Genomic DNA, 57,671 nt, shown 5'->3' with positions numbered 1-57,671 from the left:
GCGACTTCTATCAAAGATATTGTTTCAATTATTGAAAAATTTCCTATTCAATTAGTTGTTTTAAAGCCGTATAGATTAGGTGGTATTGATAAAGTTTTAGAGGCAATAGATATTTTAAAAGAAAAAAATATTAAATTTGTAGTCGGTGGCATGTATGAATTTGGATTAAGTAGATATTTTACAGCAATGTTAGCTAAAGAGGGAGATTATCCAGGTGATGTTACACCTTCCGGATATTACTTTGAAGAAGATTTAGTGAGAGATTCAGGCATTTTAAAAGAGGGAATGATTCATTTTATTCCCCCTAAAGTACAAAAAACTAAACTAACAAAACTTTAATGTTTATGTTCTGATGTCGATTGTTTATCTTTTTTTAATGGTACTGGATCGAAACCGCCTTTATGAAATGGATGACATTTCAAAATGCGGCGTATACCTAAATAAAGCCCTTTAAATGCACCATGATATTGGATTGCTTCTCTCGTATATTCCGAACATGTTGGATAAAATCGACAAGTAGGTGGTGTCAACGGTGATATAAAACGTTGATAAAATACAACTAGCGCTAGAAAAATCTTTTTTATCATGGTATTGCGCCTCCAACAAATTATTTAATAGATTTATTTTAACATAGTAAGAGGGGATGTGTGGATTGTGGAGTTTCGTGATAAAGACAATCGAACGGTCACTTTAAATTTTAAAACGAATAAGGATACGCCTAATGGTAATCACGTACTCACGATTCCAATATATAATCATCAACTCTTATTTACTCGACACAAAGTCCGTGGAATTGAATTCCCTGGGGGTAAAGTTGAGTGCGGTGAAACACCATTAGATGCGGTTTTAAGGGAATTATATGAAGAGACAGGCGCAATTGCCGAGAAATGTATTTATTTTGCGCAATATAAAGTTAACACAAATGATCATAGTACATTTCTTAAAGATGTATTTTTCATTGAAGTAAGTCATTTCATTGAAACTTCAACTTATTATGAGACAAATGGTCCATGTCTATTTGAAAATGTTTCCAACATACCTAAGGATAAGCAAAGTTTTTTAATACAAGATGCGACGATATTGAAATGTTTAGAAAGGGTGAGAGCGCTTGGATTTTACAAAAATTAAGAAAATGCCAATAGACGCTCATACGCATCATTTTGATGAAGTAACCTATAAAGTAGATGGATTAAATGTCAAAGCTTTAATGATGACACCAGTAGAACAAAATGTAATTCAACGTATAGTTATATATCTTCGCGGTGGAAAAGGACAAGTAGGTCGTGTAAGAGCTGCAAGATTAATGCAGTTTGCAAATGAACATACGCTAGTTATAGGGCCATATTATAGAGGTAATAATGGTAGTGAAGGTAAAGATGAATTTTATCGAGGAGATTTGAATGATGTAATACAATTAATTCGACTTTTACATGATAAGTATCCCTCAGCATATATTCATATGATAGGATTCTCACGTGGTGGACTACAAGGTTTATTAACCTTTCAAGACTTACCTGTAAATAGCTTCATCATATGGGGAGGCGTCTCAGATATTCATTTAATGTATGAGGAACGTGTTGATTTAAGAGGGATGTTAAGACGAATGGTGGGCCATCCTAAAAAAGATAAAGACGCTTATGAACAAAGAAACGCGATGAAAACCATTGATTCTACCAGCCCTCCTATATTAATTGTTCATGGAGGTAAAGATAAGCAAGTTGGCATTCACCAAGCTTATGATTTAGAAGAAAAGTTGACAGCTAAGAGGGTGTACTACGAAACGTTTTATCAACTAGATGAAGGTCATGTGCCACGACCTCCAGCAATGAAAGAAACATTATCTAAAATTCAACAATGGATGACCAATATTGAAGAAACTAAAAATAATTTGTGATATCAAATTTTAAATCAAGATAGAGATATATTAAAAAGGGTGAGACAAACGTCTCACCCTTTAATAATTGGAAATATTTATTTATTGAATGCACCTTTTTCAGCAATATGTTCTACTTCTGAACCAAACTTTTTAAAGTTTTCCTCAAATTGATTAATTAAGTCTTGAGCTTGTTCATGATATTTATTTGCATCACTCCAAGCGTTCACTGGGTCTAAAATAGTTTTTGGCACATCTTTAATTTCAACTGGGATATTTAAACCAAATGTTTCATCTTTTTTATATTCAGCATCTTTTAACTTTCCTGAAATAGCTTGGTTTACCATCTGACGCGTATAGTGTAAGCTGATTCGGCGTCCTACACCATATTTTCCACCAGTCCATCCTGTATTAACTAAATAAACGTCAACATCATGTTTATCGATTAATTCACCTAATAAATCAGCGTAAACAGTTGGATTTAATGGTAAGAATGGTGCTCCAAAACATGTTGAGAACGATGGTTCAGGCTCAGTTACTCCACGTTCTGTACCGGCTAACTTAGAAGTGAATCCACTTAAGAAATGATACATTGCTTGATCTTTGGTTAGTTTGGAAATAGGAGGGATCACACCAAAGGCATCAGCAGTTAAGAAAATGATTGTATTAGGATGAGCTGCTTTTGAGGGTAACACGATATTATCAATATGTTCGATAGGGTAAGCAGCACGAGTATTTTCAGTGAACTTATTGTCATCGAAGTCTACTGTACCATCCTCTTTTACGACTGTGTTCTCTAATATAGTGCCGTATTTAATTGCATCATAAATTTGAGGTTCTTTTTCTTTAGAAAGGTTGATTGCTTTGGCATAGCATCCACCTTCAATGTTAAATACACCATTTTTGTTCCAGCCATGTTCATCATCCCCAATAAGTTTTCGTTCTGGATCAGCTGAAAGGGTTGTTTTACCAGTGCCTGATAGTCCAAAGAATAAAGCGACATCACCTTTTTCACCTACATTAGCTGAACAATGCATGCTCATGATATCTTGCATTGGTAAAAGGTAATTCATTACTGAGAAAATACCTTTTTTCATTTCTCCGGCATATTCAGTGCCACCAATTAAAATGACTTTGTGCTTGAAAGAAATGATGACAAATGTTTCTGATTTAGTGCCATCTACTTCTGGATCAGCTTTAAAGTGAGGTGCTGATACAATTGTGAAATTAGGTTTGATATTTTTAGCTTCATCTTTAGATTCTGGACGAATAAACATATTATGCGCGAATAAATTATGCCAAGCCAATTCATTAATCACAGTTAATTTTAAACGTGAATCTTTGTCGCTTCCTGCATAACCATTAAATACGTATAATTCATCTTTTTTACCTAAATAATCTAGAACTTTATTATAAAGTTTTAAAAAAGTTTCCTCATCAATAGGTTGGTTAATGTCTCCCCAATCGACATTATCTCTGTAAGAAGGTTCAGTTACGATAAATTTATCTTTAGGTGAGCGCCCCGTATATTTCCCAGTACTTGCATTCACTGCACCTAATTCAGTTAATTTCCCTTCGTTATTATCTAAAATTTTATTGTATAGCTGAGTTGTTGAGAGTTGAAACTGTGTTGATGGTTTCTCTAGTAAATTTTTTATTTTTATTGTTTCTGTGTATGTGTCTACTGACATACTCAATCCCTCCAAAGCAATAGTAGTTATGTAAGCCTTTACATTTAAATAGTATAACACATTAATTTTATTAATCCACAGTTAACATAAGCATTTAATGAAAATCATAAATTGACATTGAACCTTGAATTCGGTACTATTATTCTTAACGGATTCTCTTATCCTGAGTGGTGGAGGGACATGGACCCAATGAAACCCAGCAACCTCTTTTATGATAAAGAAAGGTGCCAAACCGTTTGCAGACATATATCGTCTGAACGATAAGAGCGAATGGACGTTTAAGGGCCTTCTCTCTATCTTGATAGTGATGAAGGCTCTTTTATTTAGCTCTCAAATAAAAGAGAATTTTCGTAATTTATATTAAAGGAGCAAAACATGACTTATAATAAACGATTATTTACTTCAGAATCAGTAACTGAAGGTCATCCCGATAAAATTGCAGATCAGGTATCAGATGCAATTCTAGACGAAATTTTAAAAGACGACCCAAATGCGCGTGTCGCTTGTGAGACAACAGTAACGACTGGTATGGCGCTTATTTCTGGTGAAATTTCAACATCAACATATGTTGATATACCTAAAGTAGTGCGTGAAACAATTAAAAATATTGGTTATACAAGAGCTAAATATGGTTATGATTTCCAAACTATGGCAGTTTTAACCGCTATTGATGAACAATCTCCAGACATCGCACAAGGTGTTGATAAAGCGCTAGAATACCGTAATGAAATTTCAGAAGAAGAAATAGAAGCGACTGGTGCAGGAGATCAAGGGTTAATGTTTGGGTATGCCACTAATGAAACAGATACGTATATGCCATTACCAATTTTCTTATCACATCAACTTGCTAAACGTTTATCTGATGTGCGTAAAGATGAAATTTTAGATTACTTACGTCCTGATGGAAAAGTACAAGTAACAGTTGAATATGATGAGAACGATCAACCTAAACGTATAGATACAATTGTTGTATCTACTCAACATGCTGAAGATGTTGAATTGGAACAAATTGAAGCAGATATTAAAAAACATGTCATTTACCCTACAGTATCTGATGATTTATTAGATGCTGATACTAAATTCTTTATTAACCCTACAGGTCGTTTTGTTATCGGAGGACCACAAGGGGATGCAGGATTAACTGGGCGTAAAATCATTGTTGATACTTACGGCGGTTATGCACGTCATGGTGGCGGTTGCTTCAGTGGTAAAGACCCAACTAAAGTTGACCGCTCAGCTGCTTATGCTGCACGTTATGTTGCTAAAAATATAGTAGCTGCGGAGTTAGCTGATCAATGTGAAGTGCAATTAGCCTATGCCATTGGTGTGGCTGAGCCAGTATCTATTTCAATCGATACATTTGGTACTGGTAAAGTTTCAGAAGCTAAACTAGTTGAAGCGGTTAGAAATAATTTTGACTTAAGACCAGCTGGAATCATCAAAATGTTAGATTTAAAACATCCTATTTACAAACAAACTGCTGCATACGGTCATTTTGGCCGTACTGATGTTTTACTTCCTTGGGAAAAATTAGACAAAGTTAATTTACTTAAAGATGCGGTCGAATGATAACCATAGCTTTCAAAATTAAGAGAAATAAATATTAATTAAATGTCGAAAAATTGATTTTTTTCTATTATAATGAGAGTTATTGAAATGGTTAAAGGAGCGTTGTTGTGATGAGTTTATCTTCACCGATAGTTATAGGCTTAATCGTTGCAATTATTGTGGCAATTCTTTTCTTTATTCTCTTTTTAGTAGCGAATCACAGTAAAAAGAAAATTAAAAACCAAACAGAAGCCCAATATAAAGAAAAAGAGCAACATATGAAAGAATCTCATGAAGAAGCCTTAGAAAAAGAAAGAGTTGAAAATAAAAAGGCTGTCACAAAACAAAAAGAAGATTTTGATGCGACAGTAAGCAGTAAAGATAGAGAAATTGATGCATTAAAACTATTTTCTAAAAATCATAGTGAATATGTAACAGATATGAGATTGATTGGTATTCGTGAACGTCTTGTTAATGAGAAGAGAATTCGTCCTGAAGATATGCACATTATGGCAAATATCTTCCTACCAAGTAATGAATTTAATAATATCGAACGCATCAGTCATCTTGTTTTAACTAGAACTGGTTTATATATCATTGATTCTCAACTTTTAAAAGGTCATGTGTATAATGGTATTAGTGGTGCTCAGTTCAAAGAGTTACCAACAATGTCTCAAGTATTCCAAACACTTGATTTAGATGAATCTACACCTCAAACATTAGTATTAGATCAAAATGAAGATCAACAATCTTTATCATTTGTTAATTATTCTGAGAAGATTAAACATATTCAAAATCTTGCAGGTGATTTACAAAGTGAATTAAACACTAAATATACACCAACTTCAATTTTGTATTTTAATCCTAAAAATGATGGAGATGTTACAATTTCTAATTATAATCAGGCTTCTAATGTTAAGGTTCTAGTTGGGCCTGAACAACTCGATGAATTCTTTAATAAATTTGTATTCCATGGACGTATTCAATATAACGTGGACGAGTTACAAACTATTATGGATAAAATAGAGTCTTTTAATTAATTAATACAAACGTAAGAAATTGATTTTCTTACGTTTGTATTTTTTTATTTGAACAGGGTATAGAAATCTGAAGAGAGAAAATCATATTAATATTTTTACAGTTAAAATGAATCGTAATATGATAGACACTAAAGCATAGATGAGGAGTGAATATGATGGAAACAGTTCAATTTTATAATGGTAGAGAGATGCCTAAAGTAGGTTTGGGGACTTATAGAGTTGAGAATGGTGATCAATGTAAAGATGCTGTGAAACATGCTATTGAAAATGGTTATAGAAGTATTGATACAGCCAAAATATATGGTAATGAAGAAATGGTTGGTCAAGGGATAAAAGAAGGGCTAGCTTCTACAGGTTTAAAACGTGACGATTTATTTATAACTTCTAAATTATGGTTAGAAGATTATGGTCGTAATAATGTTGCACAAGCTTATGAAACAACCATTCATAAATTAGGTTTAGATTACTTGGATTTATATTTAATGCATTGGCCTGGAACAAATGAAGCAGTCATGATTGATACATGGCAGGGAATGGAAGATTTATACAAAGATAATAAAGTTAAAAACATCGGTGTAAGTAATTTTACTCCTGAAAATTTTGAAGCTTTACTCGCTCAGGTATCTATAAAACCTGTTATCAATCAAGTTGAATTTCATCCATATTTAATTCAAAAAGACTTACGTAAATATTTAGAAGCACAAAGCATCGTTATGGAATCTTGGTCTCCGTTAATGAATGCTAAAATTTTAGAAGATGAAACTATCAACGAAGTCGCAAATGAGATAGGTAAATCACCTGCACAAGTGATTATAAGATGGAATGTTCAACATGGGGTAGTTGTTATTCCTAAGTCAGTGACGCCGCATCGTATAGAAGAAAATTTAAATGTATTTGATTTTGAACTTTCTGATGCTCAGATGGAGAAAATTGATAGTTTAAATAAAGATGAAAGAATGGGACCGCATCCTGCCGAGTATAACGGGCATAAATAATAATGATTATAAAAAAGCACTCTGATACATGTATCAGAGTGCTTTTACTATGGTCTTTTTTTAAATAGTCAACAGTATTAAAGATGAAATCCTATATAACAAGCTATAAATCCAATTAAAAATTGCAGTAGTGAATATCCTATAAAATGACCTAGTTTAAAATTGGGTGTCATGAAATGAACTAATTCATTTGTAAGTGTAGAGAAAGTAGTTAATCCGCCTAGAACTCCTGTTATAAAAAATGGTGATATCCAGTCATTTGAAATTGAAGAACCCAATGTTATCCCGCCTAGAAAACTACCTAAAATATTAACTATTGAAGTTGCTATAGGAATAGCAGAATTGAATTTTTCATTACATATATTTGTTATAAACGCTCTAATTACAGCGCCTAAACCTCCACCTAACATAACAAGAAGGATAGCTAACTTCATAATTGACCTCCTATTTTAACTCCTAAGTAACAGAAAATGATACCTAGGATGTAACTTGTCAGTCCATATATGATAAGCATCATAAAATTGTGATGATCAAATAATTGGACGAGTTCGAATTGAAAAGTGGAGAAAGTCGTCAAGGCGCCTATAAACCCTGTTGTTATTGCTTTTTTAACTAGAGGATACTTTTTAAATAGGGTAATTGTCAAAGTGCCAATTAGTCCCATTAAAAAAGCACCTAAAAGATTGACTATAAAGGTGCCTAAGGGGAATCCCGAACTATCATTAAGCGTTGAAAAAGCGTAACGTAGTAATGCACCCAAAGCGCCACCAATAAATATATATATGTACTGCATGGGATTAACACCTCATTAACGTTTTAACATTTTAATTTTATTTTGTTACGTTTGATTAATTAAATATAAAACCAAATGTGTGTAGTGATGAAAGAATGTGTATCACAATAACTATAAATATAATTAAAGGTAGAAGTTTACTTGCTACTTTTATCCAATCTTTACTTTCTCTTGAATATTTAATTGATTTATCCGCAAAAATAATAGATAAAATTAAGATAATAATATTTACTATTGATGTAGCAACCATTAATTTCATAAATGAGCCTAAAATATGACTCAATAAAGAATTGTTAGTATTAAAGAAAAAACTAACAATAATCATAAGTATACTTAAGTAAAAGTATTTCTTAGAACGTGCCATACGTTGCCTCCTTGATTTACATCATTACAATATACTATCACATTTTATGAATATGAGAATAGTAAAAATAATTTGATCATTATTATAAAGATTAATGTCTCTTTTTAAACAGCGATTTTAAGGCATATCATTCGCTTGTGTGAACGGTGCATGTTATAAATATCTTATAAAGTTTTAATAATAACACGTGAAAGCTATAATTCTATTATAATTATAAATATACATACATATCTTGTTTTAAAATACTTATGAATTATCGTATTGAACGTATTGAGTTAAGGAGGAACAACAAATGACGAAGTTAAATGTAGAAGTATTTGCAGATGGCGCTGATATAGAGGAAATGAAAGCTGCTTATAATAATAAGTATGTTGATGGTTTTACTACTAATCCTAGTTTAATGGCTAAAGCAGGGGTGACTGATTATAAAGCATTTGCTGAAGAAGTAGTTAAAGCAATTCCAGATGCATCTATTTCTTTTGAAGTTTTTGCGGATGATTTAGAAACTATGGAAAAGGAAGCTGAAATCCTTAAACAATATGGTGATAATGTTTTTGTAAAAATACCTATTGTAACAACAACAGGGGAATCAACGCTTCCCTTAATTAAAAAATTATCAGCTGATAATGTGAGATTAAATGTCACAGCAGTTTATACCATTGAACAAGTTAGAGATATTACAAATGCTGTTACTGAAGGCGTACCTACATATGTTTCAGTGTTTGCTGGTCGAATAGCTGACACTGGTGTAGATCCACTACCTTTAATGAAGGAATCTGTTGAAGTTACTCATAGTAAAAAAGGTGTTAAGTTACTTTGGGCAAGTTGTCGCGAAGTGATTAATGTTATTCAAGCTGATGAAATAGGTGCAGATATCATCACATGTCCAGCTGATGTGGTCAAAAAAGTTAATTCAAATTTGGGTCGTAATATTGAAGAACTCTCAATTGACACAGTTAAAGGTTTCGCTAAAGATATTCAAAGCTCAGGTCTTTCTATCTTGTAAAGCTTAATTGTAGTTAATTTATAAAAGCAATCGATGAAGAAATAACACTTCATCGATTGCTTTTTCATTGAAGATTTTTAAGAGTGATTGCAACAGTATGATAAATAATTTATGATTTATAGTAATTATTAGATTTGAGGAGCGTACTCCAATTTATGGGCAAAAAGACGTTTAAAGAAAAGGTTCAAAAACAATTATGGTTTTTAAATAAAAAAGAAAAAGAACAATTGAATAAAAAGCTAAGTCAGTTAGATAGTGAAGATAATGTAGATTTTAATAAACCCATTCAGTTTTCTAATCGTTATCTCAAAAATCATATATACGAGCATAAAAGTACTACTTCAGGTAAAACCTTTATATTACTATTTAGTATTGTTGTAACATATGCTTTATTACTTGGATTATTTTTAACAGGTTTGATAACAAGTTTAACTTCAGTTCATTACTTTATTAATCCTAAAGTTGAATTATCTAGTTTATTAGTAATTATCATTTTAATAGCAGCAATCTGTATAATGATATTGAGCCTTTATTTAATTAAAATAATTACAGCATTATTTACAAAAAAATTACTAGAATTAAAATTTAATAAGCGCTAGTCTTTTCAATGATTTGAGCAAGAGTTAAACTTTCTTGCCATTTTTTGGATACCAGTGTATAGGGGATTTAAGTACGAAGTAGAGTCGTATTGTCGAAAATGATAATAGTAGAATCTACAGAAGAGTGAATTCCAATAATTTTACGTGCGTTAATAAAATATTTTATTGATGCACGTTTTTGTGTTAGTGGGAATAAAATTGTATCTCGATTGATATAGATAGGTATTAGTTTATTTATATTTAGTAATCTTTTAGCTTTTGACGATTGCACTTGTAATGAAGTGTGATTCAACTCAAGTAGATAGTGAATCATTTTCTGTGGTGTAAAGGGGACAGTGATATGATAGTCAGAGTATTGTATACGTGTTTCTGTCTCATTAGATATAGCAGTTTTTAAATAAAGTAAATGTCTCGTTGAATAAGTAGTCATGTTGTTCATTCCTTCATGGTTATTTAAGATTATTTAAACATTTTTGTTTAGTGGAGTTTTTAATTTTCTTTATAGAAGTTAGAGATAAATTCATGTGCTGGGCTATCTCATATTGTTTAAAGCCTTGAATATGAAGACGCAGCCATTGCGCTTCTTGTGGTTTGAGTTGATCAGAGAAGTCTTCTAACACTAAGTTAAAATCATTGAGGAGAATTGTAGAATCATAAGAATTGTGAAGATGGGCATCAAGAGTGATTTGATTGGATCTATTATTTTCTTTCCTAAAATGGTCTATTAAATGATATTTCAATCTCGTGAAGAGGTATGTACTTATCGAGGTTGATTTTTGTTCATCGTAATTTAGAGTGAGTTGCCACATTTTAATAAGTAAGAGTTGATAAAATTCATCATAATTATAAGTGATGTGATAGTGATTTAACAAATAATGAATAATTTTATTATAGTTTTTATAAACTTCTTCAAATTCCAAAATATGCACTCCTATTTATGTACATAAATATTATTTCCGGATAAAAAGAAGATAACTTACTTTATAAAAATTATCATTTGCGTAATTTTCCAATAAGGTGTTAAATAGTAAGCATAGACTTATTAAAACTCAAATAAAAAAGCATAAAATTGACATTAAAATGATAATTCAACATAAATAAATTTGGTATGCACTAAGGGAGGTTAATATGGATTACGCACACTTAAATTTAGAGCACTTTTTCGCACGTAACGATGATTTAGACGTAATTAGAGATCGTTCTGATTTCGTCATGATAAATAATTTTACTAATGAAATGAAGTATCGTGATGGTGAAATTGAAGGGACAATTGATTTAAATCAGTATTATTATAAAAATCGTTCACAAGCGGCTAGTTTTGTTATGATGGAATATAAAAAGTCTTAATTCATATAATATAAAAATCGAGGTTGCTTATCATCATTTAACGTTTTTTCTCATGATTAATACCCTTAATAATAGAGATTTATTGCTAGTTTTACGTTCTATTATTAGATGTAGACACTCATTTATTATCGAGTAATAAAAAATGATGAAGAAGTGAAACCTCTATTTTTATTTTTTAGTTTCATTTTTATTACTATTTATTTATGAATTTGTAACATTACCAATATAAAATTGTGAATCTGAATTAATAATGTTAAACTTTATTATCGTAATGAAACTGAATAGTTTAACAACAATGACCTAAGAGGTGTGACTATGATTAAGCACAAAAAGGGCTCTATCTTAGCTATTATAGGATTGCTAATAGTATTTGTTGTTGCTGCTGTTATTTTCTTTTCAATGATCTCTGATCAAATATTCTTTAAACATGTAAAGTCAGAAAAGAAAGTAATTAAAATCGATAAAACTCTAGATAAAGCAGCAAAGAAACAAATACATAACTATACGAGTCAACAGGTATCTAATAAAAATAATGATTCATGGCGTGATGCATCAGATGCTGAAATTAAAACAGCTATGGATAGTAGTGAATTCATTGATAATGATAAACAAAAATATCAATTTTTAGATTTATCAAAATATCAAGGTATAGATAAAAACAGAATTAAACGTATTTTATTTGATAGACCAGTATTATTAGAACATACTGATGACTTTTTAAATGCAGCTAAAGCTAAACATGTTAATGAAGTTTATCTCATCTCTCATGCGCTTTTAGAGACAGGTTCAGCTAAAAGTGAATTGTCTAAAGGTGTAGAAATCGACGGCAAAAAATATTATAACTTTTATGGTGTAGGTGCATTAGACAGTGATCCTGTTAAAACAGGTGCAGAATACGCTAAGAAACATGGTTGGGATACTCCACAGAAAGCTATATATGGTGGTGCTGATTTCATTCACAAACATTTCTTATCTCATGAAGATCAAGACACGCTGTATAGTATGAGATGGAACCCTAAGAATCCTGGTGAACATCAATATGCAACAGATATTAAATGGGCTGAAAGTAATGCAAGCATTATTGCAGATTTCTACAAGAACATGAAGACTGAAGGTAAATACTTTAAATTATATGTATACAAAGATGATAAAGAACATCAAAAATAGAATTTAAAAAAAGCATCGCTATTTTGAGAATTTTCTCGATAGCGATGCTTTTTTTGTGAGTAGTGCAAAAGTTTATAGAGGGTTTAATTTAAGTTATTTTGCTTTATTTTTACTGGATAACCATGTGAACAGAATGATAAATACAATTAATATTTTTGTTAGTAGTTTCATTATTTCACCTCGACAAAATGATTTTAGCATATCTATATAAGATTAAAAGTAATTAGTAAAGGATATGTTTATAAGGTATATATTTTTTAAGCTTTCACATTAATTGGTATAATAACTGAATACATAAATAGAAGGATGATGAATATGCGTGTGGCAATAATCGGTATGGGAACAGCTGGTGTCAGTGTTTTACGACAACTTGTTAAACATGAAGATTTTTCCAAACTTAAAGTGGATGTGTACGACGATGCAAAAAATATGGGGCAAGGTGTACCATTTCAAAATGACAGTAGTGAATTATTAATAAATATGCCCTCAAAAAAAATGAGTTTAAATCTAGATGATGATGAAGAATTTTGGAAATGGTATCAACAACAAACCGAATTTGATTTTCCGAATCCACAGTACTTACCAAGGTTTGTTTTTGGTCATTATATGAAGTCACATCTTTCTCGATACGACCAACAATACGAGAATCTAACAATTATTAATGAAAAAGTTCAGGAAATCTTTACTAACTCAAATGTAGATGATACGAAGTTAAAGTATTATGTATGTACATGTGAAGATGATAAAGAATGGCGAGAATATGATTATTTATTTTTAACGTTTGGTACGTTTAGTTATCACGATCCTTATCATTTGAAAGGTAAAAAAGGATACATCCAAACACCATATCCAACATATAATACATTAGATCATGTAGATGAATCAGATAGGATTGCAATTATAGGTACTGGGTTAGCGAGTTTAGATGCAGTGAGATATGTTGCTGCACATCATCCTAATTTGCCGATAACAATGACAAGTCGTTCAGCCTCTTTACCTAGTGTAAGAGGTAAGATGATAGATATCCAATTCACTCATTTAACTAAAGATCATTTTAATGGTATTAAGGAAAATAATTACGGTAATGTACCTCTAGATAAGGCAGTTGCTTTGTTTTTAAAAGAGTGTGAGGATTATGAAATTGATTTTCAAAAATTAGTGAATAGAAGAACTGGTCACCATATTAAAGATTTACAATTTGATTTAAATAATGAAACAGAAATGGGAGTATTTCAAAGTATCATTGAGCATTTGAAAGAGAATTTAGATTGGATTTGGAATAGTTTAAGTTTAAGAGATCAAGAATTATTTAATGAAAAATACTCAAAAATGATTCAATTAAATTCAAACCCTATGCCTCCTAGAACGGCAAAGTTACTTATACAGTTAATTGAAGAAGGATATCTTGAAATAAAGAAAGATTTAGAAGATATTCAACATGACAATAATCAATTTTATTTAAAATTTAATAATGAAGATCAAGAAACTGAATTATTTGATGTAGTGATTAATGCAACAGGATCTAAAACACACCTCGGACAATTAGATGAAGATGATCAATTGATGCTAAATCTTGAAAATCGTCAAATTGTACAAAGACATCCTATGGGTGGCATTCAAATTATTCCTGAAACCAATCAAGTCATTAGTCCAAGATATGGTACGTTGACGAACGTCATTGCCATTGGTCAAATGACAAATGGTGTTAACAAATTACGTAATGGTGTGAAGATGATTGTTGATCAAGTAGTGAATACAGTATCTCACTTATATTTGACGCAAAAAGAAATGGAAAAAAATAGGTAAATTATCGACTAACGGATAAAATTCCACTAATAAATAAAATTTGATTGATGCTATTAAATTGAGTTTTGAAATCAATTATAGTAAGATTTTATTTGTAGTTATTAACTACATCACTCAATTAACCAATAACAATTTCATATAATTCTTTCGGGGCAGGGTGTAATTCCCAACCGGCAGTAAATTAAGCCTGCGACCTGCTAATATTTAATAATATTGGTGGCTGATCTAGTGAGAATCTAGAGCCGACAGTGAAAGTCTGGATGGGAGAAAGAATATAATTACTCGACAAGCAAATTTGTAGGACTATGTCTTATAGTAAACAAATATGCTTATTTAAAGATATATTATCAATCTCCTTATGCCTAATTAAATTGGTGTAAGGTTTTTTTATTTTGTTGAGGTGATAAATTGAGTCGATTTATGAATTATGCCATTCAACTTGCTCAAATGGTTGATGGTCAAACTGGTATAAATCCGCCGGTTGGTTCTGTAGTGGTTAAAGATGGTAGAATTGTCGGTCTAGGCGCCCATTTGAAAAAGGGTGATAAACACGCAGAAGTACAAGCATTAGATATGGCGGGAGAAAATGCTAAAGATGCAACTATATACGTTTCTTTAGAACCTTGTACTCATCATGGTTCTACACCACCTTGCGTAAATAAAATTATTGAATTTGGTATTCGTAAGGTTATCTATGCGGTAAAAGATACTACCTTAGCTTCTAAGGGTGATGAAATACTTAAAGAAGCTGGTATTGAAGTTGAATTTCAATTTAATGAGAATGCCGCTGAACTTTATAAAGACTTCTTTACTGCTAAAAGAAATAGCATTCCAGAGTTAACTGTTAAAGTTTCATCAAGTTTAGATGGCAAACAAGCCACTGATTCTGATGAGAGTAAATGGATAACTAATAAAGAAGTTAAAGAAGATGTTTATAAGTTGCGTCACGAGCATGATGCTGTATTAACAGGTAGAAAAACGATAGACGCTGATGATCCATTGTATACGACTAGAGTTCAGGATGGTAAGCATCCAATTAGAGTTATTCTATCAAAGTCAGGACAAATTGATTTTGAGCAACAGCTATTTGCAGATACTGCTTCACCTATTTGGATTTATACTGAAAATGAAAATTTAAAAAATCAAAGTAATGATAAACATATAGAAATTATTTGTTTAGAAAAATGCGATAGTACAGCTATATTAAAAGATTTATATCAAAGAGGTATTGGAAAACTGCTAGTCGAGGCAGGTCCAAATGTTACTTCACAATTTCTCCAATCTCATCATTTAGATGAACTCATTCTTTATTTAGCCCCGAAATTAATAGGTGGTTCAGGTAAACATCAATTTTACAAAACTGATCAAGTCATTGATTTACCTGAAGCAACTCAATTTGAAATTGTTTATTCCAAGTTAATTAATCAAAATTTAAAATTGAAACTACGAAAGAAGTGAATGCCTATGTTTACAGGTATCGTTGAAGAAATTGGTATCGTTCAACAAGTGCGTTCTGAGAAATCAGTGAGAACTTTAGAAATTAAAGCGAATCGCATTCTTGAAGATATGCATATCGGTGATTCTATAAGTGTAAACGGCGCATGTTTAACGGTGATTGATTTTAATGATACAGCTTTCTCAGTCCAAGTGATTAAAGGTACTGAAAATAAGACCTACCTAGCCGATTTACAACGTCAGGCTGAAGTAAATCTTGAGAGAGCGATGAGTGGTAATGGCAGATTCGGTGGACATTTTGTTCTTGGACATGTTGATGAACTTGGAACGATTTCTAAAGTTAATGAATCAGCTAACTCAAAAATAATTTCAATCAAAACTTCAAAAAATGTTTTAAATCAAATGGTACAACAAGGTTCTATCACTGTTGATGGCGTAAGTTTAACAGTCTTTGATCTTCATGAAACCACATTTGATATTCATCTTATTCCAGAGACGCGTAAGTCTACAATTTTATCAGATAAAAAAGTGGGCGATGCAGTTCACTTAGAAACAGATGTACTTTTTAAATATGTGGAAAATATCATGAATCATCAAAAATCTGAACTAACAGAAGATAAATTGCGTGCATTTGGTTTTTAGGAGGAATTTATATGCAATTTGATACAGTTGAGTTAGCTATAGAAGCTTTGCGAAAAGGTGAAAGTATCATTGTAGTAGACGATGAAGACAGAGAAAATGAAGGTGACCTTATCGCAGTTACTGAATGGATGGCTGACGATACGATTAATTTTATGGCAAAAGAAGGACGTGGTCTCATATGTGCACCTTTAGATACTTCAATTGCTAAAAGGTTAGAGCTAAATGCTATGGAACCGCATAATACTGATGCTTATGGTACACATTTCACCGTGAGTGTAGATCATAAAAATACGACTACAGGTATTAGTGCCTATGAGAGAACAATGACAGCAAGAGCACTTATAGATCATCATGCTAATGCCGAAGACTTCAATCGCCCTGGTCATTTATTCCCATTAATTGCTAAAGATAATGGTGTACTAGAACGTAATGGTCACACAGAAGCGGCTGTAGACTTAGCAAAATTAACTGGAGCTAAACCAGCAGGTGTGATATGTGAAATTATGAATGATGATGGAACAATGGCTAGAGGTGAAGACTTACAAAGTTTCAAGGAACGCCATAACTTAAAAATGATTACGATTGAAAGTTTAATTGAATATCGTAAGCAATCTGAGTCACATGTGAAGTTAAATGCTAAAGTTAATATGCCGACAGATTATGGAAAATTTGATATGTACGGTTTTACAACTGACTTAAGTGATGAAGAAATTGTAGTGATTGCTAAAGGATCAATTCGTTCAAATGAAAATGTTCGTATACACTCTTCATGTCTAACTGGTGATATATTCCACAGTCAAAGATGTGATTGTGGTGCTCAACTTGAAGCATCAATGAAATACATCGATGAACACGGCGGTATGATTATATATCTACCACAAGAAGGACGAGGTATAGGATTGATGAATAAATTACGAGCTTATGAATTGATTGAAAAAGGTTATGATACCGTAACTGCAAACCTCGCTTTAGGATTTGATGAAGATTTAAGAGACTATAATATAGCTGCTCAAATTTTAAAATATTTTAACGTTGAAAAAGTTAACTTATTAAGTAATAATCCTAAAAAATTTGAAGGATTAAAAGAATATGGTATTAACATTGAAGATAGAATTGAATTAATTGTTCCTGAGACTGCATATAATCATAAATATATGGAGACGAAAAAGTCGAAAATGGGTCACTTAATTTAATTGTAAATTGAGTATGTAAACACATTAAGGAGGAAATAAAATATGAATTTTGAAGGTAAATTAGTAGGTAAAAATTTAAAAGTTGCAATTGTAGTAAGCAGATTTAATGATTTTATTACAGGTCGTTTATTAGAAGGTGCGAAAGATACATTAATTCGTCATGAGGTCGAAGAAGAACAAATTGATGTTGCATATGTACCGGGTGCTTTTGAAATTCCATTAGTTGCTAAGAAATTAGCTCGAAAAGGTGACTATGACGCAGTAATTACACTTGGATGTGTTATTAGAGGGGCTACTTCTCATTATGATTACGTTTGTAATGAAGTTGCAAAAGGTGTTTCTAAGGCAAATGAAGTATCAGAGGTACCAGTTATTTTTGGTATTTTAACAACTGAAAGTATTGAACAAGCTGTTGAGAGAGCGGGTACAAAAGCAGGGAACAAAGGTTCTGAAGCAGCAGTAAGCGCAATTGAAATGGCTAACCTAATCAAACAAATATAGACAAAGCAAAGCGACACGGAGAAGTGATAATGGTGCGTAGTTTACTTCTCCGTGTCGTTTGGTTTGTTACCTCTTGAGTAGTTTGGTTGCTATGGCTAGGGTTGAGGCTAAGCCTGTGGCCACGCTGCCGTAGAGGGCTATCCTTTTTAAAACTTTAGGGTTTGAAAATTCTTTAAATGCAAGTGACAGGTTCTGAGGTCTTTCAGCTAATCTTCTCATGAAGTAAGCGAACCAATCATCTCCAAAAGGAACATAAACTGTAAAATGATAGCCTTCATTGGCAATGGATTGAGCAAGATCAGAACGAAAGCCGTATAACATTTGAAATTCCATTTGATCTTTTTCAATGTGATTTTTCTTCATAAATTGTTTAACATGACTAATGATTTGATCATCATGTGTCGCAATTGATGTATAATTACGTGCGTTTAAAAGTCTTTTCTCTATAATTTTAATATAATTGGAATCAATGTCTTCTTTGGTTTGATAGGCGATAGTTTCATCTTCTTTATAAGCACCTTTAACTAATCGCAATCGTAAGTCTGGGTATTTATCAATTAAATCTTCAGCTTCATATAAGTACGCTTGAACTACCGTACCGACATTTTTAAATTCTCCTTTGAGTTTATCAAGTACATGTTGTATCTGTTGTAAACTATGATATTTCTCAGTATCAATGTTAATGTGCATTTTGCCACACTCATCTGCTTTAAGAAGTATTTCACGCATATTCTCATAAGCAAGATCTAAATCAAATTCACTGCCTAATTGACTGATTTTAACTGACATGTGTGCCTCAACATTAAAATATTGAATTGCTTCAATAATTTCTAAAATTTGTTGTTTTGCATGTAAACTTTCTTCTTTAGTTTCAACAAATTCGCCTAAACAGTCAACAGTGACCGCAATTCTATATTCATTAAGATATTGAATTGTTTCAATTAGTTGAGGAATAGTATTTCCAGCTACTACTTTATTAGCACCCATTCTAGGGCCAACCTTTTTAGCAGTTTCATTTAAATAAGTATTATTAGATAATGCGATAAAAAAATCTCGGAAAAGTGACATATGTAATACCTCCAATACATTGATACATTAATGTTTAAAAATAGTGTATCACGAAACTAATGTTTGAGAAAGCGTTTACATAACGCATTAAACCACTAATAGAGTAGTTTTATACTTTATGTTTAAGGTGGTAATATCTACAATTACATTAATTTTAAGTGAAAGTTATGCTAAAAATGGTAATAAATATGTTTGTTTTGATATAATTGTACTATTAAAGAATAAATAAAAAGGGGCAGTCTTAGAATGTGGAAGTGGGAAACAGAAAATGACGCAAAAGGCGTCGTAGTCATTGCTCATAATATTTTAGAACATACTGGACGATATGCATACGTTATTACCATGTTACGAAGAAATGGTTATCATGTTATTATGGGAGACTTGCCTGGACAGGGACAAACCTCACGAGCAAATAAAGGTCAAATCGATGACTTTAATACATATCATGAAAATTTATTAGAATGGATCAAAATAGCCAATGAATATAAAATTCCTACCTTTGTTTTAGGTGTTGGTTTAGGTGGTTTAATTGTCGTAAATCTCTTAGAAAAGGCTGAATTACCTATTGAAGGTGTAATGCTATTGTCTCCTATGCTAGAACTTAGAAGAACTGGTAAAGGTCGAAAGAATAAAATTATCTCTAATTTAGGTAAGATGTCCAAGGATACTAGGTTCAAAGTGGGCATCTCTTCACAAGATTTAACTCGAAATGATGAAATTATTGACGAAACAGATAATGATGGTCTCATGTTGAAGAAAGTAACGTATCGTTGGTATAACTTAATCGTTGAAAAAATGAAAGAGACAATGGATCATATTAAAGATATTAAACCATTACCAGCGCTTATCATGTATGGAACTGAAGATAAAATTTTAGAAACTGATGCTATCATAGAACTTAAAGATAAATTAGCTAGTAATGAATTGTACTTTAAGGCTTGGAATGGTTTATATCATGAAATTCATAATGAACCCGAGAGAGATCAAGTTATGAGATATGTTCTTACTTTTTTAAATAATAGTGTTAACACTATGGGGTTTGTGGTTAAAGAGGAAGAAATAGAAGATATTTAGGTTAAGAAAGAGCTTGCGTAATGTAAGCTCTTTTTTTTAGAATGTTTAATTCAAAATATCATTTTATTGTAACTAAAAACAATTTACAATTTTAATAGAGATATTTAACAAAAACATTGCATTTTAATTAGGAACTTGATATATTTTGTTTGTATAAATAATATAATTTTAATATGTATTGAGACTAGAAGTTGAACTAAAATTATATTATTATTTGGGATGTTTTATTATATGTACTAATGCTTCTAGTCTAGTTCTAATCAAAGGCACTAAATTTGATTTTAAATTAACACATTCAATTAAATAATAGGGAAAATTAGATATTTTTTTAATTTAACCGGTTTTAATTATTAAGGGAGAACCGGTTAACTTAGAAAAATATTAACAGTTATTTTATTTGGGAGATGTTAATTTTGACTAAAAGTGAAAAAGAGAGAGTACATGGAATTTTGCAATTAGAGGCATTACTTTCTGACATTAACTCGATTTTTGATACAATCAAAAAAGAGTATAAAATGTCTAAAGAAGAAGTTTTAATTTTACTTACACTTTGGGAAGAAGGTTCAATGACTCTTAAACAAATGGATAAATTCGTTCACATTAAGCCATATAAACGTACAAGAACGTACAACAATTTGGTTAATCTTGAATGGATTTATAAAGAAAGACCTCAAGATGATGAACGAACTGTAATTATTCATTATAATGAAAAACTCAATTCCCAAAAAGAAGATTTACTTAACTTTATTGGACAATCAATTAGAAGTAAATCAGAGCCAATGCAAAATAGTTTAAAATCAATTTTAGCTGTTTAACTAGTCTTATATTTTATTATTAAAAGAGATCTTATTCTACGCTTAAATCAAAGGTGAGAATAAGATCTTTTATATATTTATATTCTTTTTTCAATTGCACATATGAAAGGTGCATTATTTTTTTGATTAATAAATTGATACTGTAAAACATGCGCTTTCTGTTGATCAAGTTCTTTAAGATATTTTAAAAGTGCGTCTCGCTCCAATTTACCCTCATCATGTCCATGATAAATAACTAGAATAATAATACCTTCGACACGCATCATATCAAATATTTCCTCAATAGCTTTAATAGTTGAATCCGGTTTAGTAACTATTGATTTATCTCCTTTGGGTAAATAACCTAAATTGAATATAGCGCAATCAATGAGATTTAGATGTCTTTCTAAGACGTGTTGTTTTACATTTTCATGACTGTCCTGAATTAAAGAAACATTGTTAAAATCACTTACTTTGAGTTGAGTATTATCTATCGCTTCTTTCTGAATATCAAATCCATAAACAAACCCATTAGTGACTTTTTCAGCAAGATATAGCGTATCATTACCTTTTCCACAAGTAGCATCAATGACGATACTACTCTCACAAACATGACTATCAATCAATGACTTTGAGAAGGGGAGAATACGCTCGATTTTCATGATTTAACCTTCTGCTCAAATTTTTTCCCTTGATAAGAGCCTCTACGTTCTAATTCATTATCAATTTCATTTAGGACTTCCCATTTATTTACACTCCACATTGGTCCAACCATTAAATCGATAGGGCCATCACCTGTAATACGATGAACAATCATTTCAGGAGGAATGACCTCAAGTTGATCACATACTAAATTTGTATAGTCTTCTTGACTCATGAATTCTAACATGCCTTTTTCATATTGTTTTACCATTGGTGTTCCTTTTAATAAATGAAGTAAGTGAATTTTAATGCCTTGAACATCCATTTGCGCAACTTCTTTAGCAGTCTCCATCATCATATCGTAATCTTCGCCTGGTAAACCATTGATGATGTGAGTACATACATTAATGTTATGTTTACGTAATTTCGCTACGCCTTCATAATACGTTTGCATGTCATGTGCACGGTTAATTAAATCAGAAGTAGTTTGATGAACAGTTTGTAAGCCCAACTCAACCCAAAGATAAGTTCGTTCATTGAGTTCAGCTAAGTATTCTACTACGTCATCAGGTAAACAGTCAGGACGTGTGGCTATGGATAAACCGACAACACCTTCTTCTTTAAGTACTGGTTCATATTTTTCTTTCAGCACTTCTACAGGCGCATGTGTGTTAGTGAAGGCTTGGAAGTAAGCAATGTATTGTCCTTCGCTCCATTTTTCATGCATTCTTTCTTTAATCTGTTGGAATTGTACTTCAATGGGATCAGTTCTGTTACCAGCAAAGTCACCACTTCCTGCAGCTGAGCAAAAAGTACAACCTCCATGTGCGACAGTACCATCTCTATTAGGGCAGTCAAATCCACCGTCTAAAGCAACTTTAAATATTTTTCGTCCAAATTTATTTTTTAAATGATAATTCCATGTGTGATATCGTTTATTTTCAAAAGCATACGGGAAAAAATTACCCATAATACATTTTCCTTTCTATTTTAGTTCTAAGTACAGATTTTAACATATTTTAGTGTTATAGTGTCTATTGTAGATTGAGAAAAACATAAAGAGAGGGACTCAAGATATGAATATACCTAAATCAGTTTGGTGGCTAGTTATTGGCATGGCCTTAAATATCACTGGCGCCAGTTTTTTGTGGCCTTTAAACACTATTTATATGAAGGAAGAACTTCATAAAAGTCTTACAATTGCTGGTATTGTCTTAATGATTAATTCATTTGGCATGGTTGTTGGTAACTTACTAGGGGGCACCTTATTTGATAAACTTGGTGGTTATAAAACCATACTTATAGGTACTATTACATGTTTGTGCAGTACTACGCTGTTAAATCTATTTCATGGTTGGCCATGGTATGCAATTTGGCTCGTGTTATTAGGTTTTGGTGGCGGTATGATTGTCCCAGCAATTTATGCTATGGCCGGAGCAGTATGGCCAAATGGGGGACGACAAACATTTAATGCCATTTATTTAGCGCAAAATATAGGTGTTGCATTGGGCGCAGCACTTGGAGGATTTGTTGCTGAATTTAGCTTTAATTTTATTTTTCTAGCTAATTTAGTTATGTATGTTTTATTTGCTCTTGTTGCAATTACACAATTTAATTTGGAAATTCATGCTAAAGTTAAGCATCAAGATGCAGTTGATTTAAAAAGTAAAGAAAATAGAAAACGTTTTACAGCAATGATGTTGGTATGTGCGATGTTTGCTATTTGTTGGATTGCCTATATTCAGTGGGAAACAACAATTGCATCCTTTACTCAATCAATCAATATCTCTATGTCTCAATATAGTGTTCTTTGGACAATAAACGGTATTATGATTTTAGTAGCACAACCACTTATTCGACCAATTATTGTAATTTTAAGAGGGAACTTAAAACATCAAATGTTCGTTGGTATTTTAATCTTTATGTGTTCTTTCCTTGTTACAAGTTTTGCGCATCACTTTGCTATTTTCGTTGTAGGTATGGTTATTCTTACATTTGGTGAAATGTTTGTATGGCCTGCAGTTCCTACTATTGCCAATAAACTTGCACCTGAAGGTAAACAGGGTCAATACCAAGGCTTTGTAAACTCTGCTTCTACAGTTGGTAAAGCCTTTGGACCGTTTATTGGTGGTGTACTCGTAGATGCAATGAATATGAGTATGATGTTTGTAGGAATGATAGTATTACTTTGCTTCGGACTCATTTTCCTAAGCATCTTTGATAGAGGTTTGCCTAAAGATAAAAATGAAACCCCTATACCTAGAAGACGTAAGAGAAGAAAATCAAAAGCTTCTAAATAAATATAATATGGAAGAAATAGCTTTAACTACTTGCAATAATACGTTTGATAACATAAGATTAAAAATGAATAGAAAGAAGCATTTAGAGGCTTTTCTACAGAGAACTAGTAGTGGTGAGAACTAGTGTTAAGGACTAAATCGTTTCCAATAATTAAATGAATTTAATGAGACATCTCTAACTATTTTAATGAAGTGCGCTTGATAAGCGAATAAGGGTGGTAACGCGGCAACACTGTCGTCCCTTTATACACACAATAGTAGAGGTGTCTTTTTTATGAAATAGGAGGAAATGTGTTGAATTACAATCACAAGGAAATTGAAAAAAAATGGCAAGATTATTGGGCAGAAAATAAAACATTTAAAACAAGTGACAATTTAGGTCAAAAGAAATTTTATGCGTTAGACATGTTTCCTTATCCATCTGGTGCAGGATTACACGTAGGACATCCTGAGGGATACACAGCTACTGATATTGTTTCAAGATATAAGCGTATGCAAGGATATAATGTGCTACATCCTATGGGATGGGATGCCTTTGGTTTACCTGCTGAACAATATGCGTTAGATACTGGAAACGACCCTCGTGAATTTACTAAGAAAAACGTACAAACATTTAAACGTCAAATTCAAGAATTAGGTTTTAGTTATGATTGGGATCGAGAAGTAAATACCACTGATCCAGAATATTACAAATGGACACAATGGATTTTCATTCAACTTTATAATAAAGGTTTAGCATATGTTGATGAGGTTGCGGTGAATTGGTGCCCAGCTTTAGGCACAGTTTTATCAAACGAAGAAGTCGTTGATGGCGTTTCAGAGCGTGGTGGACACCCAGTTTATCGTAAACCAATGAAACAATGGGTACTAAAAATTACTGAATATGCAGATCGTTTATTAGAAGATTTAGATGACTTAGATTGGCCTGAATCAATTAAAGATATGCAACGTAATTGGATAGGTCGTTCTGAAGGTGCGAAAGTATCCTTTAATGTTGAGGACACTGATAATAAAATTGATGTCTTCACAACACGTCCTGATACAATTTTTGGTACGTCATTCTTAGTATTAAGTCCTGAACATTCACTTGTTAATAGCATTACTTCTGAAGACAAACAAGAAGAAGTCAAAGCTTACCAAGAAGAAGCTTCTAAGAAATCAGATTTAGAACGTACTGATTTAGCTAAAGGAAAAACAGGCGTTTTCACAGGTGCATATGCAATTAATCCTCTTTCTGGTGAGAAATTACCAATTTGGATTGCTGATTATGTACTATCAACATATGGAACTGGTGCAGTTATGGCGGTTCCTGGACATGATGAACGTGATCATGAATTTGCAAAGAAATTTGATTTACCAATCATTGAAGTCATCAAAGGCGGAGATGTTCAACTAGAAGCATACACTGGTGAAGGTGAGCACGTTAATTCAGGTGAACTCAATGGTCTTGAAAATGAAGCTGCCATTAGTAAAGCAATTGAGTTATTAGAAGATAAAGGCGCTGGTGAGAAAAAAGTTAACTACAAACTGCGCGATTGGTTATTTAGCAGACAGCGTTACTGGGGTGAACCAATTCCAATTATTCATTGGGAAGACGGTTCAATGACAACTGTGCCTGAAGAAGAATTACCTTTATTACTACCAGAAACTAGTGAAATTAAACCTTCTGGCACTGGAGAATCTCCTTTAGCTAATATTGATGAATTTGTAAATGTGATTGATGAAAAGACAGGCATGAAAGGACGTCGTGAAACGAATACAATGCCTCAGTGGGCAGGTAGTTGTTGGTATTACTTACGTTATATTGATCCAGATAATGAAAATATGATTGCTGACCCTAAAAAATTAAAGCACTGGTTACCAGTTGATTTATATATTGGTGGGGTAGAACACGCAGTACTTCATCTATTATATGCAAGATTCTGGCATAAAGTTCTTTATGATTTAGGTGTAGTTCCTACAAAAGAACCATTCCAAAAATTATATAACCAAGGAATGATTCTAGGTGAAGGCAATGAAAAAATGAGTAAATCTAAAGGAAACGTTATTAACCCTGACGATATCGTATCTTCACATGGCGCGGATACACTACGTCTATATGAAATGTTTATGGGACCACTTGATGCAGCAATTGCTTGGAGTGAAAACGGCTTAGATGGTTCAAGAAGATTCCTTGATCGTGTATGGAGACTTATCGTTACTGAAGATGGCTCATTAAATAACAAGATTGTAGAGTCTAACGATAAATCATTAGACAAAGTTTACAATCAAACAGTTAAAAAAGTAACTGAAGATTTCGATGCGCTTAGCTTTAATACTGCAATCAGTCAATTAATGGTATTTATTAACGATTGTTATAAAGCTAATGAAATTTATAAACCTTATATTGAAGGTTTTGTAAAAATGTTAGCGCCAATTGCTCCTCATATTGGTGAAGAGTTATGGAGTAAACTAGGTCATAATGAAACTATAACTTATCAACCATGGCCTACATTTGATGAAAGTCTACTTGTTGACGATGAAGTTGAAATTGTAGTTCAGGTTAATGGCAAAGTCCGTGCTAAATTAAATATTCCAAAAGATTTATTAAAAGAGGAAATGCAAGATTTAGCTTTGGCTAATGATAATGTTAAAATGAGTATCGAAGGTAAAGAGATTAAAAAAATTATCGCAGTACCTCAAAAATTAGTTAACATTGTTGCTAAATAAATATTAAGGAGAGATTATTAATGGAATCAATTACAGTAGATGAACTAAAGAAAAAAGTGTTGGATTCTAATCCAGTTAATATCGTAGATGTTAGAAATGATGAAGAAACAGCTATGGGTGTTATTCCTGGAGCTAAAACGATTCCAATGGATCAAATTCCTGATAACTTAAATGAGTTTAATAAAGACGAAACATATTATATTATCTGTGCTGCTGGAGCTAGAAGTGCTAAAGTCGTTGAATATCTTGAAGATAAAGGTATTCATGCTGTTAATGTTGAAGGTGGCATGAATGAATGGGGAGATGAAGGTACTGTTATCGACAGTATTTAAACTCATCTTAAGTAAATGTTTTTATCACACTAGTCCGACAAGGGCTAGTGTTTTTTTGTACAAAAAAAGATTTTTGCAATATGTTATGTGTTAGGAAACAAAATATTATTAATAAATTTCAATTGAGTTAAAATAATTTTATACAATAGTAGATTTTAAATATTATAGATGATAAAATTAAACAGACTAAAAAGATTGTGTTCAATAAACCAGCAGTCAGATTTTTAAAAAGTTCTAAACATCATGAAAATAATTATTCACATTAAACTAACATCAAAGAATCAACATCTAGGAGGAACAACTTAATGAATCTATTTAGAAAACAGAAATTTAGTATTAGAAAATTTAACATTGGAATTTTTTCGGCACTCATTGCGACTGTTACATTTTTAGCGCATCCATCACAAGCCTCTGCATCAGAACTAGACTCAACTCAACCCGAAAGTTCTGAAGGAACAGTGCAAAATGGCTCTGGACAAAATGTGTCAACTGAAGAATCAAGCGCACAATTAAACAACGATGTTATTCAAGGTGATAATAAACCAAGTACAACTCATTTAGAACAATCTGATAATTTGAATAACTCACAAATTACAGGCAATACACTAGATCAAACACAATCTCTAACTAATAATGAATCAAATGAATTAGAAAATGAAACTAATACTTTAGCAACTAATACGAATTCTACTATCGATGAGAACGCTATACATGTTGATAACACAACTCAACACTATTTAGAAGCTAAGGCTAATGATAAGTCATCTAAAGATGCTAAAAATACGTCAAATCCAATCACACACGATACTAAGATAGTAAGAGAAGAAAGTAATTTACCTAAAAAAAGAAGCCGAAGAGATTTACCAGCTGGAGATAGCAACAACGCAAACACAGCTACGACAGCTAATGATCCTAATTTGAGTAATACGGGATCAAACAGTATAAAAACAACGTTAACATTTGATGATTTAGGTATTACTACTAGTAATAACAGACATAAACCTGAAGTAAAAGTCCTAAATGAATTAAAAGGATTCAAAATGATTAATGGTGGTAGTGTAGGGTTAGTTAATAGTGAACTTGAGCGTACCAATGTATTTCATAGTGGCGATCCTAGAAACTATCAAGCAAGTGGTAATGTATTGGTTCTAGGTAGATCAAGAGGGACAGATGTTAATGATCATGGAGGTTTCAATGGAGTTGAAAAAGATTTCACTGTTAATCCAAATTCAGAATTAATATTTGGATTTAATACAATGCCTGCCAATAATGGTAAAGGTGGAACATATTTAATAGTTAAAAATGCAGATAATGATAAGCAAATTGTGAAACAAGATGTTCAAGATGGTGGGATTTGGAGATTAGTTAAAATTCCAGATAATGTTAATAGAGTTAAAGTTCAATTTTTACCAAATAATGATATTATGACTGACACTCGCCGAGTGGCTCTATTAAAGGATGGATATAAATATTACTCACTTATAGATTCCATTGATATCGCTTCAGGATCTCATTTGAAGGTGCTCCCTAAGGAAAATAATGATGCTGTGAAGAATAATAAACAATTTGAAGTGAGTACTAGAATAGAGAATGATGGTAATTTCGCTGCTGCGTTAGATACTAATAAATTAATTTATACGGTTAAATTACCAGAAAACTTTGAGTATATTGATGATTCTACTGTAGCTACGTTCGTTAATGGAAATATGCCAAATACTACAATTAAACCTTTAAGTGTAAATTACAATCGACAAACTAATACACTGACTTTCACAAGTAATGGTGTGAATAAGTCTAGTAGTAATCAAGAAGATGCTAAATTTTTACCTAATAAAATTTTAAATATTAAATATAAATTAAGACCTGTTAATATTCCAACGCCTAGACAAGTTACAGTTAATCAATCAATAACATATAAAACTTATGCTCAATATTACTTAAATACTAATGATAATACTGTAACTGCGCAACAAACACCATTTACAATTGATGTAAAAATGAATAAAGACGATTTAGAAGAACAAGTGAATAAAGAAGTTATACCTTCAAATTATACTTTAGCCTCTTTTAACGCTTATAAAAAATTAAAAGCACAAGCACAAACGATACTTGAAGAAGAAGCTAATAATAAACCAATTAATGAGAGAGTTTCCCAAGCTGAAATCGATAGTTTGTTACATCAATTACAGAATACATTAATTAATAGGGTGGACGCAGCTCAAGAAATTAATAATAAAGCACAAGATATGAGTGATGAAGCGGAAGCTAACAATGAATTAACTACTGAAGAAAAAGAAGCTCTAACGGAGAGAATAGATAATGATAAGAATGAAATCCTCAGTAAAATTGATGATCAAACAACTGATGAAGGTGTCGAGCAAGTTAAAAATACTGGACTAACTACCTTGGCTGCAGACACTCCTCAACCAGTAATAAAACCTAAAGCACGTGAAGCCATTAATAATAAAGTTACTGATCAAAAAGCGTTAATTAACCAAAATAATGAGGCAACGCATGAAGAGAAAAATGTCGCAATTCAAAAAGTTGATAATCATTCTTCGGAATCACTACAAAAAATTGGTGAGGCTGAAACAGAGAGTACTGTTAATGCAGCGAGAGATGAGGGTATTAATAACATTTCTTCGGACATTCCAAACCCTCAACAAAAAGCCGAAGCTAGAAGAATAATCAATCAAAAAGCTCAAGATAAAATCACTGAAATTAATCAAAACACTCGAGCCACTCAAGACGAGAGAAATATTGCTTTAAACAATGTAAACCAAGCAAAAACACAAGCTTTGCAAAATATTCAAAATGCTAATACAAATAATGATGTTACTAACGCTAAAGATGCTGCAATAAATACAATTAATCAATTAAGTGTTAACCCTGTTAAAAGAAAGCAAGCTATTAATGAATTAAACACGGTAGCGCAGCAACAAAAACAGAACATTCAAAGAGATAATGAAGCTACGACCGAAGAAAAAACGGAAGCTGAAAGTAAAGTGGAGAGAGAATTAGCTCAAGCTACTCAAAACATTAATTCTGCATCTACTAACAATGAGGTTGACCAAGTAAAAACAAGTGGTCAGAATGCTATTAATTCAGCCAATCCTAACACTACAGTTAAGCGAATGGCACGAGAAGCAATTGAAAATAAAGTAACTTCTCAAATTCAACAAATCAATGCTAATAACAAAGCAACTAATGAAGAAAAAGAGACAGCAATTAATAATGTATATGCACATAAGCAAGAAGCTTTGAACAATGTTACTAATGCTCATTCAAATTCAGATGTTAAAAATGTACAACAAGATGGTGTAAACACTATCAATCTAGATCAACCTAATGCGATTAAAAAAGATCAAGCAATTTTGGAATTAAGTCAAAAGGCACAAGAAAGAAAAGCTACACTTAACCAAACACCAGATGCAACTGATGAATAGAAAAACGCTGCTAATACCAAGGTTGATCAGGCACTTAATGATGGTATACAACAAATTAATCGTTCAACATCAAATAATGACGTTGATAATGCTAAGACAAATGCTACACAAACAATCGATAACATCAATGTAGATGTTCTAAAGAAACCACAAGCTAAAGAAGAAATCGCCTCTAAAGTGAATGACAAACAAAGAGAAATAACTAATGATAATGAAGGTACTACTGAAGAAAAACAAAGTGCTATAGAAAGTGTAAATCAAGCTAAAGTTGAGGCTGACAGTGGTATTTCACAAGCTCAAACTAATACAGAGGTTGAAAAAGCTAAAAATGCTGGATTGAGTAATATTGGAAATATTCATCCTGTCTTTAATAAAAAACAACAAGCACGTACAAAAATAAATGAGAAATTTAAAACAAAACAAGATCAAATCAATCAAACCCCTAATGCTACTCAAGAAGAGAAAAATGAAGCATTAACAAGATTAACGCAAGCTAAAGATGCTGTATTACAAACAATAAGTAATTCACAATCAAATGATAATGTTGACCAAGCACAAACTAATGGAATTCAAACTTTAGATGGTATTAACACTACAGTTAATAAAAAACCTCAAGCAAAAGAAAATATTAATCATGTCGCTCAAAATCATAATAATGAAATTGACTTAAATAATAACGCTACTACTGAAGAAAAAGATGATGCAAAGAATTTAGTAAATGCAGCAATTACTAACATCAATAATAATATTGACAACGCAGATACAGACGCTCAAGTAGATAGCGCAGTGACTAATGGAACTCAAACGATAAATTCAATTACTCCTGCTACGACTGTAAAAACTAATGCTAAAAATGAAATTGCTAAAAAAGCAGATTCTATCATAGCTAAAAACCAAACTTCACCTGATGCTACTGACGAAGAAAAAGCTGAAGCTAATTCAAAAGTAGAAGAAGCAAAAGCTGAAGCTAATAGTAACATTCAAATAGCAAAGTCAAAAGAACAAGTTAAAGAAGCAAAAGATAACGGTCTTAATAAAATTAATGAAATTAGCCCAACTACTACAATTAAGTCAGAAGCTAGAAAGGCTGTTCAAAATAAAGTAAACGAGCAAATTGGTTTAATCAAAGCGACACCAGATGCAACTGATGAAGAAAAAGCAACTGCTATTGCAAAAGTTAATAGTGAACTAGCCAAAGTTCAACAACAAATTAATACAGAACATACATCTCAAGGAGTTAATAGTGTTAAGGCAAATGCAATGACTGCAATAGAGCAAATCACAGCTCAAGCAATAGAGAAAGAAACCGCTAGAGATGCAGTTAAACAAAAAGCTAATGAACAAACTGATGTTATCAATAATAACAATAACTCAACAGAGGAAGAGAAAGTAGAAGCGATAGGCAGAATAAATAATGCTAAACAAGAAGCACTAAACAATATTAATAGTGCAACAATGAATCAAGCCGTAACTAGTGCTAAAAATGAGGGTATTAATAATATTAATTTAATTCAATCGTCAACATCTACTAAGACAAATGCTAAGAGTGATATTGATCGTAAATTAAGTGAACAAATAGAAAATATTAACCAGCATCAAACTGCTACAACAGAAGAAAAAGATACAGCTGTTCAATTAGCAAACCAAAAAGCTAATGAAGCAAAAAATAATATTCAAACTGCAACGGATAACGAAGGCGTTGCTCAGGCTAAGACAAATGGCATAAGTGCAATAAATAATATTGAACCTAATGCACAACAAAAACCTACCGCTAAACAAGATATAGAAACCAAAGTAACTGAACAAAATAGAGTAATTGATAATACGGCTAATGCAACTGATGAAGAAAAGCAAGAAGCTAAAAATAGAGTAAAAACAGAAGAAAATACAGGTAATCAAAATATTGATCAAGCTCAAACAAATCAACAAGTAATTGATGCAAAAACTACTACTATTGATACAATAAACACTATTATCCCTAATGTAACAAAGAAACCAACCGCAAATAGGGAAATTGATGCTAAGTTTGAGCAACTTAAACAAGCTATCAATTCTACACCTGATGCAACAACAGATGAGAAAAATGAAGCTATACAACGTTTAATTGAAAAAAAAGATGAAAGTAAAAATCTAATTAGTCAAGCAACTAAGGATGCACAAGTAGATCAAAATAAAGAAAATGGAATACATGAATTAGAAACTATTCATGCTCATCCAACTAAAAAAGCAGAGGCTATTCATGCTGTTCAAGAGAAAGTTAAATCACAAAATGACTTAATTACGAATAACAACGATGCAACAGATGAAGAAAAAGAGGTCGCAAAAAATCTTCTAGAAGCAAGCAAAATAAAAACAATTAGTAGTATTAATCAAGCACAAACAAATGCTCAAGTAGATAATGCTAAAAACACAGGTATGGATGAGATGAGTTTAATTCACCCAGCTACAACTGTTAAGTCTAACGCTAAACAAGAATTACAAAATAAAGCTGATGATCAGATCGCTCAAATTACTAACACGCCTAATGCAACTCAAGAAGAGAAACAAGATGCTATCACAGAAGTTAATACTTCATTGGCTCAGGCTAATCAAAACATCAATCAAGCGCATTCTACTGAGGAAGTTAAACGTGCCAAAGGTGATGGAATTAACTCTATTAACGATATTCATGCAAAAGTAAACAAGAAACAATCTGCTATTAATGAATTAAAACAAAAAGCTAATGAACAAAAACAGTTAATCTTAGCTAATAACAACGCGACTGATGATGAAAAAAATGCAGCACAAGCACAAGTAGATGCTAAATTAGCTGAAGAAATACAAAATGTTAACAATGCGGATACAAATGCTCAAGTAGATAATGTAAAATCTAAAGCAATCACAGCAATAAGTGCTATCAATGCCCAACCTCATAAGAGACAAGATGCTATCAATAGTTTAATTGCTCAGGCAGAAAGTAAAAAAGCTGACATAAGAAATAATTCTCAAGCTACTACTGAAGAAAAAAATACGGCAACGCAATCTATTGAAGCAGCTTTAACTAAAGCTAAAGCAGAAATTAGTAATGCTCAAACGAATGCTGTAGTGGATGAAAAGTTTGAAGCAGGTAAACAAAATCTCCAACAAATTGAGGTATCAACAGTAACTAAAACAACTGCAAAAGCTGATGTAGCAAATGCTATAAATAATAAAAGAGAACAAATTAATATTAATCGTCAGGCTACAACAGAGGAAAAAGATGAAGCACTTAATCAACTAAAACAGGAAGAAACGAAGGCAAATAATGCAATTGATTCAGCCTTAGCAAATCAAAATGTTAATGATGCCAAAACACAATACTTGGCAAGTATTGAAAATATTCAGCCTAATATTGTTAAAAAGCCTGCATCAAATGATGTAATCAATAATAAAGTAACAGAACAAACAAAACTTATTAATAATAATCAAGAAGCTACTTCAGAAGAGAAACAGGCAGCTTTAACGAAATTAGAAACTGCGAAAACTAGTGCACTTCAAAATATTAATCAAGCTTCTACAAATGACGAAGTTCAAGCAGCTGAAAATACTGGTGTTGCAGAAATAGGAAAAATAGTGCCAGAAACAACTGTGAAACAAGCAGCTAAACAAGGCATTGAACAAACTACTCAAAATCAAATAAACAAAATAAATGATAATAATAATTCAACATTTGAAGAAAAAGCAGTAGCTATTAATAAAGTCAACATAGCTAAAAATGAGGCATTAAATAATATTACTAATGCTACGACAACGCAGTTAGTTCAAGATGCAAAAAATAGCGGAACTATTGTAATCACAGGAATAAATCCTGATACATCGGTAAAAGCAAATGCGATTCAGGCTCTTTCAACAGAAGCTAAAAATAAAAATGATTTAATTGATCAAACACCTAATGCAACTGCTGAAGAAATGGAAGAAGCAAATAATAAAGTAGATAGTATCCAAGAAAAAGCAAATGCTAACATAGGCAAAGCTAATACAACAGATGAAGTTAACCAAATTAAAGCAAAAGCAATTCAAGATATGAAAGCTGTTCAAACTGAAGTTGTTAAAAAACAAAATGTGAAAGAACAACTTTCACAATTAGGTGAGAATCAAAAACAAGTGATTAATAGCAACACTGAAGCTACTAAGGATGAGAAAGACGAAGCTATTGAGAGACTCAATAATGAATTAAATACTGCAACTACACAAATTAACAATGCAAGTCATAATAGTGAAGTAGACGGAATCTTAAATAATTCTAGACCTAAAATAGAAGCTATTACACCTCAAGCGAGAAAGAAACGTTCAGCAATAGATGAAATTGGTGCAAAAGTTAATGCACAAAATAGTGAAGTTGACAAAAATAAAGAAGCGACTTTAGAAGAGAGAAATGATGCACTAAATAAAATTAATCAAGCTTATGAAGAAGGTAAGGCTAACATTAAAAATGCCCAAACTAATGATGAAGTTGACAATGCTAAAAATTCAAGTATACAAAAAATTGCATTAATACAACCATCTACTGAAGTAAGAGCAAATGCCAGAAAAGCATTAAAAGCGAAAGCAGATGAACAAAACGCCTTAATTGACAGTAATCGCAATGCCACAACAGAAGAAAAATTGGAAGCAAAAGAATTAGTTGAACAAGAATTAAATTCATCTAACTATAGATTAAAACACGCTGATACAAATCAAGATGTTCAAAATATAATATCTGAAGATTCAAAAGCTATAGCTAATATACAACCATCTACTGATGTTAAGGATAGAGCTAAAGCAGATGTTGTTGCTAAAAGTAATGAAAAACAAAATGAAATTGTTAATAATACTGAAGCTACTACAGAAGAGAAAGAAGTGGCTTCCCAACAGCTTCAACAGGTTACTGATCGAACAAATAATTCAATTGGTTTAGCACAAGATACAGATCAAGTAAACGTAGAAAAGAATAAGGGCATAGAATCTATTAAAGATATTCAACCTATTATCATTAAAAAACCAGCTGCTAGGGTTGAGCTTGATAAAGCACTTAAAAGAAAACAAAACGAGGTTAATCAATTACCTAATGCAACTACGGACGAATTACAGCAAGCGTTAAATCATTTAGATCAATTTGTTCAAGAAGCTAAAACTAATATAAATCAAGCACAAACTAATGCTCAAGTAGATCAAGCTAAAGAGAACGGTACTAACAGTATTAATACTTTTGAACCAGTAATAGGTGTTAAACAGAATGCAATTGACGCAATTAATAATGCTAAACAAGAAAAAATCGACCGAATAAGTCAAGCTTTCAGTGCTACACAAGAAGAGAAAGATAAAGCATCACAATTCGTAAATGAAGAAGCTCAAAAAGCTATAGAATTAATTAATAAAGCCCAAACAAATTCACAAGTAACTGAAGCAAAAGATAATGTTTTAAATACGATTAAACAATTTGAACCAGAATATCATAAGAAGCGAAATGCAATACTAAAACTTTATGATATTGTTGATGCTCAAGAAGCTATTATTAATGCAGTTCCTGATGCGACAGAAGATGAGAAACAAAATGCTATAGATAAAGTTGAACAATTATTACGTGCTACGAAAAAAGAAATCGGTTTAGCAAGTGATAATGCTGGTGTAGATGACATTTACAACAACATATCAGAGCAAATTAAAACAATTTTCCCTGAAGTTGTAAGTAAATCTAATGCTAGAACTATACTTAACAATTTAGCTAATCAATTAATTAAAACATTTGAAAATACACCTGATGTTACTACAGAAGAACGTGATGATGCTATCAACCATGTGAAAAATCAATTAAGTGCTGTCTTAGGTGCAATCGATAAGGATACTAGAGATGTACAAGTGGCTCAAGAAAAGGTATTTGGTTTAAATGATTTAAACAATATTGTTATTAATGTAATTCAAAAACCAACTGCTAGAAAAGCTATAAATACAAAAGCAGATGAAATTAAATTATCAATTAACAATACACCTAATGCTACGGATGAGGAAAAACAGAATGCATTAGATAAAGTTCATGCTATTGTTAATGATGCCCAAAATAAAATCCGTGAAGCTAAAGCAGATAGTGAAGTTATGGTCGCTAAAACAGATGCAATTTCTTTACTTTCTGTTATCAATCCGGAAGTTCAAGTAAAACCATTTGCTTTAGATGAAATCCAACAACAAGCTAATAATCAAAAAGCTAAAATAAACAACAACTCTGAAGTGACTAAAGAAGAAAAAGATGCGGCTATACTTTTAGTAGATGATTTAATTAAACAGAGTGAAGTACGATTAGATGCTGCGACTAAAAACCAACAAGTTGAAGATATTAAAAATGATATTATTAATAAAATTTTAAATATTGAACCAACTAATAGCATTAAACCTGCAGCTTTGAAACAAATTTTAGCTAAATTAGACGCTCAAAAAGCGTTTATTAGTGAAAATAATGATGCTACAGACGAAGAGAAAGCGGTAGCTATAGATAAACTCGTAGAAGCGTCTAGTGAATATGCTGCTAAAATTGATGATGCTAAAACGAATGATGAGGTCGAAGCAGTTAAAAATCAAAGTATTAAAGATATAGAATCTATACTTTCTCTAATTAGTAAGAAACCTCAAGCTAAGTTAGAAGTACAACAGAAAGCTGAGGAAATTCGAACTACAATTAATTCTAATAAAGATGCTACTACTGAAGAGAAAAATGCAGCTTTAAAAACTTTAGATGAATTGATAAATGAGGCAAATGAATCTATATTATCTGCTCATACTAATAAAGAAGTTGATAAAGCCAAAGCACTTGCTTTACCGAAAATTGAAGAGGTGAAAGTTACAACTGAAGTTAAACCTCAAGCAAAAGCGCAAATTCAAGATGTAGCTAATAAGAAGAAAAATGAGTTTGAGAAATTTGAGGATGCAACTATTGAAGAAAAACAAGAAGTATTAAATAAACTTGCTGAGATAGTTAATACTATTAATCTTGCAATACAAGATTCTGAGGCTAATGCTGATGTATCGAAAACACTTCACGACGGTTTAGCTAAATTAGATTTAATTCAAATCAATGCACATAAGAAATCTGATGCGAAATCATACTTACATCAACAACTTTCTGCTAAAATTCATGCTGTTGAAGTAAATAGTGATGCGACAGTTGAAGAGAAGCAAGCATTTATTAGCAAATTAAAAGCTTTAGTCAATCGTATTCATATGCAAGTGAATGACTCAGAAACAAATGAAGAAGTAGATAATAGTTTGAATAACTTTAAAGTAGAATTTGAAAAATTAAAATTACAAACTCATAAAAAAGCTAATGCCAAACGTATCATTCAAAACAAAGCGGATGAAATCATTCGAAACATTGAAGATAATGATAAGGTTAGTTATCAAGCTAAATTAGCAGCTAAAAATTTAATTTCTCAAATTTTGAATGATTCATTTAATGAAATTGAAGACGCTAATGATAATAAAACTGTTGATGAAGTAGTCAAACAAACAATTACTAAACTAGAAGCTATAAAAGTTAAAGAAGATAAGTTAAACTCTATGGAATCTACTCATCAAACTGAACAAAATAATAAAGATAATGTAAATGGCTCTAATAATAATCAACATACAATAAATGAATTGCCTTATACTGGTGAAACAGATTATTCAGGACCTTTAGCAGGTGCAGCATTACTTTCAGGGCTAGCATTGTTATCTACACGTAAAATTAAAAAAGATAAAAAATCTTAATTCACTACTCAAAAAACCTTCTAGGTAGCATAAAACGTTACCTAGAAGGTTTTAAATATATTAGGATTCATTTTTAAAAGTTCCAGCATTAGATCCAGCAACGTGACCTGTCACTAATGCACTGGTTATATTGTATCCACCAGTATAACCATGTATATCTAATACCTCTCCACACAAAAATAATCCTGGAACGATTTTTGACATCATTGTTTTAGGTTGTATTTCTTTTAAAGATACACCACCACCAGTGACAAACGCTTTATCAATGGGGAGTGTTCCATTAACGTTAAACGTAAATCCTTTTAAATTTGAGATAAAATGATTTAATTGTTGATTAGACAAATGATGAGATGTAGTTTCATCACTAATATCGGATTGTTCTAACATAAACAATAAGTAACGTTCTTCAATTAAGCCATGCAAACTATTTTTTATATACTTATCTGGTTCAGCCTTTAATAAGGAGTTAATTTTTTGAGAGAGTTGATCGTGATTTAAATCTGGAAATACGTCCAATTGCATAGCAATATCCTGTTTCTTTTGATTCTTTTGTTCTTTATAGACAAATTGGCTACATCTAAGCGCAGCTGGACCACTTACACCAAAGTGCGTAAATATCATATCCATTTGATGGCTTATTCTTTTTTTACCATTTTTCTTTAAAACTGATAATTCTACATTTTTCAAACTTAATCCTTTAAGACGTTTTGATTTAATGAAAGCGTCTCTAGAAGTTATTGGAACTTCTGTAGGGAAGAGTTCGGTTATAGAGTGGCCAAGAGATTCGGCGAATTGATAACCGTCTCCAGTTGACCCTGTTTGTGGTACAGATGTACCACCAGTAGCAATGATTAAAGATTTACTTTGGAATTCACCTTTTTGAGTTGTAACATAAAAAATACCGTTATCATGAGAAATTTCTGTGACTGGAGTTTCCTCCATAACATTAACTTTGTTTTCATTAATTTGTTTAATCAAAGTGTTTACAACATCCTGTGCTTTATTGGATACAGGGAACATCCGACCGTGATCTTCTTCTTTTAATTTCACGCCTCGGCTTTCAAAAAATTCAATAATAGATTCATTATCAAAAACTGAGAAAGGACTATAAAGAAATTTACCGTTACCAGGTATGTTTTTGATTATTTCAGCATAGGGTAGGCGATTAGTAACATTACAACGACCTCCACCTGATATTTTCAATTTTCGTCCTAAACCCTTTTTCTTTTCAATTAATAAGACATTATCACTTACTTCACTTGCGGCGACTGCAGCCATTGAACCGCTGGGACCTCCGCCAATTATAATAGTTTGATACATTGAGTTACCTCCACATATTCCTTGTTACAATTGTATAAGACTATTTAAGTATTATCTAATAAAAATTAAGGTATGAGATGACAAAGAGTAAAAATATAATTATAATATGAAACTTGGAACCTCATTAAATTAATACTAACATCGTGTCTTTTTTCTACAGATACATAGCTTTTTAAAACATAATTTTTACAATGTCTAAAAAGTGGAAAATAAAAGACAAACATTTATTATTTTGTGATATATTTTTAAGTAATGCAAGGTAATAAGTTTTGATATAAACAACACGATATAAAACTTTAATAAAATTTTAAGATAGGAAGATAGGTAATGAGTGAGAGTAAAGAAATGGTTCGAGGAACCTTTTTAATTACATTAAGTATTTTAATTACTAAAGTATTAGGTGTGCTGTTTATTATCCCGTTCACTTCATTGATTGGCGGGCAAGAAAATATGGCTCCTTTTACTTATGCTTACGCTCCTTATAATATTGCAATTGCTGTAGCAACTGCAGGGGTGCCACTAGCAGCTTCTAAATACGTAGCTAAGTACAATGCTTTAGGTGCTTATAAGGTCAGTCAAAAGTTTTATAAGTCAAGTTTCATTGTAATGAGTATTACGGGTGTAATTGGCTTTCTAATTTTATATTTTTTAGCTCCATACATAGCAGAGTTAACTTTATCGCGTAAGAATAATGCGAAAACTGGTTGGTCAGTTGCTGATATTACATGGATTATAAGAATTATCAGTATGGTAGTTATATTTATACCAGTTTTAGCTACATGGAGAGGTATATTCCAAGGATACAAATCTATGGGCCCAACAGCTGTTTCAGAAGTAACAGAGCAAATTGCCCGAATTATTTTCATATTAGTAGGTAGTTACTTAGCTTTAAATGTATTTAATGGTACAGTTCTACAAGCAAATGGAATTGCCACGTTCGCAGCAGCAATCGGAGCTATAGCTGGAATTATTACGCTTTGGTATTATTGGATTAAACGTAGAAGAAATATTAAAGAAATGGTTGAGTCTGATACAGCTAATATGCATGTTTCTTATGGAAACATGTATAAAGAGATTATTGCTTACAGTATTCCATTTGTAATTGTAAGTTTAAATTTTCCATTATTTAATTTAGTAGATCAATTTACACATAACGGGGCTCTAAGTTTAGTTGGCGTAAATCCAAAGTTACAAGATACATTCTTTAACATGTTAAATATGTCTACAAATAAAATTGTAATGATCCCAACATCATTAAGTGCTGGTTTTGCGGTGAGTTTAATTCCATTTATTACAAAAACTTATGAAGAGGGTCGTCTAGAGGAAATGCATAGACAAATTAGAACATCTATTGGTGTCCTAATGTTTATTACAGTACCAGCTAGTATAGGTATTATGGCATTAGCGCAACCTTTATTTACTGTATTCTATGGTTATGATCCTATTGTTCATGGTCACGACCCTAACTTTGACGGAAGTAGATTACTATTCTATTATGCACCCGTAGCGATATTAATTTCACTATTAAGTGTAACTGCTTCTATGTTGCAAGGTATTGATAAGCAAAAATTAACAGTCTTTGTTATTTTAGGTTCAGTAGTCATTAAATTAGCACTAAACTATCCGCTTATTATGCTTTTACACACTCCAGGTGCGGTACTAAGCACTGCAATTGCATTATTATTTGCGATTGGCTGTAATTTCTATATTTTAAAAAAATATGCGAAATTCAAATTCAGCTATAGTTGGATTCAATTTGCTAAAATATTCTTATACTCCTTCATCATGATGATAGGTGTAGAGGTTGTATACTTCATTCTTAAATTATTCCTAAATCCTACTAGATTTGGTTACCTCATTATAATAGCTATAAGTGTTATTGTTGGTGCGCTTATTTATGGTGGCATTACAATCAAGAATAGACTGGCTGACGAATTTTTAGGTGATGTTCCTGAAAAAATTAGACGAAAAGTGACGTTTTTAAGATGAGAATAGATAAATTTCTAGCTAATATGGGTTTAGGCACTCGTACTGAAGTAAAACAATTACTTAAAAAAGGTCTTGTAGAGGCTAATGAGAAAAAAATTAAAACACCTAAATCTCAAATTGACCCTGAAACCGACAAAGTAGTGGTTGATGGTGAAGAGATTTCATATGTAGATAACGTCTATATGATGCTAAATAAACCTAAAGGTTATATTTCAGCTACAGAAGATAACGCTCATCAAACTGTTTTAGATTTAATCCCTGAATTTTCACATTTAGGGATTTTTCCTGTAGGAAGGTTAGATAAAGACACAGAAGGGTTACTTTTATTAACTAATGATGGACAATTTAATCATGAATTAATGAGCCCCAAAAAACATGTATCTAAAACTTATGAAGTTATATCTAAATATCCTATTAAGCAGTCAGATATAGAAGCTTTTAAATTAGGCGTAGAACTTTCTGATGGTAAGGTCAAACCGGCAGAACTTATTAAAGGAAATGATAGACTTTCATATGTTACGATTTATGAAGGAAAATATCATCAAGTAAAACGAATGTTTCATAGTATCGAAAATGAGGTATTAGAATTGAAACGTGTTAAAATCGCCAATTTAGAATTAGATGAAACTCTAAATTCTGGTGAATATCGTTTTTTAAATGAACAAGATTTCGAAAATCTAAAAAAATGACAAAGGAGAAGGTGTACAATTATGGGTAAAAGTACAAATTTATTTAGAATTGCATTAGGCATTGGTGGCGCTGTTGCAGCAGTCGCTTTATCACGCAAAGACAGTCGTGACAAACTTAAAAATGAATATAACAAATATAAAGAAAATCCTGAATCATACAAAGCAAACGCTAAAGACTTTGCTAGCCAAATTGGAAACAAAGCCAATGAAACGATTCAAGAAGTAAGAAATAATCCAAGAGATTATGTTGATCGTATTAAAAATGATCCTAAAGCATTCTTTGAAGAAGAAAAATCTAAATTTACTGATTTAGATGACAAAAAAGCAGATGATTTAGAAGAAGGAAAGTTTGACGACGAAGGTGGCGCAACAACTTCTAATAATCTAAGAGTTGTCTCTGAAGATGATTTAAAAAATAATAAAAATGCTTTAGAAGATAAAGAATAAATAAAATTTATCAATTTAAATCATAATAATAAAGAGCCTATAGATGAACGCTAGAAGTTCATCTATAGGCTTCTTTTTTATCTCAAAAAATATATAAAGCATTTAATTTGAAACGCAAATATGCATTATATTAGTACTCCGAAACTTGATATAATTTAACTTGAAAATCATCATTACAAAAAATTAAGTAATTTTCTGACATCTTACTGTAGTTTCTGAGTAACATATTGTAAAATGGAGTTTAACTTATATAAAAAGGAAGTCGATCTCAAATGTGGAAAGAAAAGGTTCTAGAATATGAAAATCAAATGATTGATGATCTTAAGGGCTTATTATCTATTGAAAGTGTAAGAGATGATTCTAAAGCCTCTGAAGATGCACCTGTCGGACCCGGACCAAGACAAGCTTTAGATTACATGTACGAATTAGCTGAGAGAGATGGGTTTTCAACACATGATGTAGATCATATAGCCGGACGAATAGAAGCTGGCCAAGGAGAAGATGTCTTAGGTATCTTATGTCATGTAGACGTTGTTCCGGCTGGTGATGGATGGGATTCTGACCCATTTGATCCTGTAGTAACAGACGATGCAATTATTGCCAGAGGTACACTAGATGACAAAGGACCTACAATTGCGGCATATTACGCCGTGAAAATATTGAATGATATGAACGTAGATTGGAAGAAACGTATTCATATGATTATAGGTACAGATGAAGAGTCTGATTGGAAATGTACAGATAGATATTTCCAAACTGAAGAAATGCCTACATTAGGTTTTGCACCTGATGCTGAGTTCCCAGCGATACATGGTGAAAAAGGAATCACTACATTTGATTTAATTCAAGATCAAATAAATGAAGATGTAGATGAACCAGATTATGAATTATTAAACTTTGAATCTGGTCAAAGATATAACATGGTACCAGATCATGCTGAAGCCCGTGTTTTAGTTAAAGAAAATATGACAGATGTGATTCAAAACTTTGAATATTTCGTTGAACAAAATGAGCTTCAAGGAGAAAGTACCGTTGATAGTGGAATTTTAATCTTAACGGTTGAAGGTAAAGCGGTTCATGGCATGGATCCTTCACTAGGCGTCAATGCTGGATTATATCTACTTAAATTCTTGTCTTCTTTAAATTTAGATAAAAGTGCAAAAGATTTTGTTGAATTCAATAATCGTTATCTCTTTGATTCTCATTTTGGAGAAAAAATGGGTATGAAATTCCATACAGATGTAATGGGAGACGTTACTACTAATATAGGAATTATTAAATACGATAATAAAGAAGCTGGAAGATACGGTGTGAACTTAAGATATCCTCAGGGATTTGAATTTGAAGAGGCTGTTGAAAGATTTACTAATGAAATTAAAGACATCGGATTTAGCCTTGAACTTGGAAAAGTTCAAAAGCCACATTATGTAGATAAAGATGATCCATTTGTGGAGAAACTTGTCAAAGCATATAGAAACCAAACTGGCGATATGACTGAACCTTACACGATTGGTGGGGGGACTTATGCTAGAAACCTAGACAAAGGCGTCGCATTTGGTGCTATGTTTGAAGATACTGAAGATTTAATGCATCAAAAAAATGAATATATGACTAAAAAACAATTGATTAACGCAACCAGTATTTATTTAGAGGCAATTTATGCTTTATGTGTGGAGGGATAAACGATGACAAAAGTTTTTATTAACGGGGAATTTTTGAACGAAAAAGACGCTAAAGTATCTTACGAAGATCGTGGTTATGTATTTGGCGATGGAATCTATGAATATATTCGTGCTTACGAAGGAAAATTATTTACAGTTAAAGAACACTTTGAACGATTTTTGAGAAGCGCAAATGAAATTGGCCTAGATTTAGGATATACAGTAGATGAGTTAATTGATTTAGTTCGTCAATTATTAAACGAAAATAATGTGAAAAATGGTGGAATTTATATTCAAGCAACTAGAGGTGTAGCGCCTCGTGAACATTCCTTCCCGACGCCTCCAACAAAACCAGTAATCATGGCATTTACTAAGAGTTATGACAGACCATATGAACAATTAGAAAACGGAGTATATGGTGTGACAACTGAAGATATTCGTTGGTTACGTTGTGATATAAAAAGTTTAAATCTTTTAGGAAATGTATTAGCAAAAGAATATGCTGTTAAATATAACGCTACAGAAGCGATTCAACATCGAGGTGAGACAGTTACAGAAGGTGCATCTAGTAACGTTTATGCGATTAAAGATGGTGCAATTTATACGCATCCAATCAATAACTTTATTTTAAATGGTATTACTCGCCGTGTAATAAAATGGATCGCTGAAGATTACGGCATACCATTCAAAGAAGAGACATTTACAGTTGATTTCTTAAAAAATGCTGATGAGGTTATTATTTCTAGTACCTCTGCTGAAGTCATGCCAGTGATTAAAGTGGATGGTCACGATATTGGCAATGGAAAAGTAGGAGATGTAACTCGTAAATTGCAAGAAGGCTTTAATAAGTACATTAAATCACATAGTATTTAAAACCTTAAATTTTAAAATTATTTAAACTTTAAAAATCTTAATAAAATTGTCTTAATTTCTCAATAATTAGTGCTAAAATTATGTTATAATTTATATTAAAGTGATTTAGAAAATACAAGTACTTTCGACTAGTAAAATGTGTCATTTTGTTTCTCATTTTTAGTTGAAATTGACCCTTAAAAATTATAAAATCTTCTATGAGTGATAAATAATGAACGGGCTGATTAAATAAAATATTTAGGGAATTTTATATTATAAAGCCAACTTAAAAAACTGTTATCTAAATATCAATTGAGCGTAAGAGAAAATTAGAATATGCGCTTTTCTATAAATTAGAATATATGGCTCTTGAAAATATATTTCTAGAGCCATTTTCTAATTGAAAGTGAGGTGAACATGTTGGAGCAGTTTTATCAGTTAGGGTGGACGCTTGATTCAGCTGGCGGTGCTTCTGGTGAAGCATATATGGCTGAACAAGATGGACAGAAATTATTTTTAAAACGTAATTCTAATCCTTTTATTGCTGCATTGTCTGCAGAAGGAATTGTACCTAAACTTGTATGGACGAAAAGAATTGAAACAGGAGAAGTTGTTACCGCACAGCATTGGAAGAACGGTAGAGAATTAAAATCTGATGAAATGGATCAAACCAGAGTAGCGAAATTACTCAATAAAATTCACAGTTCTAAACCATTGTTAAGCATGCTTAAACGTATGGAAATGGAACCTATCACTCCTGATATCATGTTAAATAAAATTAATGCCTCTTTATCTAGAGAAGTTCTAACTCACCATGTTGTTAGAAAAGCTTTAACTTATTTAGAAGATCATATTCCAAATTTAGATTCACGCTTTTTTACTGTAGTACATGGAGATGTTAACCATAACAATTGGTTATTGTCTGATAGAGATGAATTGTATCTCGTTGATTGGGAAGGGGCAATGATTGCAGACCCAGCTATAGATATAGGTATGCTGCTTTACAACTATGTTCCTCAATCTAAATGGTCAAAATGGTTTGATACATATGGCCTAGAAGAGAGTATCAATTTAAATAAACGTATGAAATGGTATACAGTGATTCAATCCATTGGTATGGTTCAATGGTATGAAGAACAAAAACGATATAAAGATATGAATATGTGGTTGAAATTCTTAAATGAAGTTATGAATAGCAACTTATTTATATAAGGAGTAATTTAATATGAGAGTTCGATACAAACCTTGGGCAGAAGATTATTTAAAAGAACATCCTGACCTAGTAGACATGGACGGTACTCACGCAGGCCGTATGTCTGATTGGTTTGACACAGAACAACCAATATATATAGAAATTGGCTCAGGAATGGGGCAGTTTATAACTACTTTAGCTTCTAAACATCCAGAAATTAATTTTGTATCAATGGAACGTGAGAAAAGTGTCATGTATAAAGTTCTTGATAAAACAAAAGAACTTAATTTAACTAATCTTAAAATGATTTGTAATGATGCTATTGAGTTAAATGAATATTTTAAAGATGGAGAAATTTCAAGAATATACCTTAATTTCTCAGACCCTTGGCCAAAGAAACGTCATGCAAAAAGACGTCTTACATATCACACATTCCTTGCTCTATATAAGCAGATTCTCAAGGACGATGGAGAAATTCACTTTAAAACAGACAATCGTGGTTTATTTGCATATAGTCTTGAGAGTATGTCGCAATTTGGGATGTATTTTACAAAAATGAATTTAAACCTACATGACGAAGATGATGAAGATAATATTCTAACAGAATATGAGAAAAAGTTTTCTGATAAAGGCTCAAGAATCTATCGTATGGAAGCAAAATTTCACAAGGATTTATAAAGTCCTTAAAGAAGAAAATAATATAACTATTGTCTTAAATAGAACGTCTACAAAGTTACAAACTTTGTAGGCTTTTTTTATTTTACCTAATAAACTATTTCAAAATGAGAATCAAATTTTGTATACTCAAACTTCTATGAGATTGACTGGGAACTTAAACTTTCCTATAAAATGCTTACATTTGATTTTAATAGTGACTTATAATAATTTTTAATAAAAGATGTAATTTACATCATTTCTATGAGAAGTTCAATAATGTCAAGGAGGCGTTATCTTTGAAATTAGGGCGATTTACTCCCCATTATTTAAGAGGTGGAAACACTAATATAGATGGTGGGGCGATGTTTGGTGTTGTTCCCAAACCGTTATGGACTAAAAAATACAAAGTAAATGATAAGAATCAAATTCATACTCCGACACATCCTATTTTAATTCAAACTAGTGATAAGAATATTTTAATCGATACGGGTATTGGTAATGGTAAACTTTCAGATAAACAACAAAGAAATAGTGGTGTTGAATATGAGAGCTTAATAGATGAGGATTTAAAACAATTAGGTTTAACAACCTCTGATATTGATATGGTCTTAATGACCCATCTTCACTTTGATCACGCTTCTGGTTTAACAGATAAAGATGGACATGCAATTTTTGACCGAGCTACACATTTCATACAGCAAGACGAGTGGCATGAATTTCTTTCACCTAACATAAGAAGTCAAGCTACTTATTGGAGTTATAATCAAGGGGATTATAAGGAAAGGTTAATTTTATTTGAAAATGAGATAGAACCTTATCCTGGTATAAAGATGAAGCACACAGGCGGGCACAGTTTCGGTCACTCAATCATTACGATTGAAAGTGATAATGAATACGCTGTGCATATGGCTGATATATTACCGACTACTGCTCATCTTAATCCACTTTGGGTGACAGCTTATGATGACTATCCGATGCAATCCATTAGAGAAAAGGAACGATTAATCCCATATTTCATGCATCATAATTATTGGTTCTTGTTTTATCATGATGAAAATTATTTTGCGGTAAAATACCAAGATGACTTCAAAACAATTGATACATTTATTTCTAGACAATAAAAAAAGGTTATCGTTTGATAAAATATTCAAACGATAACCTTAATTATAGAATGCTATAACTCGATAATATCGATAACTTGACCAGAATTAGCATCGGCATAAAACTCATAGTCTACTAATTTACCATCATGATAAGCTGTAATACCACCTTGATAGATAGGTTGGTTATGATTAACATTATTCAAGACAATAGGTTGATGTACTACATAAGAGCCTTTTACGTTTCTAAAATACGTTTTAACTTCTTTTAATAAGTCATTGGCATTATATAATTTTCGCTTTGTTAAGTAAAATGCTAAACATAGTGAAGTTATAAATGTTACGAAAAGCATCACTATTGCTATACCTTTAAAATTAAAAGACTTCATCATATAATCTCCTCTTATCTAAATTCTTATTCTTAGTTTACCATATTGAAGATGATATAATAGAGTGCAAGGAGTGAGATTGTGTATGATGATAGATAATACGAAAACTTTAGAACGCATAAAACAATTAACAGAGCTTCATGGAGCCCCAGGTTTTGAAGATGAAGTAAGAGATTATATGAAACAAGAAATGAACCCCTATGTTGATGAATTTGTTCAAAATAACATGGGTGGAATTTATGGAGTTAAGAAATCTAAACAAAGCAATGCCCCTAAAGTAATGATTGCTGCACATATGGATGAGATAGGTTTTATGATTACTCATGTAACTGATAATGGTATGATTCAGTTTACTAATTTAGGTGGCGTTGCTAATGATATATGGCAAGGACAAAGACTGAAAGTTAAAAATAGAAATGGCAATGAGATTGTTGGCGTTGTTGCCAATATTCCAAAGCACTTTAGAACAGGTAATGAAGCGGCTCCGGAAATAAAAGATTTAATGTTAGATATCGGTGCTTCATCTCAAGAAGAAGTACGAGAAAGAGGTATTGAAATTGGAGATACAATCGTTCCTGACACATCTTTCACTCAATTATCTGAGTATCGTTATATAGCTAAGGCATGGGATAATCGTTATGGTTGTGTCCTCGCGATAGAAATATTAGAATTGCTCAAAGATATAGAATTAGATGTTGATTTGTATGTAGGCGCTAACGTTCAAGAAGAAGTTGGATTAAGAGGTGCAAAAGCGGCTGCTGAGCAAATTAAACCTGATATTGCCTTCGTGGTAGATTGTTCCCCAGCTAATGATATAAAAGGGAAACAACAACTCTCTGGTGCACTAGGGGAGGGCACATTAATTCGTATTAAAGATGGTACAATGATATTGAAGCCACGCTTTAGAGATTATTTATTAAAGTTAGCCACAGAAAATGATATTAAACATCAATATTATATTTCTCCAGGTGGTACCGATGGGGGAGAGATCCATAAAGCAAATGAGGGCATACCTACAGCAGTGATTGGCGTTTGCGCAAGATATATACACAGCACGGATGCAGTTTTTGATATAAGAGATTACTACTCAGCTAGACAACTATTAAAAGAATGTATAACTCATTTAAATCATCATCAAATAGAAGTACTAAAATTTGGTTAAGGAGTGTAGAACAAGTGAAACAACTTGATACAGAACAACAATTTGAAGAATTAAAACAAGGTAATACTGTCTTTGAATTTACCGCTGATTGGTGCCCAGACTGCAAAGTTATAGAACCTGATTTACCTAAATTAGAAAACAAATATAAAGACTTTAATTTTGTTTCGGTAGATAGAGACAAATTTATTGATATATGTATTGATAACGATATCCTAGGAATACCCAGTTTCTTAGTTTATAAAAATGGTAAACTTGAAGGTAGCTATATAGGTAAAGAAAGAAAATCTATTGATCAAATTGATGCATTTTTAGCAAAATATATTTAAGTATCAATTTATTTAGAAAATAACGTTATCTATACACCGTATTTTTAGTTTTTTCTGTTATATAGCAGTTATTTATTGTAAACTGTTATAAGGTGCGAAAATAGGAGTGTTTTAAATGAATGTCTTCCAAATGAGAGATAAATTAAAAGCGCGTTTAAATCATTTAGACGTAGACTTTAAATTTGATAGAGAAGAAGAAACTTTAAGAATTTATCGTACAGATAATCATAAAGGTGTCACAATCAAACTCAATGCTATTGTCGCCAAATATGAAGAACAAAAAGATAAAATTATAGATGAAATTGTTTACTATGTAGAAGAAGCAATTGCTCAAATGGGCGATCATTCTTTAGAAAAAATGGAAGATTTAAAAATCATGCCAGTTGTTCGAGCAACAAGCTTTGACAAGAAGACTAAAGAAGGTCATTCATTTATTTATAGTGAACATACAGCTGAAACGAATATTTATTATGCTCTCGATTTAGGTAAATCATACAGATTAATAGATGAAAGTATGTTAAAAACATTAAATATGACTGAACAACAAATTAAAGAAATGTCATTATTCAATGTTAGAAAACTTAAAAATAAATATTCTACTGATGAGGTTAAAGGCAATATTTTTTATTTCATCAATTCTAATGATGGGTATGATGCAAGTCGCATACTTAATACGTCATTCTTGAATGAAGTCCAAGAACAATGTGAGGGTGAGATGTTAGTTGCAGTTCCTCACCAAGACGTGTTAATTATTGCTGATATACGTAATAAAACAGGTTACGATGTCATGGCTCATTTGACAATGGAATTCTTTACTAAAGGTTTAGTACCAATTACTTCATTATCATTTGGCTATGACAAGGGACACTTAGAACCAATATTTATTCTAGGAAAAAATAATAAACAAAAACGTAATCCTGATGTTATACAGAGATTAGAAGCGAATAGAAAGAAATTTAATAATAAAGATAATCAATAGAAATGGAGTTTTATAGATGAACTTATTTTATAATCCACAAGGTGTAGGAGATGTAGCTTTTTTACAGATTGAACCTACAGATGGTGCATTTGATTACAACAAGAAAGATGATGTAGTCGAAATCACTCAAGATGGGCAAGTTGTTGGTTTCAATATCTTTAACGTATCAGATAAAATAAAAATAGAAGGAAACGGTCATATCAAATTAACTTCAGAAATTATTGAGGCGTTACAACAATCTATTAATAATTCTGGATTTAACTATCAATTAGATACTGATTTATCACCTAAGTTTGTAGTTGGATATGTTGAAACTAAAGAAAAACATCCTGATGCGGATAAATTAAGTGTTTTAAAAGTTAATGTTGGTAATGAAACTTTACAAATTGTTTGTGGTGCACCTAATGTAGCAGCTGAACAAAAAGTAGTAGTAGCTAAAGTAGGTGCTGTAATGCCAAGTGGAATGGTTATCAAAGATGCTAAATTACGTGGTGTTGATTCAAGTGGTATGATTTGTTCAATGAAAGAATTAGATTTACCAAATGCACCTCAAGAGAAGGGTATTATGGTATTAAATGATGATTATGAAATTGGGCAAGCATTTTTTGAATAATAAAGAAAGGTAGTGAAATTATGAGCTGGTTTGATAAATTATTTGGCGAAGATAATGATTCAAATGACGACCTGTTACGTAAAAATAAAAAAAGAAGACAGGGCACTCAATCTCAACAAAATAATCAAGACTCATTACTGCCTCAAAATAATGATATTTATAATCGCCCAAGAGGTAAATTTAGATTTCCTATGCATGTATCTGAAGAAGCTTCATATAACGATCTAGATAATGATAAAAAATATGAAACTTCTGAATACAATGCTAATTATGGTTCAAGAACATATGACACACAAGATGATGACTCTACACGTAATTTAGTTGATAATTCTGGAAAAAGACATCGCCGTAGACGTTCATCTCAAATGCGTGAGCATGATCATATTAATCAACATTCAAATCGTAATGAAAATCAAATGCATCATCGCGAGTCAAGTCGTTCTAAAAGAAGTTCTAATAACAGTCAATCTGATGATTATCGTTCATATAATAATAAGTCAAATTCTCGCATGAAATTACAATCTGAACGTTTGAAATCTAACAGTAAACTCCAATCCTCTACGAATTCTGAACTTACATATCATGGCGGTAGTTTCAAAGCGAGCGACGTTCCGTCAGCTATTTTTGGAACTAAGCAACGACGTCCTTTAGAAAACGGAGTGATTCCACCTAAACAAGATTCTCTACAAAATAGCAATAATGCAACTAGTAAATCACAAAGGAATCAACCTAAAAATGCACATGATGTAAACATGTATCGTCAATCTATAAATAAACAAATGGGCTATCAATCTGAAGAATCATCATCTAAAGATAATCAACCTCAACCAAAAATCCATGCCAAAACTTCAGATACAGAACAGACACAGAAAACATCTTCAAGTCATCTTCAATCTAACAATCATTCAGCGCAAAAGTCTGAAGGACGAACACCTAATTATTCTAAAAAAGATAACACTGTTAATATTGAAAATATCTATGCTTCACAAATCGTTGAAGAAATCAGACGTGAAAGAGAACGTAAAGTCCTTCAAAAAAGAAGATTTAAAAAAGCGCTTCAACAAAAGAGACAACAAAATAAAGACAATGAAGAAGATCAAATTCAAAAAGCAATTGATGAAATGTACGCGAAACAAGCACACCAATACATTGGTGAAAGCTCTCTAGATGAAGACCATAATGATGAGGATATGAATGACGGACAGTCTAATAATGTGTCAGAAAGAACTACAACAACTTCATTCAAAGAAGACCAAATTGGCGCTTCGTCGTACAATTATGAAGAAATCAACCTTGATGATGAACAACATATTCAAAAGGTAAATGACGAAGATGTGCATGTAAGTGATGCCTCTAGCGAAAATGCTACTGAGGAAACTAGTGTTGATAAAGCACACAACGATAATGTAGAGGATGCTCAATTCCAAGAATTACAACCATCAGAATCGACTTCTCACCTTGAAAATGAAAATTCACAACAGCAAGAACACTATAATAATGCAATTAACCAAAGTGTTGATAATGAGAAGGAGTATGCTAAACATAGACAGAAAAACGATGATGATTTTAAAGAATCAGCTTCTTCATTAAGTACAAGTGAGATAAATAGTGATAGTTCTTCGTCGATAGTAAATGCTTCAAATAATGATACTATGGCTTCCACGGTTAATTCAAAACATAGTATGACAGCTAATGAAGGTCAATCATTTGGTAGCAGTGTGGCTCAAGAATCGGAATTAAATAGACCAACAACTCAATCGCAATCAAAAGATGTTTCAACACATAAACCGCGATTTGCAGGTAGTAAACCATTTAATGTGGTAATGACGCCTTCAGATAAGAAACGTATGATGGATAGTAAAAACAATAGTAGAATTAATGTTCCCGAATTAAAACCTGAACAACAAATTGATCAATCTACTGAAATGGATTCTAGTGAGAGTCAATTTACTTCTGAGAATAATTTAAATGAAAGTGAAACAAATCAACAAACTTCACATGAGTACCAAACTCAATCTGAATCAAACGACGACGGTATTACAGGTGTGTCTACAAGTGACAATGTTAACAATAAGCATATTCAACAGCATACTCAAAGCACATCTCATAATGAAACTAGTGGAAGAAGTAGCGGTAATTATTACTCAGAAACTGTAAAAGATAATGATGACACTAACCTAAATAATAATAAAACTTCTGCAACAGGAATTACTCATCAGGAAGTAAAAGAACAAGCATCCAATTCTTATAAAAACCAACAAGAGTCACCTCAAGATAAGCAACAAGGAATTAGAAAAGGACCTAATATTAAATTGCCTAGCTTTGATTTATTAGAAGAACCTGAACCACACGAAGTTGATGAAGAATGGATAGAAGAGAAGAAACAGGAATTAAATGATGCACTTTATTATTTCAATGTGCCCGCAGAGGTTAAAAATGTAACAGAAGGGCCAAGTGTTACAAGATTTGAATTATCTGTAGAAAAAGGTGTGAAAGTTTCAAGGATTACTGCACTTCAAGACGATATTAAAATGGCATTAGCTGCCAAAGATATACGTATTGAAGCGCCAATTCCTGGAACAAGTCTTGTAGGTATTGAAGTACCAAATCAAGACCCAACTAAGGTTAACTTACGTTCTATTATAGAAACACCTAAATTTAAAAATACAGAGTCTAAATTAACTGTAGCGATGGGTTATCGAATTAATAATGAACCATTATTAATGGATATCGCTAAAACGCCTCATGCACTTATTGCCGGAGCAACAGGCTCAGGTAAATCGGTTTGTATCAATAGTATCTTAATGTCATTATTATATAAAAATCACCCTGAAGAATTACGCTTACTATTGATTGATCCTAAGATGGTGGAATTAGCACCATACAATGATTTACCACATTTAGTTTCTCCTGTAATTACAGATGTGAAAGCTGCTACTCAAAGTTTAAAATGGGCAGTAGAAGAAATGGAGAAACGCTATAAATTATTTGCTCAATATCACGTAAGAAATATTACTGCATTTAATAAAAAGGCACCTTATGAGCAAAGAATGCCAAAAATTGTTATAGTAATTGATGAGTTAGCCGACTTGATGATGATGGCACCTCAAGAAGTAGAACAATCAATTGCACGTATTGCTCAAAAAGCACGTGCATGTGGTATTCATATGTTAGTGGCTACACAAAGACCTTCAGTAAATGTTATTACGGGTCTGATTAAAGCAAATATTCCTACTAGAATTGCCTTTATGGTATCTTCAAGCGTGGATTCAAGAACAATTCTAGATAGTGGTGGCGCGGAACGCTTATTAGGATATGGTGATATGCTATATCTAGGAAGTGGAATGAATAAGCCAATTCGTGTTCAAGGTACATTCGTTTCTGATGAGGAAATAGATGATGTCGTTGACTTTATTAAACAGCAGCGAGAACCTGAATACTTATTTGAAGAAAAGGAATTATTAAAGAAAACACAATCTCAAGCACAAGATGATTTATTCGATGACGTGTGCGAGTTTATGGTGAATGAAGGACATATATCAACTTCATTGATTCAAAGACATTTCCAAATTGGTTACAATAGAGCAGCTAGAATTATAGATCAATTAGAGCAGTTAGGTTATATATCAGGTGCTAACGGTTCTAAACCAAGGGATGTTTATATTACTGAAGCGGATTTAAATAAAGAATAAATTGAGTAAGGAGTATTAAAATGACGCACTATCATTTTGTCGGAATTAAAGGCTCCGGCATGAGTTCATTAGCACAAATCATGCATGATCTTGGTCATGAAGTCCAAGGTTCAGACATAGAAAAATACGTATTTACCGAAGTTGCTCTACGTAACAAAGGCATCAAAATTTTACCTTTTGATGTTGAAAATATTAAAGAAGGCATGGTTGTCATTCAGGGTAATGCATTTTCAGACAATCATGAAGAAATAGTTAAAGCTCATGAATTAAAACTTGATGTCATTAAATATCATGACTTCCTAGGTCATGTTATCAATCAATATACATCTGTAGCTGTTACAGGTGCTCACGGTAAAACTTCAACAACTGGTCTATTGTCACATGTTATGAACGGAGATAAAAAGACATCATTCTTAATTGGTGATGGTACTGGCATGGGATTGCCTGGAAGCGATTATTTTGCATTCGAAGCTTGTGAGTACCGTAGACATTTCTTAAGTTATCATCCAGATTATGCGATTATGACGAATATTGATTTTGATCATCCAGATTATTTTAAAAATATTGAAGATGTCTATGATGCTTTCCAAGATATGGCTCATAACGTTAAGAAGGCCATAATTGCATGGGGTGATGATGACTATTTACGTAAATTAGAGGCTGATGTACCAATTTATTATTATGGTTTTAAAGAGACTGACGATATTTATGCTAAAAATATTCAAATCACCGAAAAAGGTACTCAGTTTGATGTTTATACTAACGGGGAATTTTATGATCAGTTCTTATCACCACAATTTGGTGACCATAATATTTTAAATGCGCTTTCAGTTATTGCGATTAGTTATTTAGAAAAGATGAATGTTGACAACATTAAAGATGCATTAGTCACTTTTGGTGGTGTAAAACGTCGCTTTAACGAAACAAAAGTATCTAATCAAGTATTAGTAGACGATTACGCTCACCATCCTAGAGAAATTAGTGCTACAATTGAATCAGCTAGAAAGAAATATCCACAGAAAGAAGTAGTAGCTGTCTTCCAACCTCACACGTTCTCTAGAACTCAAGCTTTTCTAGACGAATTCGCATCTAGTTTAAGTAAAGCAGATCGCGTATTCTTATGTGAAATTTTTGGTTCTATTAGAGAAAATACAGGTGAATTAACTATACAAGATTTAATTGAACGTATTGACGGCTCGTCGCTAATAGATGAAAATAGTATTGACATATTAAAAGAATTTGATAACGCAGTCATTTTATTTATGGGCGCTGGTGACATTCAAAAGTTACTTAAAGCTTATTTAGAAAAATTAGGCGTAAAAAATGAGTTTTAATATGTTTATAATAAAACATCATGGGTATTAAATATTAATGACTTTTATTTTATGGTATTTAGGAGGCGTTTTTAATGGATTGGATTTTACCAATTGCAGGAATTATCGCTGCGATAGCGTTCTTAATTTTATGTATCGGTATCGTTGTAGTTTTAATTTCTGTTAAGAAAAATTTAGATTACGTGGCTAAAACACTTGATGGTGTTGAAGGTCAAGTTCAAGGTATTACTCGAGAAACTACTGATTTACTTCATAAAGCAAATCGCTTAACTGAAGATATTCAAGGTAAAGTGGATCGTTTAAATTCTGTTGTAGATGCTGTTAAAGGTATCGGCGACTCAGTTCAAACTTTAAATGGTTCTGTAGACCGAGTAACTAACTCAATTACGCACAATATTTCTCAAAATGAAGATAAAATTTCTCAAGTAGTTCAATGGTCAAATGTGGCAATGGAAATTGCTGACAAATGGCAAAATAGATACTACCGTAGAGGAAGTGCAAACTACAAAGCAAACACTGTAGCTGACGATGCAAATCATAGCTATTCAAATTCAGAATACAATTCTGATCATAGTTACACTACACGTGTTAACAAATAATTAATACGAATGAATTAAATGCACTTAAATGAGGTTTTTACTTATTTAAGTGCTTTTGTTTTAGGAGGAATCGTTATGGAACACTATAACCGCGATAATTTTGAGAGAAATAATACAGGTCGTGATTTATATAACCGTACGTCACGCAATTCATCAAATACGCCTAAACGTAAAGACTTCGTAGTAAGTTTTATTGCTAGTGCAATCGTTGGCTCTGCTTTAGGTCTTTTTTATAAAAATAAAGTATATAAAAAAACAGATGAATTAAGAGATAAAGAACAAGATTTAAGAAATAAAGTACTTAATTATAAAGAACAGGCAGAAAACACCGTTAATTCAGTAAGAGATAGAGTAGAGAACTTTAGAAATCGTTCTAAAGATGGTTTAACTTCTGATGAATTACAAGCACAAAAAGTAGCAATCCAAAGAGAAGTTAGTGACAATAATCTATCAGATCAATCACCTGAGGCTCAAGAAATTCAAGAAGCTAAATTAGAAGCTACTAAAGACGACTTTGAACAACAAAATAAACCATCAGCTACAGAATT

48 protein-coding genes, 2 pseudogenes and 2 riboswitches (1 of these 52 cut by a window edge) are annotated in these 57,671 nt (G+C 32.0%); of the genes and pseudogenes, 38 read left to right on the top strand and 12 right to left on the bottom strand.

Annotated elements, in window-relative coordinates:
* A protein-coding gene (menC, locus tag HMPREF2642_RS11125) for an o-succinylbenzoate synthase (protein WP_049427393.1) crosses the window boundary here: on the top strand, window positions 1-339 show its 3' portion. The gene continues 663 nt to the left of window position 1, outside the view; 339 of the gene's 1,002 nt are visible here — the last part of the coding sequence; its start codon lies beyond the left edge, outside the window; the stop codon is at window positions 337-339.
* On the opposite strand, the gene yidD is transcribed toward menC, so the two are convergent.
* A complete protein-coding gene (gene yidD / locus HMPREF2642_RS11120) occupies window positions 336-584 on the bottom strand; it encodes a membrane protein insertion efficiency factor YidD (RefSeq protein WP_029625717.1) in 249 nt (82 codons plus the stop codon). The two genes, menC and yidD, sit on opposite strands and share 4 nt — an antisense overlap.
* A 70-nt stretch (window positions 585-654) precedes the next feature.
* Between yidD and ytkD the strand changes: the two genes are divergently transcribed.
* Together ytkD and HMPREF2642_RS11110 are read left to right on the top strand one after the other, a co-directional pair.
* Window positions 655-1,128: an RNA deprotection pyrophosphohydrolase gene (gene ytkD, locus HMPREF2642_RS11115; RefSeq protein WP_049427390.1), complete on the top strand. Its 474-nt coding sequence runs from the start codon at window positions 655-657 to the stop codon at window positions 1,126-1,128.
* Window positions 1,109-1,894 carry an alpha/beta hydrolase family protein gene (locus HMPREF2642_RS11110; RefSeq protein ID WP_049427387.1) on the top strand — a complete coding sequence of 262 codons (786 nt, stop codon included), beginning with the start codon at window positions 1,109-1,111 and terminating at the stop codon, window positions 1,892-1,894. Before ytkD ends, HMPREF2642_RS11110 begins: the two co-directional genes overlap by 20 nt.
* A gap of 77 nt (window positions 1,895-1,971) precedes the next feature.
* Here the strand turns inward: HMPREF2642_RS11110 and pckA are convergent, their stop codons facing one another.
* Window positions 1,972-3,564, bottom strand: a complete 1,593-nt coding sequence (gene pckA, locus HMPREF2642_RS11105; RefSeq protein ID WP_002434740.1) for a phosphoenolpyruvate carboxykinase (ATP) — start codon at window positions 3,562-3,564, stop codon at window positions 1,972-1,974.
* A 155-nt stretch (window positions 3,565-3,719) separates the two neighbouring features.
* Window positions 3,720-3,831, top strand: a riboswitch (SAM riboswitch).
* Between the two features lie 108 nt (window positions 3,832-3,939).
* Here pckA and metK point away from each other — a divergent pair.
* The 3 genes from metK to HMPREF2642_RS11090 all read left to right on the top strand — a co-directional run bounded on the left by metK (window position 3,940) and on the right by HMPREF2642_RS11090 (window position 7,147).
* A complete protein-coding gene (gene metK / locus HMPREF2642_RS11100; protein WP_023350065.1) occupies window positions 3,940-5,133 on the top strand; it encodes a methionine adenosyltransferase in 1,194 nt (397 codons plus the stop codon).
* A gap of 110 nt (window positions 5,134-5,243) precedes the next feature.
* Window positions 5,244-6,152, top strand: coding sequence for a nuclease-related domain-containing protein (locus HMPREF2642_RS11095; protein ID WP_002434861.1), 909 nt, complete (start codon window positions 5,244-5,246; stop codon window positions 6,150-6,152).
* A gap of 155 nt (window positions 6,153-6,307) precedes the next feature.
* On the top strand, window positions 6,308-7,147 hold the full coding sequence (locus HMPREF2642_RS11090; RefSeq protein WP_049427380.1) for an aldo/keto reductase: 840 nt from the start codon (window positions 6,308-6,310) through the stop codon (window positions 7,145-7,147).
* Window positions 7,148-7,224: 77 nt separating this feature from the next.
* Here HMPREF2642_RS11090 and HMPREF2642_RS11085 read toward each other — a convergent pair whose 3' ends face one another.
* Genes HMPREF2642_RS11085 through HMPREF2642_RS11075 form a run of 3 tightly spaced genes read right to left on the bottom strand, consistent with a single transcriptional unit; the run spans window position 7,225 to window position 8,304 of the window.
* Window positions 7,225-7,581: a fluoride efflux transporter FluC gene (locus tag HMPREF2642_RS11085; RefSeq protein ID WP_023350066.1), complete on the bottom strand. Its 357-nt coding sequence runs from the start codon at window positions 7,579-7,581 to the stop codon at window positions 7,225-7,227.
* Window positions 7,578-7,940: a fluoride efflux transporter CrcB gene (gene crcB / locus HMPREF2642_RS11080; RefSeq protein ID WP_023350067.1), complete on the bottom strand. Its 363-nt coding sequence runs from the start codon at window positions 7,938-7,940 to the stop codon at window positions 7,578-7,580. The genes HMPREF2642_RS11085 and crcB overlap by 4 nt, the downstream gene beginning before the upstream one ends.
* Before the next feature lie 55 nt (window positions 7,941-7,995).
* Window positions 7,996-8,304 (bottom strand): hypothetical protein, encoded by a 309-nt coding sequence (locus tag HMPREF2642_RS11075; RefSeq protein ID WP_002434733.1) that lies wholly within the window; start codon window positions 8,302-8,304, stop codon window positions 7,996-7,998.
* 292 nt (window positions 8,305-8,596) lie between these two features.
* Here HMPREF2642_RS11075 and HMPREF2642_RS11070 point away from each other — a divergent pair, with 292 nt between their 5' ends.
* Together HMPREF2642_RS11070 and HMPREF2642_RS11065 are read left to right on the top strand one after the other, a co-directional pair.
* A complete protein-coding gene (locus HMPREF2642_RS11070; RefSeq protein ID WP_002434689.1) occupies window positions 8,597-9,310 on the top strand; it encodes a transaldolase in 714 nt (237 codons plus the stop codon).
* Between the two features lie 155 nt (window positions 9,311-9,465).
* Window positions 9,466-9,909: a hypothetical protein gene (locus tag HMPREF2642_RS11065; protein ID WP_049427378.1), complete on the top strand. Its 444-nt coding sequence runs from the start codon at window positions 9,466-9,468 to the stop codon at window positions 9,907-9,909.
* Here HMPREF2642_RS11065 and HMPREF2642_RS11060 read toward each other — a convergent pair.
* A pseudogene (locus HMPREF2642_RS11060) lies at window positions 9,896-10,339 on the bottom strand (competence protein ComK). The gene HMPREF2642_RS11065 and the pseudogene HMPREF2642_RS11060 sit on opposite strands and share 14 nt — an antisense overlap.
* Before the next feature lie 19 nt (window positions 10,340-10,358).
* A complete protein-coding gene (locus HMPREF2642_RS11055; protein ID WP_049427376.1) occupies window positions 10,359-10,829 on the bottom strand; it encodes a sigma-70 family RNA polymerase sigma factor in 471 nt (156 codons plus the stop codon).
* 208 nt (window positions 10,830-11,037) lie between these two features.
* On the opposite strand from HMPREF2642_RS11055, the gene HMPREF2642_RS11050 reads away from it, so the two are divergent.
* The 7 genes from HMPREF2642_RS11050 to ribE (HMPREF2642_RS11020) all read left to right on the top strand — a co-directional run bounded on the left by HMPREF2642_RS11050 (window position 11,038) and on the right by ribE (HMPREF2642_RS11020) (window position 18,020).
* Entirely contained in the window at window positions 11,038-11,256 is a 219-nt protein-coding gene (locus tag HMPREF2642_RS11050; protein WP_002434817.1) for a hypothetical protein, read from the top strand.
* A 315-nt stretch (window positions 11,257-11,571) separates the two neighbouring features.
* Window positions 11,572-12,423: a peptidoglycan release complex glucosaminidase SagB gene (locus HMPREF2642_RS11045; RefSeq protein WP_002434844.1), complete on the top strand. Its 852-nt coding sequence runs from the start codon at window positions 11,572-11,574 to the stop codon at window positions 12,421-12,423.
* Window positions 12,424-12,738: 315 nt separating this feature from the next.
* On the top strand, window positions 12,739-14,229 hold the full coding sequence (locus HMPREF2642_RS11040; protein ID WP_070597874.1) for an FAD/NAD(P)-binding protein: 1,491 nt from the start codon (window positions 12,739-12,741) through the stop codon (window positions 14,227-14,229).
* A gap of 139 nt (window positions 14,230-14,368) precedes the next feature.
* Window positions 14,369-14,505: riboswitch (FMN riboswitch) on the top strand.
* A gap of 132 nt (window positions 14,506-14,637) precedes the next feature.
* On the top strand, window positions 14,638-15,687 hold the full coding sequence (ribD, locus tag HMPREF2642_RS11035; protein WP_002453491.1) for a bifunctional diaminohydroxyphosphoribosylaminopyrimidine deaminase/5-amino-6-(5-phosphoribosylamino)uracil reductase RibD: 1,050 nt from the start codon (window positions 14,638-14,640) through the stop codon (window positions 15,685-15,687).
* A gap of 6 nt (window positions 15,688-15,693) precedes the next feature.
* Entirely contained in the window at window positions 15,694-16,326 is a 633-nt protein-coding gene (ribE, locus tag HMPREF2642_RS11030; protein WP_049427367.1) for a riboflavin synthase, read from the top strand.
* Between the two features lie 11 nt (window positions 16,327-16,337).
* Window positions 16,338-17,519 carry a bifunctional 3,4-dihydroxy-2-butanone-4-phosphate synthase/GTP cyclohydrolase II gene (locus HMPREF2642_RS11025; protein ID WP_023350073.1) on the top strand — a complete coding sequence of 394 codons (1,182 nt, stop codon included), beginning with the start codon at window positions 16,338-16,340 and terminating at the stop codon, window positions 17,517-17,519.
* 42 nt (window positions 17,520-17,561) lie between these two features.
* Window positions 17,562-18,020: a 6,7-dimethyl-8-ribityllumazine synthase gene (gene ribE / locus HMPREF2642_RS11020; protein WP_002434688.1), complete on the top strand. Its 459-nt coding sequence runs from the start codon at window positions 17,562-17,564 to the stop codon at window positions 18,018-18,020.
* A 66-nt stretch (window positions 18,021-18,086) separates the two neighbouring features.
* Here ribE (HMPREF2642_RS11020) and HMPREF2642_RS11015 read toward each other — a convergent pair whose 3' ends face one another.
* A complete protein-coding gene (locus HMPREF2642_RS11015; protein WP_049427366.1) occupies window positions 18,087-19,088 on the bottom strand; it encodes a proline dehydrogenase family protein in 1,002 nt (333 codons plus the stop codon).
* Between the two features lie 246 nt (window positions 19,089-19,334).
* On the opposite strand from HMPREF2642_RS11015, the gene HMPREF2642_RS11010 reads away from it, so the two are divergent.
* Window positions 19,335-20,162 carry an alpha/beta fold hydrolase gene (locus tag HMPREF2642_RS11010; RefSeq protein ID WP_049427363.1) on the top strand — a complete coding sequence of 276 codons (828 nt, stop codon included), beginning with the start codon at window positions 19,335-19,337 and terminating at the stop codon, window positions 20,160-20,162.
* A 413-nt stretch (window positions 20,163-20,575) separates the two neighbouring features.
* Window positions 20,576-20,977 (top strand): transcriptional regulator, SarA/Rot family, encoded by a 402-nt coding sequence (locus tag HMPREF2642_RS11005; RefSeq protein ID WP_002434669.1) that lies wholly within the window; start codon window positions 20,576-20,578, stop codon window positions 20,975-20,977.
* A 77-nt stretch (window positions 20,978-21,054) separates the two neighbouring features.
* On the opposite strand, the gene HMPREF2642_RS11000 is transcribed toward HMPREF2642_RS11005, so the two are convergent.
* Both HMPREF2642_RS11000 and HMPREF2642_RS10995 read right to left on the bottom strand, forming a co-directional pair.
* On the bottom strand, window positions 21,055-21,618 hold the full coding sequence (locus HMPREF2642_RS11000) for a tRNA 5-(aminomethyl)-2-thiouridylate-methyltransferase MnmM (protein ID WP_070597873.1): 564 nt from the start codon (window positions 21,616-21,618) through the stop codon (window positions 21,055-21,057).
* On the bottom strand, window positions 21,615-22,568 hold the full coding sequence (locus tag HMPREF2642_RS10995; protein WP_070597872.1) for a tRNA modification radical SAM protein MnmL/YtqA: 954 nt from the start codon (window positions 22,566-22,568) through the stop codon (window positions 21,615-21,617). Before HMPREF2642_RS10995 ends, HMPREF2642_RS11000 begins: the two co-directional genes overlap by 4 nt.
* Before the next feature lie 106 nt (window positions 22,569-22,674).
* On the opposite strand from HMPREF2642_RS10995, the gene HMPREF2642_RS10990 reads away from it, so the two are divergent.
* The 5 genes from HMPREF2642_RS10990 (at window position 22,675) to HMPREF2642_RS10975 (ending at window position 38,122) form a co-directional block, all read left to right on the top strand.
* Window positions 22,675-23,898, top strand: coding sequence for an MDR family MFS transporter (locus HMPREF2642_RS10990; RefSeq protein WP_070597871.1), 1,224 nt, complete (start codon window positions 22,675-22,677; stop codon window positions 23,896-23,898).
* Window positions 23,899-24,189: 291 nt separating this feature from the next.
* Window positions 24,190-26,607, top strand: coding sequence for a leucine--tRNA ligase (leuS, locus tag HMPREF2642_RS10985; RefSeq protein WP_172969458.1), 2,418 nt, complete (start codon window positions 24,190-24,192; stop codon window positions 26,605-26,607).
* 20 nt (window positions 26,608-26,627) lie between these two features.
* Window positions 26,628-26,939: a rhodanese-like domain-containing protein gene (locus HMPREF2642_RS10980; protein ID WP_002434691.1), complete on the top strand. Its 312-nt coding sequence runs from the start codon at window positions 26,628-26,630 to the stop codon at window positions 26,937-26,939.
* A 305-nt stretch (window positions 26,940-27,244) separates the two neighbouring features.
* Window positions 27,245-30,385, top strand: coding sequence for a SasC/FmtB family protein (locus HMPREF2642_RS11910; protein WP_256276650.1), 3,141 nt, complete (start codon window positions 27,245-27,247; stop codon window positions 30,383-30,385).
* Between the two features lie 177 nt (window positions 30,386-30,562).
* A complete protein-coding gene (locus HMPREF2642_RS10975) occupies window positions 30,563-38,122 on the top strand; it encodes a DUF1542 domain-containing protein (RefSeq protein WP_256276649.1) in 7,560 nt (2,519 codons plus the stop codon).
* 60 nt (window positions 38,123-38,182) lie between these two features.
* On the opposite strand, the gene HMPREF2642_RS10970 is transcribed toward HMPREF2642_RS10975, so the two are convergent.
* Complete coding sequence (locus tag HMPREF2642_RS10970; RefSeq protein ID WP_049427355.1) at window positions 38,183-39,442, bottom strand: BaiN/RdsA family NAD(P)/FAD-dependent oxidoreductase; 1,260 nt, start codon at window positions 39,440-39,442, stop codon at window positions 38,183-38,185.
* 327 nt (window positions 39,443-39,769) lie between these two features.
* Between HMPREF2642_RS10970 and HMPREF2642_RS10965 the strand changes: the two genes are divergently transcribed.
* The 8 genes from HMPREF2642_RS10965 to HMPREF2642_RS10930 all read left to right on the top strand — a co-directional run bounded on the left by HMPREF2642_RS10965 (window position 39,770) and on the right by HMPREF2642_RS10930 (window position 48,050).
* The gene (locus tag HMPREF2642_RS10965; RefSeq protein WP_070597870.1) at window positions 39,770-41,431 is read left to right on the top strand and encodes a putative polysaccharide biosynthesis protein; all 1,662 of its coding nucleotides are present in this window, start codon (window positions 39,770-39,772) and stop codon (window positions 41,429-41,431) included.
* Complete coding sequence (locus HMPREF2642_RS10960) at window positions 41,428-42,120, top strand: pseudouridine synthase (RefSeq protein WP_049427352.1); 693 nt, start codon at window positions 41,428-41,430, stop codon at window positions 42,118-42,120. The genes HMPREF2642_RS10965 and HMPREF2642_RS10960 overlap by 4 nt, the downstream gene beginning before the upstream one ends.
* Before the next feature lie 21 nt (window positions 42,121-42,141).
* A complete protein-coding gene (locus tag HMPREF2642_RS10955; RefSeq protein ID WP_002434662.1) occupies window positions 42,142-42,567 on the top strand; it encodes a YtxH domain-containing protein in 426 nt (141 codons plus the stop codon).
* A gap of 272 nt (window positions 42,568-42,839) precedes the next feature.
* Window positions 42,840-44,249 carry a dipeptidase PepV gene (gene pepV / locus HMPREF2642_RS10950; protein WP_049427349.1) on the top strand — a complete coding sequence of 470 codons (1,410 nt, stop codon included), beginning with the start codon at window positions 42,840-42,842 and terminating at the stop codon, window positions 44,247-44,249.
* Window positions 44,250-44,252: 3 nt separating this feature from the next.
* Entirely contained in the window at window positions 44,253-45,101 is an 849-nt protein-coding gene (dat, locus tag HMPREF2642_RS10945) for a D-amino-acid transaminase (protein WP_049427347.1), read from the top strand.
* A gap of 399 nt (window positions 45,102-45,500) precedes the next feature.
* Window positions 45,501-46,292 (top strand): phosphotransferase family protein, encoded by a 792-nt coding sequence (locus HMPREF2642_RS10940; protein ID WP_002434704.1) that lies wholly within the window; start codon window positions 45,501-45,503, stop codon window positions 46,290-46,292.
* 13 nt (window positions 46,293-46,305) lie between these two features.
* Window positions 46,306-46,950: a tRNA (guanosine(46)-N7)-methyltransferase TrmB gene (gene trmB, locus HMPREF2642_RS10935; RefSeq protein WP_023350085.1), complete on the top strand. Its 645-nt coding sequence runs from the start codon at window positions 46,306-46,308 to the stop codon at window positions 46,948-46,950.
* A gap of 275 nt (window positions 46,951-47,225) precedes the next feature.
* On the top strand, window positions 47,226-48,050 hold the full coding sequence (locus HMPREF2642_RS10930) for a YtnP family quorum-quenching lactonase (RefSeq protein ID WP_070597869.1): 825 nt from the start codon (window positions 47,226-47,228) through the stop codon (window positions 48,048-48,050).
* 53 nt (window positions 48,051-48,103) lie between these two features.
* Here HMPREF2642_RS10930 and HMPREF2642_RS10925 read toward each other — a convergent pair whose 3' ends face one another.
* Window positions 48,104-48,418 (bottom strand): peptidase, encoded by a 315-nt coding sequence (locus HMPREF2642_RS10925; protein WP_049427341.1) that lies wholly within the window; start codon window positions 48,416-48,418, stop codon window positions 48,104-48,106.
* Between the two features lie 85 nt (window positions 48,419-48,503).
* On the opposite strand from HMPREF2642_RS10925, the gene HMPREF2642_RS10920 reads away from it, so the two are divergent.
* The 8 genes and pseudogenes from HMPREF2642_RS10920 to HMPREF2642_RS11905 all read left to right on the top strand — a co-directional run.
* On the top strand, window positions 48,504-49,580 hold the full coding sequence (locus tag HMPREF2642_RS10920; RefSeq protein ID WP_023350088.1) for a M42 family metallopeptidase: 1,077 nt from the start codon (window positions 48,504-48,506) through the stop codon (window positions 49,578-49,580).
* A 14-nt stretch (window positions 49,581-49,594) separates the two neighbouring features.
* Window positions 49,595-49,906 (top strand): thioredoxin family protein, encoded by a 312-nt coding sequence (locus HMPREF2642_RS10915; RefSeq protein WP_030058669.1) that lies wholly within the window; start codon window positions 49,595-49,597, stop codon window positions 49,904-49,906.
* A gap of 115 nt (window positions 49,907-50,021) precedes the next feature.
* Window positions 50,022-50,885: a DUF1444 domain-containing protein gene (locus tag HMPREF2642_RS10910; RefSeq protein WP_070597868.1), complete on the top strand. Its 864-nt coding sequence runs from the start codon at window positions 50,022-50,024 to the stop codon at window positions 50,883-50,885.
* A gap of 16 nt (window positions 50,886-50,901) precedes the next feature.
* A complete protein-coding gene (gene ytpR, locus HMPREF2642_RS10905) occupies window positions 50,902-51,498 on the top strand; it encodes a YtpR family tRNA-binding protein (RefSeq protein WP_002434829.1) in 597 nt (198 codons plus the stop codon).
* Window positions 51,499-51,518: 20 nt separating this feature from the next.
* Window positions 51,519-55,190, top strand: coding sequence for a DNA translocase FtsK (locus HMPREF2642_RS10900; RefSeq protein ID WP_070597867.1), 3,672 nt, complete (start codon window positions 51,519-51,521; stop codon window positions 55,188-55,190).
* A 20-nt stretch (window positions 55,191-55,210) separates the two neighbouring features.
* Window positions 55,211-56,524 carry a UDP-N-acetylmuramate--L-alanine ligase gene (gene murC, locus HMPREF2642_RS10895; protein WP_002434715.1) on the top strand — a complete coding sequence of 438 codons (1,314 nt, stop codon included), beginning with the start codon at window positions 55,211-55,213 and terminating at the stop codon, window positions 56,522-56,524.
* A 74-nt stretch (window positions 56,525-56,598) separates the two neighbouring features.
* Window positions 56,599-57,123, top strand: coding sequence for a DUF948 domain-containing protein (locus tag HMPREF2642_RS10890; protein ID WP_002453468.1), 525 nt, complete (start codon window positions 56,599-56,601; stop codon window positions 57,121-57,123).
* Between the two features lie 75 nt (window positions 57,124-57,198).
* A pseudogene (locus HMPREF2642_RS11905) lies at window positions 57,199-57,671 on the top strand (smooth muscle caldesmon); the annotation flags it as partial.

This window comes from Staphylococcus sp. HMSC055A09 (assembly GCF_001809655.1).
Taxonomy (GTDB): domain Bacteria; phylum Bacillota; class Bacilli; order Staphylococcales; family Staphylococcaceae; genus Staphylococcus; species Staphylococcus capitis.
The sequence above is the reverse complement of the archived record's forward strand: the minus strand, read 5'-3'. Positions and strand labels throughout refer to the sequence as shown.

Excerpts from the sequence above, each read along its gene's own strand:
- pckA (WP_002434740.1), bottom strand. The coding sequence starts at position 3,564 with ATGTCAGTAGACACATACACAGAAACAATAAAAATAAAAAATTTACTA.
- metK (WP_023350065.1), top strand. The coding sequence starts at position 3,940 with ATGACTTATAATAAACGATTATTTACTTCAGAATCAGTAACTGAAGGT.
- HMPREF2642_RS11095 (WP_002434861.1), top strand. The coding sequence starts at position 5,244 with ATGAGTTTATCTTCACCGATAGTTATAGGCTTAATCGTTGCAATTATT.
- HMPREF2642_RS11090 (WP_049427380.1), top strand. The coding sequence starts at position 6,308 with ATGGAAACAGTTCAATTTTATAATGGTAGAGAGATGCCTAAAGTAGGT.
- HMPREF2642_RS11085 (WP_023350066.1), bottom strand. The coding sequence starts at position 7,581 with ATGAAGTTAGCTATCCTTCTTGTTATGTTAGGTGGAGGTTTAGGCGCT.
- crcB (WP_023350067.1), bottom strand. The coding sequence starts at position 7,940 with ATGCAGTACATATATATATTTATTGGTGGCGCTTTGGGTGCATTACTA.
- HMPREF2642_RS11075 (WP_002434733.1), bottom strand. The coding sequence starts at position 8,304 with ATGGCACGTTCTAAGAAATACTTTTACTTAAGTATACTTATGATTATT.
- HMPREF2642_RS11070 (WP_002434689.1), top strand. The coding sequence starts at position 8,597 with ATGACGAAGTTAAATGTAGAAGTATTTGCAGATGGCGCTGATATAGAG.
- HMPREF2642_RS11065 (WP_049427378.1), top strand. The coding sequence starts at position 9,466 with ATGGGCAAAAAGACGTTTAAAGAAAAGGTTCAAAAACAATTATGGTTT.
- HMPREF2642_RS11050 (WP_002434817.1), top strand. The coding sequence starts at position 11,038 with ATGGATTACGCACACTTAAATTTAGAGCACTTTTTCGCACGTAACGAT.
- HMPREF2642_RS11045 (WP_002434844.1), top strand. The coding sequence starts at position 11,572 with ATGATTAAGCACAAAAAGGGCTCTATCTTAGCTATTATAGGATTGCTA.
- HMPREF2642_RS11040 (WP_070597874.1), top strand. The coding sequence starts at position 12,739 with ATGCGTGTGGCAATAATCGGTATGGGAACAGCTGGTGTCAGTGTTTTA.
- ribE (WP_049427367.1), top strand. The coding sequence starts at position 15,694 with ATGTTTACAGGTATCGTTGAAGAAATTGGTATCGTTCAACAAGTGCGT.
- HMPREF2642_RS11025 (WP_023350073.1), top strand. The coding sequence starts at position 16,338 with ATGCAATTTGATACAGTTGAGTTAGCTATAGAAGCTTTGCGAAAAGGT.
- ribE (WP_002434688.1), top strand. The coding sequence starts at position 17,562 with ATGAATTTTGAAGGTAAATTAGTAGGTAAAAATTTAAAAGTTGCAATT.
- HMPREF2642_RS11015 (WP_049427366.1), bottom strand. The coding sequence starts at position 19,088 with ATGTCACTTTTCCGAGATTTTTTTATCGCATTATCTAATAATACTTAT.
- HMPREF2642_RS11010 (WP_049427363.1), top strand. The coding sequence starts at position 19,335 with ATGTGGAAGTGGGAAACAGAAAATGACGCAAAAGGCGTCGTAGTCATT.
- HMPREF2642_RS11000 (WP_070597873.1), bottom strand. The coding sequence starts at position 21,618 with ATGAAAATCGAGCGTATTCTCCCCTTCTCAAAGTCATTGATTGATAGT.
- HMPREF2642_RS10995 (WP_070597872.1), bottom strand. The coding sequence starts at position 22,568 with ATGGGTAATTTTTTCCCGTATGCTTTTGAAAATAAACGATATCACACA.
- HMPREF2642_RS10990 (WP_070597871.1), top strand. The coding sequence starts at position 22,675 with ATGAATATACCTAAATCAGTTTGGTGGCTAGTTATTGGCATGGCCTTA.
- HMPREF2642_RS10980 (WP_002434691.1), top strand. The coding sequence starts at position 26,628 with ATGGAATCAATTACAGTAGATGAACTAAAGAAAAAAGTGTTGGATTCT.
- HMPREF2642_RS11910 (WP_256276650.1), top strand. The coding sequence starts at position 27,245 with ATGAATCTATTTAGAAAACAGAAATTTAGTATTAGAAAATTTAACATT.
- HMPREF2642_RS10970 (WP_049427355.1), bottom strand. The coding sequence starts at position 39,442 with ATGTATCAAACTATTATAATTGGCGGAGGTCCCAGCGGTTCAATGGCT.
- HMPREF2642_RS10965 (WP_070597870.1), top strand. The coding sequence starts at position 39,770 with ATGAGTGAGAGTAAAGAAATGGTTCGAGGAACCTTTTTAATTACATTA.
- HMPREF2642_RS10960 (WP_049427352.1), top strand. The coding sequence starts at position 41,428 with ATGAGAATAGATAAATTTCTAGCTAATATGGGTTTAGGCACTCGTACT.
- HMPREF2642_RS10955 (WP_002434662.1), top strand. The coding sequence starts at position 42,142 with ATGGGTAAAAGTACAAATTTATTTAGAATTGCATTAGGCATTGGTGGC.
- pepV (WP_049427349.1), top strand. The coding sequence starts at position 42,840 with ATGTGGAAAGAAAAGGTTCTAGAATATGAAAATCAAATGATTGATGAT.
- dat (WP_049427347.1), top strand. The coding sequence starts at position 44,253 with ATGACAAAAGTTTTTATTAACGGGGAATTTTTGAACGAAAAAGACGCT.
- trmB (WP_023350085.1), top strand. The coding sequence starts at position 46,306 with ATGAGAGTTCGATACAAACCTTGGGCAGAAGATTATTTAAAAGAACAT.
- HMPREF2642_RS10925 (WP_049427341.1), bottom strand. The coding sequence starts at position 48,418 with ATGAAGTCTTTTAATTTTAAAGGTATAGCAATAGTGATGCTTTTCGTA.
- HMPREF2642_RS10920 (WP_023350088.1), top strand. The coding sequence starts at position 48,504 with ATGATGATAGATAATACGAAAACTTTAGAACGCATAAAACAATTAACA.
- HMPREF2642_RS10910 (WP_070597868.1), top strand. The coding sequence starts at position 50,022 with ATGAATGTCTTCCAAATGAGAGATAAATTAAAAGCGCGTTTAAATCAT.
- ytpR (WP_002434829.1), top strand. The coding sequence starts at position 50,902 with ATGAACTTATTTTATAATCCACAAGGTGTAGGAGATGTAGCTTTTTTA.
- HMPREF2642_RS10900 (WP_070597867.1), top strand. The coding sequence starts at position 51,519 with ATGAGCTGGTTTGATAAATTATTTGGCGAAGATAATGATTCAAATGAC.
- murC (WP_002434715.1), top strand. The coding sequence starts at position 55,211 with ATGACGCACTATCATTTTGTCGGAATTAAAGGCTCCGGCATGAGTTCA.
- HMPREF2642_RS10890 (WP_002453468.1), top strand. The coding sequence starts at position 56,599 with ATGGATTGGATTTTACCAATTGCAGGAATTATCGCTGCGATAGCGTTC.